Here is a 56,165-nt window from a genome sequence, read left to right as displayed (position 1 = left end):
AAACCGGGTACATACCAATTTACTACAATACACAGTTATATAGACAGTCTCAGCTATTTTCATATTGCCTTCGGCAGTGTGGCAGAAGGCTGCATCCGGATTTCCCTGGCCGTTACTGAAATATATTTATATAAGGTTTCTGTTTGGCCTTTGGCATAACGCGTAAAAACACCAGCTTTTTTTGCTGGTGTTTTTGCATGAAATTACAGTGATTTACTTTCTGCTTTTCCGGCCATCGCTATCGGCATAAGTGATAAATCCTTCCATTAAACAGTTATCTGATCGCTGCTGCAGCAGCCGCCATGGCTGTTCTGCTTGTCCCCAGCAATGTTGTATAGGATCCGTATCCCAGGGGAAGCAGATATGCTTCAATCGTACTTCCTGCGTATACATCATCACACCCGCCAATATAATAAATCCAATAGATATTATTAGAGTTACTGGCAATTATAGTAGTGACAACAGGCAGATATTCACTGTATTTAACCTCTGAAATCTGTACTACCTGAAGGCGTTTTAAATCAATGAGTTTGTCTCCGAATTTGGCCGGATTTTTTTCGAATTTCTTAAAACTGAATTCTTCATCAAGAAAGGAACTGTAATCGTCTATATTGTGCTCGAAAAAAAGCTGGTCATGCTCAGACAGGAAGTTGTCCGCTAACTCAGTAACTGTATAAGGGAAAGAACCTGAGGTACCCAATGAAGTAAAAAATTCCTGCGCATTTGGAGCATATTCACCCTCTATATAATTCCCGGTATAATCCATTAAATCTTCATTTTCCAATATCCTGGAACCATAACCATGAAAGAGTCCCTGTTTCCAGCCTCCCTGATATGTATATGGCTCATTATAAGTATTAACGGCTGAAAAAGTACCCTGCCCATCTGCCAGGCCGTCAATGGTATCTCCCTCATATTGCCCTACTCTGTCTACCTCGGAGAAATTAACCAGATAGGCGTTATCCTTTAATTTGCCGGCGCCCTTTAGCATACCATCCTCAAAACCGCCTTCATATATGAATGCCTTATCGTTTGAAGTAAATTGACCGCTGCCTGTTATTGCGGAATTATTTATGTCGCCGGAATAAATCCCTTCTATCTGCCGTCCCCTCTCATTTAAGGTATAAGCAAGCCCTTCTATCTTCCCTTTTCCAGAGGTGCAGTTATTGATAATATCACCTTGATACACCAGTCCGTCCATACCGGTAAATGTCCCGGAGAAACAGTCCCCGTTGACATCCCCCTCAAAGGTTCCCGTATATTTTTGCCCTGCCGCTTCGAGTTCCATGGGAAAGGATGCTACCCTGGCATCCGACAATTTCCCGGATTCAAAATTTCCCTCGCCGTTCCATTTGGAACCGTCAGGTTCTTCTCCTGTGAAGGCAGCAGCGCCCTCAGGAATCCCATCCTTGAGAAGGCCCGTATATTCCACAGCATAGTTTTCAGATGCCAGGCTGATTTCCAAAGGTTCGTTTTCCACTTCCTTTGAACATGCACTGAGAAGCAGTGCGCCGCATACTGCTGCAAAGATGAATTTCTTTCTCATAATATCCCCCTTTGTAAAAATACATCGATGTGTTGTATAGGAACTATTGTACCAAGTCTCCGGCGCGGCGGCCAGCCCTAAATACATGAAACTTTTGTTTTTCTAAAAACCGGGCATCTTTCCCGCTATTCTACTGCCTGATTAGCGCAGTATCGGAAAAAAACTGCCGGCCGGCGAAAGGAAAAAGGGAAGACTGCGCTGTAACGGCGACAGCAGAATGAAGCTTTATTGAAGATAACAGAAAAATTTTTATGGACTTGACAAAACCCGTCAGGCTCACTATACTTTCTCAAATTTCAGGAAAAAGCAATTGAATTAACCGTTTGGTTAATCAGTCAGATACCCGGCGGGAAGCAATAACAAAGCCGTGATGGTTAATGTATCGGAAACAACACGCAGATCCTGAAAAGAAAAAGGAGGAGTTGAGATGGAGTTAAGAGTGCTCAAAGGTACGCTGATAAAAAATCTTCTGACTCAGTACAGGCTTTGTGAATTTCTTGGGTAACTAGTTTCCGCACTGTGTATAACGGTATATAAAAAGTGTGCAGGCTGCCGTCAATGGTTCTTTCAGAACCAGACAGGCAGGCCTGCACACTTTTATTCCCGCGAGCAACGAGCCAAGTATCCATGCTTGCATGGATACTTGGCGAATGACGCGAGGGTCAAAGACCCTGCTGCTCTGCAGCGCTGCAAGTTTGATACCTCGTGGCTTGCAGCGAGGTATTTGATTTTCAGATGCCGGCTGATGCACCGCCGGCTGTTTTCACATATTAATAATTGGTATCCTTATCATAGAATGCCGTATAAGCGTCCTGCAGCTTTTTCAGGGTGGCAGGATCTTTTCCGCCCACAGGCTTTCCGTCCAGCTCCACGGCCCTGATGCAGAGTCCGCCGGAGCTGCTGATGATAATTTCATCCGCGTCCCTCAGCTCATCCATGGTGAAGGGCGCTTCCTTTGTGGGAATTCCGTTGGCCTGCGCCAGCTCCAGGAGATGCTTGAGCGTGATGCCGGGCAGAATCAGATTATCCCTGGGAGGCGTGCAGAGAACGCCGTCCTTAATCATCAGGACGTTGCTATGTGCGCATTCCGTTACCCGGTCGCCTCTGTGGAAAATGGTTTCCTGACAGCCTGATTCCATGCAGCGCTGATAAGCGATAACGCTGGGAATCAGATTCAGTGTTTTGATATTGCAGTGAAGGAAGCGGGTATCCTCCATGGAAATCAGCTTAAAGGCCTGATCCATAGGCACAAGTTCGCAGGGAACGGTAAAAATCATCAGGTTGGGCTTAACGTCCGCCGGAGGGAAATTGTGGGCGCGCAGCGCCGTCCCGCGGGAACACTGCCAGTAGAGCATGCCGTGATCCAGTTCGTTGGCATCGATACATTTCTGCAGCTCCTCCACCAGAGTTTCCCTGGGCATATCAAAGGGAATTTCCAGCATTTTGCAGCTGTTGTAAAAACGGTCCACATGATCCTTTACCGCAAAAATATGATTGTGTGCAAAGGTGGTTGCATCATAGCAGCCGTCGCCGAAGTATACGGCGCGGTCCAGCATGGGGATTTTCATTTCCTCAAGAGGGCCGATTTCTCCGTTGTAATAGCCTACATATTTCATAATCCATATCTCCTGTCTTTTATTTATATAATGATAATTGTTTGTAATAATTCAGACAGGTCTGAACTGTTACAATAGTTCTGTTCCTTCGTGGATGTTCAGATAACTGGCCTGCCGCGTTCTTTCACACTTACTGTTTTTTCTCTTTGTGACGGAGGATTTTGTATCCGCCGATAATCAGGGTGGGAAGCAGGTAGAAAAGGATGAAGCCATAGGACAGATAGGAATAGCCTTTTTCTATCAGGGTAACCACACCGATTCTGGAAAGCAGAAGGGCCGCAATCAGGGTTGCCACGGTAATCAGCCCGCGCTTGCGATCCGACATTTTGGCATTGCCTCTTTCCGCGAGAGCCACGTCAAAACGGTCGATGATCATATGGATACAGCCGGTGGCTGTTTCCACCAGGGTCCAGCCCATGACGAGGCTGAAAAGCCCCAGAAGCACCGGGCCGCCGTTTACCGCTTTAATCATTTCCATCCAGGGAGTAGCCACGTCCGCGCCTACAATCGAGGTGTCGCCGTAGAAGCACATCATTGCAAAATAGGAAAGGAACCAGGGAATTACCATCAGAAGCCCGGCGATAATTCCGGAAACCAGCGTTTCCTTCCGTTTTGTCTGCCTGGTCAGGGAAAACATGCCCATGGGGATTGCATTTATATTATAAGCCACATAGAGGATGCCTGTCCAGATGCACAGCGGGAGAGTAACGCTTCCGCCGACTGCGCTGGTATCCATGGCTGCAAATACCTGGGGGATGTTGCCGCCTTTTTTGACCAGTACAATGATGGTAAAGAGGATATAGCCGCCGTATAGGAGGACGGTGCCTACGGATTCAAATTTTTCAATGACCTTGGAGCCCTTGAAGTTCAGGAGCCCGCAGAGGAATACGATCACCACGGAGCCTAAGATATTCGGCAGGCCGACCTGTTCAAAAATGCTTCCTGTGGCCGCAGCCATAACGGCGATAAGGACAATTGCGATGAGCACGGTCAGGATGTCCATGACAGGCCAAAGCGGCCCTATGACCTGCCTGATATAATTTTTGTAGTCATAAACCTTGTAAATGCGGCAGATCTCAAAGGTCAGAAAGGCGAACAGCGCAAAGCCGATACCAATGGTCAGGCCGGAGATCCAGCCCATGGCGCCGAATTTAGCGCCGTAGGAATATATTTCACGCCCGGTAGCGTAGCCGCCGCCGATGAGAACGGACTGCAGGAGAACGCCCGGCAGGATGTATTTTGCGTAGCCGCCCTCATAAAAGTTTTTCAATGATTTCAATTTTCTGTACCTGCTTTCTTTTGTAATTCATTAAATGAATTATAGGATAAAAAATAGCTGGTTGCAAATTGGAAGATTGCATATTACAATAAGTAAAACTTATTACAAGCCAAGAAGGAAGGGAACAGGCAAGATGAATCTGAAACAGCTGGAGTATTTCGTGTCGGTAGCGGAAACCTTGAATTTTACCAGGGCGGCCAGGAAATGTTTTATTTCCCAGACAGCCATGACGCAGCAGATCAGGGCGCTGGAGGAAAGCATAGGGGTTCTTCTTTTTATCAGGGATAAGCATCATGTGGAGCTGACGCCTGCGGGCAGGGTATTCATGAATGAGGCGAAAGCCATTCTGTCCCGGTCGGAGGAAGCGGTTAAGCTGGCCCGCTCTGCGGCGGAGGGGTTTTCCGGCACCATATCCATCGGATTTATCAGGGGCTATGAGCAGAGCCTTTTTTCAGAGACGGTACGCAGCTTTCATGAAGCCTATCCCAATATTTCCATCCGGCTGATCCGGGAAAATATGAGTGCTTTGTACGGCCTTCTGGAGGACGGGGAGTGTGATGTGGCCTTTAATCTGTCACCGTATGTACATAATTACCATGAGCTGAGCCACCGTTTTCTGAAGTCCTATCCGTTGATGGCCGTGCTGTATCCGGGACATCCGCTCACCTCCAGGAAGCATTTGTCCTACCGTGATTTGTCCGGGGAGGAATTTATTATCATGCAGCCAAAGGGGCGGCCCAATGATGAGGCGGAGGAGGTTATCCTGTGCTACGACAGGGGCGGCTTCGCGCCGAATATTGTAAGCCGGGAAAAAGAGGTGCAGACCCTCCTGCTGATGGTTTCAGCCGGGCTTGGGATTGCCATTCTGCCGGAATATGCTGTCAGGTATTACAGAAATACCCGGAATCTGGTGGTGATTCCTATGCTGAAGGAGGATTTGGAGGAGGAAACGCTGGATTTTGAGGTGAGCTGGCTGACGGAAAACCACAATCCGGCAATCGAAAAGCTGCTGGAATGGGTGCAGATTACTAAGGTAACGGAATAAGTTCCTGCGTAACAAGGCGGTTGTCTGAATCGTTACGATTTTGTGCTGAATGGAGGAAAAAGGGCATAAACTGAATAATAAGCGAGGAAGACAGAGACAACATATGCAGGAAATAGTGATTGAAATTATGAATCGGTTCGGTTATCTGGGGATTGGGCTTCTGATTGTGGTGGAGACCATTTTCCCGCCCATTCCGTCGGAGGTTATCCTGACCTTCGGCGGATTCCTGACGACCTGTTCGAAGATGACCATCGCGGGGGTCATTTTTGTGTCCACAGCAGCTTCCGTTGCCAGCGCCTTTTTACTTTATGGAGCGGGGGCACTGCTGAGTCCGCAGCGGCTGGGAAGACTGCTGGACAGTAAATTCTGCAAAAGGCTGGGTTTTAAGAAGGAGGAGATTTCGGATACCCTGAAGTGGTTTGACGGCCGGGGCAGAAAGGCTGTCTTCTTCGGCCGATGTGTGCCGATTATCCGCAGCCTCATATCTATTCCGGCCGGGATGGCAAGGATGAACCTGGCGGTATTCACAGTCTTTACTGTGGCGGGGAGCCTCATCTGGGATACTGTGCTCGTTGTGTTGGGAGCGGTGGCGGGGGAATCCTGGGGGATTATAACAGAGTATCTGGATTCCTGTTCCGCTTTTATATGGATTGCCATGGGAACGGCGGCGGTGACGTTTGCACTGCGGGGTTGGAAGAAAAAAAAGAAGAAGGAACATGTGGTATGAGGAAAAGGAGGGGCGTGCGGCCCCTCCGGCTGTGTTATTCCTGTGTTTTATATTTTTGCACCTTTTCCTCCGCTTCCTCCCGGGTAAGAGAAAAATGCTTCTGGAGCTTTTCACAGATCCGCTCATCGCAGACGTCTTCCTCCAGATTTTCCAGAACCATGGCGCGGATGCCTTTTTCAACGCCGTCATTAAATATCATTCTCCCCAATGTCGTCATTGTAATCACCTCTTTCACGTTATCCAATTCATTTTTGTTCAGGAACTTGTCTGCAAACGTATATAATACCGCCTGCATTTTTTCCATTTCCAGCGGAGTTATGCAGTCCCTTGCCGTATACAGTATTTTCAGGCTCCGGATAATCCGCTCTTTAATTTTCATGCTGCCGGACATCAGCGGCGTCAGAAGAAGCGGTACAAGATCCGCTTTCGTCAGCGCCTCTCCTCCGGCCTTTTTCTCCTCCACAGCCTTGAAAAGAAGATCCGAATCCCGTCCTTTCAGCCGTATAATCCTGACACGGTACACATTAATGCCGGAGATTAACTGATAACGGGGGTTCTTGACGTTGGCGGAGCAGATGACATAAGTAATTACATCCACATTATGCGCCCGGCTGGTGGCGGCCTCGTATTCCCGGAAACGTTTCAGGTCTTCGTTTGTGATATGATCGCTTTCAAATTCGAAATGTATCCAGCTTTTTTCATTTGTCGCATAGTTGAAATCCTGATAAAAATGTCTTGCTTCCAGTTTCACGGTTTCGGTCGGCGCAATGTACTCCACTGTCCCCGGAATACCCAGCAGCGGCATCAGCTCTGCACCAAAATATTGGGCAGCTGTTTTCAGGCCCAGATCCTCAGAGTGCCAGACCGGCTTTTCCCCTGAGTTCTGTCCGTTGCTTTGTTGCGGTTCGCGCTCTTTTGCAAACTTATGATAGGGAACCTTCTCCTTGGAAGCTTTCCATGCGGCAGAGTTTGCTTCTGCTTTTTTCCTGCGTCCTTTCACACAGCCTCCGTTCCGTAAGCTATGTATAAAGTTCTGCCTGCCATATAATTATAACTGAAAATCCGACACCGGACAACCATATCTTACCTGTTTTTTGTGTTTTATTTTGTACTTTTTCCTGGTTTACCAGGCATGGTATTTTTGATTCTTGATTGGAATTCATGTCCGAGACGGACAGAAAAACGAATTAGAAGTATGACAATAAATGAAGATAGGGATTGTTTGTTCCGACAGACAGGGCTTTCACATAATTCCGGCCGCCGGTGTATTCCTATTTTAACAGTATACCTGTGATCATACAATTAATTTTTTATAAAATAAAAACCCGGATTGCAACTGTCAGCCAGTCGGCAGTGGCTCACCTTCAGTTTGGGCAGTAACAGCCGGCATTTCATTGAATCCATGCGGCCAGGCCCTGGTGTGGGCGGGCTGTAGCCGGCGGTGTCATCATATTAACCATATAAAAGGACCGCAATATTTAGTCATCAGCAAGCTATATTTCGCAAGCCCCTCCGGTAAGGAAACTGATATAATCAAAACAACAGTAAAGCGTCTCTTTTTCCTTTCGGAAAATGGTACGAAAGCAGCCGGAAAAGGGGCGTTTAAAATCTGAAAAGTGTGAACAGCGGAATCTGAAATATGGCTGGGAGGAAAATCCCCTGCCCGCTTAGAGGTCGTATTTTGTCCGCAAAACAGGAGGAAATGTATGAGAGACAGAGAAAAGGCCAGACAAAAGGCAAAAGAGCTGGTTGCCCAGATGACATTGGAGGAGCGCGCGTCCCAGCTGCGTTATGACGCTCCTGCCATTCCCAGACTTGGCGTCCCTACCTATAACTGGTGGAATGAAGCGCTTCACGGCGTAGCCAGGGCAGGTGTGGCGACCAGCTTTCCGCAGGCCATAGCAATGGCTGCCGCTTTTGACGAGGAGCTGCTGAAGACAGTGGGAGACGCGGTGGCAATGGAAGGAAGGGCAAAATACAACGAATATTCCAGGCATGACGACAGGGATATCTACAAGGGACTGACCTTCTGGTCGCCCAATGTGAATATTTTCCGTGATCCCAGATGGGGAAGAGGCCATGAAACCTATGGGGAAGATCCATACCTGACCTCACGTCTTGGCGTTGCCTATGTGGAGGGACTGCAGGGCAGCCAGGATGACGAATATATGAAAACAGCGGCCTGCGCAAAGCATTTTGCAGTACATTCCGGGCCGGAGGGCGTGCGTCATGAATTTGATGCCAAAGCAAGCAAAAAGGACATGTATGAAACCTATCTGCCCGCTTTTGAGGCCTGCGTGAAGGAAGCCGGCGTGGAAGCCGTTATGGGCGCTTATAACAGAACAAACGGCGAGCCCTGCTGCGGAAGCCCGACGCTGATTCGTGACATTCTTCGTGGAGAGTGGGATTTCCAGGGACATTATGTATCTGACTGCTGGGCGATAAGAGATTTCCATATGCACCATATGGTAACAAAAACACCGGAAGAATCAGCAGCTTTAGCGTTGAAATCCGGCTGCGATGTAAACTGCGGCATAACCTATCTGCATTTGCTGAAGGCTTATGAGCAGGGTATGGTTACGGAAGAGGAAATTACCCAGGCAGCGGAACGGCTTTTTACCACCAGATTTTTGCTGGGCTGCTTTGATGAAAATGAATACGATAAGATTCCTTATGAAGTGGTGGAATGTAAGGAGCATCTGGAACTGGCTCAGAAAATGGCAAGAGAGAGCATGGTTCTGTTGAAAAATGACGGAACGCTGCCTCTTTGTAAGGAAAAACTGAACACAATCGGCGTTATCGGACCTAACGCGGACAGCCGTAAACCGCTGGTTGGAAACTATCACGGCACCTCTTCCCGCTATATCACCATGCTGGAAGGAATTCAGGATGCGGTGGGAGATAGTGTAAGGGTATATTATTCCGAGGGCTGCCATATTTATAAGGACAGAGTGGAAAATCTGGGCTGGAAACAGGACAGGATTTCAGAAGCGCTGACTGTTGCGGAGCACAGTGACGTTGTGGTTCTGTGTCTGGGACTGGATGAGAATCTGGAAGGCGAGGAAGGCGATACCGGAAACAGTTACGCTTCCGGCGACAAAAAGGATCTGGAGCTGCCGGAATCCCAGAGAGAACTTCTGGAGGCGGTGGCCGGCTGCGGTAAGCCTGTGGTATTATGCATGCTGTCAGGAAGCTCCATTGACATGCAGTTTGCGGCAGAGCATGTGAACGCCATCCTTCAGGTATGGTATCCCGGCGCCAGAGGAGGTAAGGCTGCGGCAGATATTCTGTTTGGTTCCTGTTCTCCTTCAGGCAAGCTTCCCGTAACCTTCTACAAGGATCTGAAAGGCTTCCCGGCTTTTGAGGATTATTCCATGAAGGGCAGAACCTACCGTTATCTGGATAGAGAGCCGCTTTATCCCTTCGGTTATGGCCTGACCTACGGCAAGGTTTCGGTAAAAGAGGCTGCAGTCGTGGGAGAAATCAAAGAAGGCGAAGCCTTTGAGGTAAGCGCTGTATTGGAAAATAACGGGGATTACGATACCGATGAGGTGCTGCAGGCATATATCAAGGATCTGGAATCCAAATATGCGGTGCCCAATCACAGCCTTTGCGCATTTAAGAGAGTAGCCCTGAAAAAAGGGGAAACCGTACAGGTAACAATGCAGGTTCCTTACGAGGCTCTCATGATTGTGGATGAAGAAGGAAAGAAGTACGTGGACAGTACCCGTTTTGCATTATATGTGGGAATCAGCCAGCCTGATGCAAGAAGCATCAGCCTGACAGGCCAGGAGCCTGTAAAGGTGGATATTACCCTTTAAAAAATAAGGTAACAGCCCGTATGGATCTGGGCTGTTACCGCTGAAATCACTTTTTGGATCAGCGCGAAGCGCCGGCATGTATGACAGGCGCAAAATAAAGAATTCAGTCAGGGGAACCGGCAGTGTCAAGCCGCGTTCCCCTGTTCAGCGATTTGTAGGAAGACGGCGTGCAGTTTTTGGCAGTTTTGAAGATCCGGTTAAAGGTGGAAAGGCTGTTAAAGCCGGACTGCATGGCCACCTCGGTGATGGAAAGATTGGGCGTAAGCAGCAGCCGTTCCGCATAGGCGATTCTTCTGCTGATGAGGTATTCATAGCAGGATACGCCGGTAAACTGCTTGAAAAGCCGGGAAAAATGATACTTGCTGAAGCCCGCCCTGGCCGCCAGCTTTTCAATGCTCAGATCTTCCGTGCAGTGGTCATTGATATAGGTACAGATGGACATGAATTTTTCTATATATTCCTGCTGTTTGCTGGGGGAAATGTCAGGGAACTTATTCCCTTCGGCCATATCACTGCGTCCGAGGGCCACAAAAAAGCGAAGAAACAGGGAATAGACACTGGGCTCCCGGTAGGGATCCTCGCTGGTGTATTCCTTTTTGATTTCTTCCAGGTATTCACGGAGTGTTTCAGCAAGCCCGCCCTGTTCACAGGCCCTGATAAGACGGTAGGGGCGGAGGGTGTGCAGAAGGGAATCCATGCCCGTCAGGCTGCAAAGCAGAGAGTAGTCAAACTGCATAAACAGGCGTTCCCCCTCGGGCGGGGCGAAAAGCGAGTGCAGCTCTCCCGGGGGAATCAGCAGTATGTCGCCCGGCACAACATGGATGGTTTCCCCGTTGGTCCGGACCGTATAGTCATTTCGGACAGGCATGATAAGCTCCAGCGCTGTGTGCCAGTGGAGGGGGAAGTCTTCGGGATCTGTGTTGAGAAAAACCTTAATCCCTTTCATTTCCCGGTAGGCCACGGTTTCATGCGTGCCGTTCAGTATTTCTATCATTATGTATCACCTCGCCTTGCGGCAGTAATGGGGGCCGTATTTTTGCTATTAGTATAGCATCTGAAATGATAGCCGTAAAGTGTGAGAGCGGCTGGCGCTGCTTTACGCAGTGGAATATTGGTGTGGAGAAGGGAAGATATGGAAAAAGGGGAAAATATGATATAATTCGATTTAAGATTCTTTTAGTGTTTTTATATAGTGGAAGATTTATGAGCGTGGTTTGGGGCGCGGAAGGGAGCACTCGTGGATATTAAAGAATTGAGGATCGTGGATATTCAGCCGTCGCAGTTTTATATTTCTGAGGAGAAGCTGGAGCAGATTGGGCGTTGGTTTGAGCCGGGGGATTTGTCCGGGTTTGAGGCGGTGCCGGTGAAGGAGCTGGATGGGCAGGTTATTTTTACGGACGGGCATACCCGGGCTTATGCGGCCTGGCTTGCGGGACTTGAGAGGATTCCGTTGGTCTGGGATGAGGATGAGCTGGACTGGGAGGCTTACAGGCTTTGTGCGGATGCCTGCAGAAAGCGGGGAATCCGCAGTGTTGCGGATTTGGAAGAGCGGGTGATTTCGGGGGAGGATTATGAACGGCTATGGAATAACTGGTGTGATGTCCTGCATGAGGTTTTGGAGCTTCAGAGGGCAGACGGATTGGATTGATTGCAGGGGAAAGGATACGGGAGGATTGTTATGGAGAGGATGTTTCAGGAGGCAAACAGGCTGGTTTGCCGTTGGGATGGAGAGACGCTGATTGTGGAGCCGTGGGGAGAAAACGGACTGCGGGTGAGAAGCGCCATGCTGCGGGAGCCGGAGGATACGGATTATGCACTTTTGCCGCAGGAGAGGGCGGAGGCTGTAATCACGGTTGGGGAAGAGAGAAGTGAAATCAGGAATGGGAAAATTATTGGGGTGATGGAAAAGGGGAAAAATTCCGGCGCTGTGCTTTCTTTTTACAACAGTGAGGGGAAATTGCTTTTGGCAGAGGCGGGAGAGGATGGCGCGCTCAACCGGAGGAGCCGTTTTTTCAAGCCGGTCATCGGCGGGGATTACCAGCTGGCTGTGACTTTCGCATCCGATCCGGAGGAAAAGCTGTATGGGATGGGGCAGTATCAGCAGGATTTTCTGAATATCAAGTATTGCAACCTGGAGCTGGCGCAGAGAAATTCCCAGGTAAGCGTGCCTTTTCTGCTTTCCAGCCTGGGGTATGGTTTTCTGTGGCATAATCCGGCGGTGGGGCGTGCGAACTTCGGGGCCAATACTACGGAGTGGTTTGCCCAGAGCACGAAGCAGCTGGACTATTGGATTACGGCAGGAGATACACCGGATGAAATTGAGTGCGCTTATTCAGCGGTCACGGGCAGGGTGCCCATGATGCCGGAATATGGGCTGGGCTTCTGGCAGTGCAAGCTGCGTTATTGGAACCAGGAACAGATTCTTTCGGTGGCCGAAACCTATCATCAAAAGGGGATTAAGCTGGATGTGATTGTATGTGACTTTTTCCATTGGCCAAGAATGGGGGATTTCCGGTTTGATGAGGAATTTTTCCCGGATCCGGAAGAAATGGTGAAAAGGCTGGAGGAGCTTGGCGTGCAGCTGATGGTTTCCGTATGGCCGGAGGTGGCCTGGACCAGTGAAAACTATGAGGAAATGAAGCAGAAGGGGCTGTTGGTTAAGGCGGAGAAGGGGATTGATCTGGCAAAGCTTTTTAATGAAAACAGTACCTTTACCGATGTGACGAATCCGCAGGCACGAGATTATCTCTGGGAAAAATGCAGGAAAAATTATCTGGAAAAAGGGATCAGGCTTTTCTGGCTGGATGAGGCGGAGCCGGGCTTTACCACCTATGATTATGACAATTACCGCTGCAGGATGGGAACGCAGGCGCAGGTGGGGAATCTGTATCCCCAGCTGTTTACGCGGACCTTTTATGAGGGGCTGCGCAGGGAAGGGTTAGAGAAGCCGGTGAACCTGGTGCGCTGTGCCTGGGCCGGGAGCCAGAGGTACGGGGCGCTTGTCTGGTCCGGGGATATCCACTCTGACTGGAAAACCTTCCGCAGGCAGGTATGCGCGGGGCTGAATATGGGGATTGCGGGAATTCCCTGGTGGACAACGGATATCGGCGGTTTTACGGGAGGGGATCCGGAGGATGCGGCCTTTCGTCAGCTGTTGGTCCGCTGGTTTGAGTGGGGAACCTTCTGCCCGGTGATGCGCCTTCACGGCGACCGGCTTCCTGCAGAAAGAGTGACGGGAAAGGACGGCAGACAGCATCAGCATACGGGCGGGCCCAATGAAATATGGAGCTTCGGGGAGGAAAATGAAAAGATACTGGCAGCCTATATCCGGCTGCGCGATGCCATGAGGCCTTATACCAGGCGGCTGATGGAAGAAGCGCATCGGTACGGCAGGCCGGTGATGCGCTCCATGTTTTATGAATTTCCCGGACAGGAGTGCTGCTGGGAAATGAAAGAACAGTATATGTTCGGAAGCGATATGCTGGTAGCCCCGGTTTTGTACGAGGATGCGATGGAAAGAGAGGTTTACCTCCCGGAAGGCCATACCTGGACGCTGCTTCATGACGGTACGGCCTATGAGGGAGGACAGACGGTTTCCGTAAAGGCGCCGCTTTCCGTGATACCCGTATTTTTGCGGGATGGCAGCTGCCGGGAGCTGATTGGCCTGATATAACCGGCTGCATGCAGCCGGAAGCCATGATTTTTACCTGTCAGGCATGCGCCCGGAAACTGTGTTTTACCTGGCTGACATGCAGCCGAAGGCTATATTTTTTACCTGTCTGATTTTACAGGGAAATAAATGCTGTATGGTTCATAGCCCACATCATGCAGCGGGATGAAACGGATGCCCCGTTCCTGGCCGGTGGTGCGGAAGGTGGATTTCCAGCTTCCCCATTCCCGTTCATTATCGTGGACAAGGATCTGTTCCGGACGGGAGAGGTCGGGAACGTGCAGTGTGCGCTCCTCGTCGGTAAGACCCGCCAGCACTACGGGACCGTAAAGGAAGGCCGTCATAGTTTCATCATCGGGCAGGGGGCATGCCTTTACTGCTTTCGGCAGCAGGATGCGCACCACATCCCCGTCCTTCCAGGTGCGTTTCAGCGGGACAAAAGAGACGGCGTCGCTGCCGCGCCAGATTTCTTCGCCGTTTACCAGAATCTGTGCTTCGCCTGCAATCCACCAGGGGATGCGGATCTGGAGGGTCATTTCCACCGCCTTTGCCGTTTCAATTTTCAGACAGGGAACCAGACAGTCCGGCTGGGAAGGATACTTGCGGGTGTCCTCCAGTACGGACTGTTTTTCCGAGGAGGTGCTTGCAAGGTGGGAACTGCCTGTGAGCGGATCCTGTTTCTGCAGCAGGGTGACAGGAGTATCCTTTATGCTAAAGGTAACCTGGCTGTCACGGTACTGGCAGACGTAGAGCGTATCCTCCGACTGGTAGTAGAGTCCTCTGTTGAAAGCGGCGTTGGCCTGCACCAGCGTGCCGTGACAGCAGAAGAAATCGCTTTTCTGGCTTGACCAGCCTTTGCGGCTGCCCGCCTGCATGGGAAGAAAATAGGTAAGAAGCCCATGGGAAGGGTATGGGCTGGTAAAGCCGTGGCTTAAAGTGCTCTGCCAGTACCCCTGCGCCATCAGGCCGTTGTAAAGCAGACGTTCCTGATAATCCGCATAAGAGGGATCCCCGGTCCAGCGAAAAAGGAATCCGGCAAGCCGCATCATGTTGTAAACAGTGCAGTGTTCCTGTCCTTTTTGTCCAAGTCTCGCGCTTAGGCGTTTCATAGGCGTCCAGATTTCTCCACAGGTCTGTCCTCCGGTGGCGTACATTCCCCGGTCCGTTACGGCAAGCTTCCAGTAATTCTCCGCTATGGTACGCCATTTTTCATCCCCTGTCACATCATAAGCGCGGGCGCAGCCGATGACTTCAGGGATGGTGGTGTTGGCATGCATGTTTGTCAGCACATCTTCTCCGCGAAGGAGCGGATCGAACAGACGCTCCCTGTAATAACGCTCCATCAGCGTCTTATATTTTTCTTTTCCGGTAACGGCAAAAAGCTCCACCCAGATTTCCAGCATGCCGCCGGTCTCAAAATCCAGGATATCATTCATTTCTTCCCGGCTGAAACGGCCGGTCCAGTCGTAAAACCAGTCAGCAAAATTTTCAGCAATTTCCAGTGCAATTTCATTTCCCGCGTATTCATACATGTCCAGCAGGCCCATAAATACCTTGTGGATTGTATAATGGGGCGCCCATACCTGCTTCCCCTGGGCGATCCGGTACAGGTATTTTTCCGGAATCGGTCCGGCCCATTGTCCGCCGTTTGCCTTCTGGCATTCCGCCAGCTCGTCCACAATCGCATCGGCTTTGGCCTTGATTTCCTTGTCCCCTACAGCATGATAACGCATGGCGGCAGCGGACAGCCAGTGCCCCAGAAAGTGTCCCCGCAGCTGGCAGGTGGGAAATTCCCAGCCGCCGTGCATTCCTTCTATGACGTTGTCGGAAGTATCCCTTCCGGCCTCCAGATTGAAATTAAGCAGAAGAAAGCGGTTTTCCAGATGCATCATATAGCTTCTGTTTTCTTCTTCACGGCGCTTCAGCTCCGGATCATATAATCTGGTGCGAAGGCCGTCCAGTTCTTTTAAATGTTTGTTTGGTTTCATGTGTCCCCTCCTGTGTATCTTATTAAATGAAATCAACCGGTTTCCGCCTGCTGTTCCTTTGAAATGTGCCAGTTTTTAAGTGCGGAAAAAAGCAGCGGCGCGGCGGATATGCCAATATATTCATTATATAAAGGAAATCGGGAAGACGGAATGGACAGAGTGGCAGAAAGCATGAACAAAATGGAAAAAGTACGACAGTTTAATTTATTTCTGGTCAGATGGGAAATCAAAAGGCAGGGTACTTATGCAAATTTCTGCAAATAAAAAACAGGCTCTCAGGAGTGAAAAACGTTATTCTGAATAAAAAAAAGCGCTACAAAAGCGCCTGCCATTTTTTAAGAAAATAGTAAAAAAAGAGGAATTCCTTTCGCAAACTACTATCTTTTGCGAAAAGAAAATCCTTAATTTACAGGATAATCCCGATTGCTCAATTTGGATTTATTATAGAATAAGTTTTGTATTTTGTCAATCTATGTATAAAATATAAAGTTATTATCTGTTTTTCTTCCAAAAAATTTTTTACTGATGCGGCAGGCAGCCTGCCGGACAGAAATATTAATTTATGAACCGTCAAAAATCCCGTCAGAAAATGGAGGATGCCTATGGCAAGAAAAGGGGAAAATATTTATAAAAGAAAAGACGGCCGTTGGGAAGGCAGATACCGCCTTCCGGATACCGGCAGGAACCCGTATCGTTCAATATACGGAAAAACGTATCATGAGGTCAAGGAAAAGTTGATCCTTAAAAAGCAGGAGCTGGTTTTTAAAGATCAGAAAAAAATGCGCCTTCCATCAAAGCTGACCATAGGGGAAGCGGCCGGACTGTGGCTGGAAGAAAACAGCGTAAAATGGAAGGAATCTACCTACGCCACCTATCGCTCCATTACGGAAAAGCATATTATCGGCGCGCTTGACCGGATGCCGGCAGCCGCTTTTACCCAGGATGCGTATAGGGATTTTTTTGTGCGGCTGGAAGGAATGGAAAGGGTGGGAAAAAGGCCCGGTGAAAAATTTTCCCACTCCTACCTGCATCAGATTCATATCATATTCAGCCAGATTTTCCGTTTCCTGGATAGAAAATACCACTGCGGAATTCCGGCGTATCCCTGTCCGTCTGCCGGCGGCGTGCCACGGGTGACTGTCACGCCGCAAACCATGGATTTAAGACGGCTGGAAAAACGCCTGATTGACCAGGCCGGAAAACAGGATGCCACCAGCCTGGGGATTTTGCTGTCCGGCTGCTGCGGGCTTCGTATCGGGGAGCTCTGCGCGCTTCAGTGGGGAGATATTAACCTGGAACAGGGCACCCTCCGGGTGACGAAAACAATGCAAAGGATCCGCACATTCCAGAAAGGCAGGACCGGAACAAAGGTCATCATTTCGGAGCCGAAATCCAGAACTTCCAACAGGGTAATCCCGCTTCCGGGCTATCTTCTTTCCTTTCTTAAGGGAATGGAAGGAGATAGGAAGGGTTTTTTACTCCAGGGGAAAAAGAAGGAATACCTGGAACCACGCACACTGCAGTACCGTTTTCAGAGGATTTTGAAGGAATTGCAGATTCCCTGCTTTAATTTTCACGTGCTCAGACATATATTCGCCACAAACTGCATTGCCAGCGGTTTCGATATGAAAACACTGAGTGAGCTTCTGGGACATGCCAACGTTGCCACAACCATGAAAATATATGTACATTCCGATATGGAAAGGAAGAAACAGCTGATGGCGGGATACAGAATGGCCTCCTGAGGAGGTTGTTTTAAAGACCGTCAAAAATTTGGTCAAACGACACTATATATATGTAGTACAGACAAGCCTGCCGCAGGATTTCGCAAAAGATAGTATTTTACGAAAACACCGTATTTATACACAATTCGGATACTGCAGAAGAAAAACAAAAGCGTATCGGCCAAAAGGGATCGTGTATGAGGGAGGTATTCATATTATGTGTAAAACATGATTGAATATATAAATTAATGACGCACAAGGAGGAGAAGAAAATGAAAAGTAAGTCATTAAAAAAGGCGCTTGCTGCAATGCTTGCACTGAGTCTTGTTATGGCTCCGGTGATGGGAGTGAGCGCAGCGCCCGGTACCAGCGGAAATGATGCCACAGGGAAGGTTACCACAACCACAAACAGCAATGCGTCCACAGAATCGAATACTTCCGTTTCCGCAGCGGAGGCTGTAGTGATTCCTGCCACAAGCAGTGTAAAGGTGGGCGGAAAAGTCCTGGTTACAACAATCAAGGGAGCTTATATGTCCAAGACAATTCCCGGAACAGTAGTAATGACGGACAAGGCTGCTATAGCCGCAGCATACGGTCTGGCAGCAGGCGAACAGCCTTATGTAAGAATCTACGACATTTCTGAAAAGAAGAGCCCGGCCGCACTGGCAAGCATTAATGCAGCGGCAGGTGCTGTCGGCGGTACTGTGGTAGCTACCGTAAATATGGAACTTGGCAAGCTGGCAGGCGGAAAATTCTCTCTGCTGGCACAGGGCGGAGCGCCGATTACCATGGTATTCGGTATTCCAAAAACAGCGGTAAAGGCCGGCTATGCCTATGCAATGCTGTGCGTACGTCCCGGCGGTATGGTTGAGGTACTTCCTGATCTGGATACCGATCCGAATACCATAACCTTCAATACAACGGGCGGACTTGGCGCGTATGCAATGATTATGTATCCCGCAGCTTAAGCAGGCTGTTTGTCAATGCTGCAAAAATACCATAAAGAAGAGGTCTGGGAGATGATTGGCAGGCGGCTGCCGGTTATTTCCCAGTATTCTCGTAAAGGATAGATATGCTGTCTAATTGGAAGATAAGCAAATCGGCGGTTTATCTGCTGTTTATCATACTGCTGTGTTTCTGCCTGTGCCAGTATGGCCTGCAGAGATTGTTCGGCTTTTCACTGTTCCCGGATGAATTCGGCTATTGGGCCCCGGCAGCGGAAATGCTGGGCTGGGACTGGTCGGAATCCGTCTCATTGGGATCGTACTATTCCTTTGGTTACAGTCTGATTTTGACACCTGTTTTGTATTTTGTAAAGGACTCAATCACTGCCTACCGGACGGCGGTGGTTCTGAACATGATTCTGATGTGCGCGGGATTGTGCCTCCTGTACAGCCTTATGCGTATGCTTTTTTCCGGAATTGATAAAGAGAGGGCTGTGCTTATCAGTGGGATTGCCGTGCTGTATCCGCCCTGGATCTTTTATATGCAGATGACGATGACAGAAGCGTTACTTCTGTTTTTATATATACTGATTTGCTGGCTGTTGATACGTTTCCTGGAAAATCCCCGGGCGCTGACGGCAGTTTTTCTGGTGCTGGCGCTGGTATACATATATTTTGTGCATATGAGAAGCATTGGACTCATTGCAGCGGGAGGAATCACTCTGTTTATATGGGCTTTCGGCAGCAAAAATATCGGCCGCCGGAGAAAAATATTGCTGGTATTGGGGGTGCTTGTGTGTCTGTTCCTTTTGGGCCTTCGCATGAAAAATGTGCTGATTGGACTGCTTTACCATACAGCTTCCAGTGAGGTACTCAGCTATAATGATTATTCCGGTCAGTGGGACAAGCTGCGTTATCTGTTTAGCATACAAGGCTGGAAAATTTTTCTGGCAGGCTGTGCGGGAAAGGCGCTCTATCTGGGGCTGGCCACTTATGGGCTGGGATACGGAGGTATTTTTTTCGCGGTAAAAAAAGCGGCAGGCTCCATAAAAAGCATTAAAAACAGGAAGGCAGACAGCCGTTCCTATTTCTGGATATTCCTTACCCTGGCTTCTTTGGCCCAATTTTTTGTCACTGTTATTTATACTGTCGGCAGCGCAGAAAGCGGTAATGAACGGCTGGATTTGTTTCTTCAGGGCAGGTACAGCGAACTGATGGTTCCTGTGCTGATTGCGCTGGGACTCGCACAACTTCTGGAAAGTGGAAAAATATGGATGAAAACTGCGCTGACGGCAGGCGGGACGGCGCTGCTTACGCTGGTTGCCGTCTGTGTGGTGAAAGGCAGCAAAACCGGCATGACCAATATACATGGTTATACCATGCTTGGCATGAGCTATATGCTGAAAGAAGGCGCCTGCCAGCCGGCGGATTTTTTATGGAAGGCATGGCTTTTCGGCACTGTTCTGGCGGGCGCGGCCGCCCTGGTTGCGGCGTTGTGCCGGAAAAACAGGCAGATGAGCTGGATTTTAACGCTGCTGATTATTCTGGAAACGGCCCTGAGCCTGCAGGCCGGAGAACATTATATCTATATCGGCAATTCCTACGGCTATGGGGATGTGCGTATGGCGGATAAAATAAAGGAACTTACGGCATCACGGACGGAGCGTATTATTTTCATATATGAAGGCGGTACGCCTTATATTCAACAGGTCCAGTTCAGGTTGAGAGATAAAAAAGTGGACATATGGGACAGTCAGGAGCTTGAAAGCAAGTGGGAGCATCTGGAGGAAACGGACAAAGTGCTTCTGGAGTCCGAAAGCCAATATAAAGAAATATTTGAGGCACGGTTTGAAAAGAGCTGGGAAGCCGGCCATTTATGTCTGTATTACAATTCACAGTAAGAGCGGCGTTTAAAACCTGGCAGCTGCTGCACGAACGGAGGAAAGGGAGGCTGTTATGAAACTGATGATTCAAATCCCATGCTATAACGAAGCGGAGACGCTGGAGGTGGCATTAAACGATCTTCCCAGGCAACTGGAAGGCATTGATGAGATTGAGTATCTGATTATCAATGACGGAAGCCATGATGATACGGTGGAGGTGGCCCGGAACTGGGGCGTGCATCATGTGGTAAACTTTAAGCAGAACAAGGGGCTGGCCAAGGGCTTTGTGGCGGGTCTGGACGGTTGCCTGAAATGCGGGGCGGACATTATCGTAAATACGGATGCGGACAACCAGTACTGCGGCAGTGATATCGAGCATCTGATCCGGCCCATTTTGGACGGAGAAGCGGATATGGTGATTGGGGAGCGCCCTATCGACGATACGGAACATTTTTCTTATGTGAAGAAAAAATTACAGCACTTTGGCAGCTGGGTGGTGCGTAAGGCCTCCAACACGGAAATACCGGACGCCCCCAGCGGTTTCAGGGCTTTTTCCAGAGAAGCCGCCATGCGGATGAATGTGGTGAATGACTATACCTACACCCTGGAGACCATTGTTCAGGCCGGGCGGGAAAAAATCGCAATTTCCAGCGTACCCATCCGGACCAATGCGGAGCTGAGGCCTTCCAGGCTGTTTAAAAGCATATGGGGTTATGTGAAAAAGTCGGTGCTGACCATACTGCGTGCTTATATGATGTACAAACCGCTGATGTGTTTTACTTTGCTGGCGATTCCCAGTGTTGTGATCGGGTTGGGGATTGGGGTAAGGTTCCTGTATTTTCTTGCCAATGGAACTGGCGGGGGGCATATACAGTCCCTGATTCTGGCATGTACACTGATAATCATCGGTTTTCTCACTTTTATGATTGGATTGATGGCAGATGTGATCGCGGCAAACCGGAAGATACTGCAGGATGTGCAATATCATGTGAAACGGATGGAATACGATAAAGAGGAACCGTCAAAAGATGGCAGGAGAAAAGAAAGCGGGAAAGAAATTTTGTATTTCTCCGCAGACAGAAATGAAGAAGCGGCAGTAAGGTAAAGGAGACAGCTGACAGATGAAAGTAAAAAAAGTGGTACTGCAGTTTCTGTGCTCCGTTTTATTCGGGTGTTTTCTGACACTTCCTGTTCTGGCAGATGAAGCCTCGACGGCAGAAGAAAATAAAAATATTCAGGGGACGTTGATGATGACAGCAGCGGAAACCCAGGGAAGAAAGCAGCCTTCAGACAATGCGGAAGTGATGGCAGAATTGCCTCCGGGGACGCATGTACTGGTTACCGGGCCGAAAGAGGACGGATGGTATGAAGTCTATTATCAGGGAGAGAAGGTATTCGTTCCGGCAGGGGCGTTGACTTCGCCAGCGCTTGATGCAGAGGCTTTGGACAAGGAAATGAAGAAGGCGGAAGAAGAGGACATCGCATTTATAGAGTCATTGGAGATACAAAGAAAAGCAATAGCCAGATCAAAGATTTGGAGTCTGTTGATTAGCGTCCTGATCCTGGCGATGTTTATTACAGGTATTGTATCTGCCTGGAAAAAAGGGAAAAATGCAAAAGCGGGAAATGGTGAAAGATGAGTATAAAAAAGCCGAGAGTTCATGCAGTTGTGGTGACATACAACAGGAAAAAGTTATTGGAAGAATGCGTAAATGCTGTTTTGAAGCAGTCCTATCCGGTAGATAAGTTAATTATTATTGATAATAACAGCACGGACGGTACGGAAGCTTTTTTAAAAGAGAAAAAATTTCTGGATTTACCGGTAATTGATTACCATAAGCTGGAACAGAATATTGGCGGGGCAGGCGGTTTTTCCGAAGGCATAAAAAAGGCAAGGGAATATCAGCCTGATTGGGTCTGGATCATGGATGACGATACGATTCCTGCTGCCGATTGTCTTCAGGAACTGTTAAATGCGGATGCTGCAATCAAAGGGGATGTCAGTTTTTTAGCGAGCAGCGTAAGGGGAATCCATAATGAAGCAATGAATGTTCCTAAAATTAAGAGGGAACAGTTTAATGCCTATATTGACTGGTACGAATATCTGGATAAAGGAATCGTGCAGATTGCAAAAGCTACCTTTGTTTCTCTTTTGATAAACATTGAGGCAATTAAGAGATGCGGATTGCCCTGGAAACCGTTTTTCATATGGGGAGATGACTCGGAATATACGCAAAGGCTGATAAGGGATTATGGTCCGGCATACATGGCAGGCAAGAGTGTGGCCATCCATAAAAGATTTAGTTCGGAAGCGCTGTCGCTGGTAAAGGAAACAAACAGGGAAAGAATCCCCTTATACTTTTACTATTATAGAAATAATCTGATAGGCTTTTGGGAATACGAAACCATCGGTTATCGTTTCTTATGTATGGGAAAATTATTTTACGATTTTTTCTGCGTTTTATTTCAGGGCAAATACAAAGTGAAAAAAATCGGTGTGATAATCAGGGCGTTTTTTTCCTTTGTATTCGGAACCTATGACAGAAATGCCTTCAGAAAAAGGGCAGAAATATAAATCAGGTTTAGCTTCGGATAAGGCTGGTGAATGATGAACAATGATTTGGTGAGTATTATCGTACCCGTATATAATGTTGAAAAATATATAGAGAAATGTCTAAACAGCCTGTTTGGACAGACCTATCGGGAACTGGATATCATACTGGTAGATGATGGTTCCACGGATAAATCAGGGGAACTTTGCGACAGGTTGGCCAAAATGGACAAGAGGGTACGGGTTATCCATAAAAAAAACGGAGGGCTGTCCGATGCCCGGAACCGGGGAATAGATGCTGCCAAAGGCAGATACATTACTTTTATTGATTCTGATGATTATGTATCCGGGAATTATATATGGCACCTTTACAAATTGCTCATAGAATCCCAGGCCGACATAGCAATAACAAGAGCGATTAAAATCTATGAAAAAGAGGAAGCCGGGAAAGAGGATTCCTTTGAGGAAGCTGATACCTGCTGCTTTTCCCCGGAAGAAGCTTTGAAGGATATGCTGTACCGAAAAAATATTCCCGTATATGCCGGGGCGAAATTATTTAAAATGGAAATCTTTAAAAATATCCGATTCCCGAAAGGGGAACTTTTCGAGGATTTGAGCACAGTGTACCTGCTGTTTCATCAGGCGGGAAAAATAGTATTCAACCCGGTAAGGGATTATTATTATCTGCAGAGAAATAACAGTATTGTTAATTCTGAATTTAATCACCGGAAAATGATCCAGGTCAGTTCAACTGAACGGATAATAGCGTTTGCGCAAAAGTATTATCCGGGTTCTGTCAATGCGGCTAAATCAAAGTGTTTTATAACTACGCTGAACCTTTATAAAAGCATACCCGGAGGCAGGAAATTCAGGCAGGACAGAATAACAGCCAAAAAGGTGCTGAAAAAGTATAACAGAGATGTTTTTAAAGATAAAGAGAATAAAAAGCTGACCCGGATGATTGCCGGTTTATCTCTGATAAGCATTGAAGGCGTATGTTTAATCGGCAGGCTTTACCAATGGCTTTTCAGAAAAGGGATAATAAGGCTTTCAAAGCCGGTATAGGGAGTTTGGGTGCGTACATTAATATTAAAAAGTGACAGGGATTCCTTTGAAAAATATTATCTGAAAAAAATGAATGGGAAGGATGCGGCGGCGTTACCTTATTACAGACCGCTGAATGAATTTTTCAGATATTTGTCAGTACTGCACATGCAGAAATTAAAGCTGCCGGGAAGTTCGTTTTGGTATGGCCCCTGGAAAAGGCAAATCCATACGTTTGACAACGTTATTTTATTCGACAGAAATTATAATTGGAATATTATAAAGTACATTCATAAAAAAAATCCGGGCTGCCGGATAATCGTGTGGTATTGGAATCCCCTTGCACAGAGTGTCAGAGTTCCCGGGCGGTACAGAAAATACTGTGAAGAATGGAGCTTTAATATAGCAGACTGCAAGCAGTATGGTCTTAACTATAATGTCCAGTTTACTTTTTGGGACAGCATTAAAACATGGAATTCGAAAATGGAATACGATGCTTATTTTGTAGGCAGAGACAAAGGGAGAAGTGCGCTTTTGCTGCAGATTAAGGAGTTATTGGAAGATATCGGGAAAAAGGTCTGTTATATTATCATAAAAGACGGCACAAGCAAAAAAGGGAAAAATTTCTATTCTGCGCCGGTTTCATATGAAGAAAATCTGAAGAACGTTTCGAACTCCCGATGTATTATTGAGATTGCACAAAAAGGCCAGACAGGACTCACCGTAAGGTGTCTGGAAGCCCTTTTTAACGGTAAAAAGATAATAACAAATAACAGGGAACTGTCTTCTTATGATTTTTATAATCCTTCAGTTATATATGTTTTGCAGGAAAATAAAATATCACAGAAGGACATCAGGGAATTTTTGAATAAGAAAGCGGAACCGGTTACTTCGCAGATATTAAAAAAATATGATTATAAGGCATGGCTGTATAATTTTAACCTGCAGATAAAATGATAATTCTTAGTTATCAGGACGAAAAGATAAAGTGGATAATATAAAGGTGAAAAAAAGCACGAAAGAATGGAAAACTAAAGGAATTGCTGCTGCTTCTTTTATAACGGTTTTTGTAATACAGGCAGGATTGAATACACTGGTGCCATGTATGAGGAGCCTTCCGGATGAGATGGGAGCAGTTGCGTTAGCAGCGAAGGCAGCAGGCTATCATTGGGATTATGTGTTGACGCATCCATCTAAATACTATGGCAGCGGTACCTTTCCACTGCTTTATCCCTTTTTCATTTTTATAAAAAACCCTTTGGTTTTATATCAGTTTTTACTGGGGGTGGGAGCTTTTCTGCATGCCGTACCCGCCTATATATCCTGCCGTATAGTACAAAAGTACTATAGATTTACTGAAAATCAGGTGGAAATATATTTATTGGGGATTGCCTGTTCCTTTTTCACACCCACCAGGGCATCTAACATTGATAATGAGCCTATGCTGATAATGCTGTGCTGGATGATTGTCTATCTGGTTATTGCGCTCCAAAATGAGAAAAAAAGCAGGAGTCATATCTATTCGGCGTTGCTTTCAGCAGTTTTGGTAATTTCCTGTTTATCCCATACGAGAGCCCTTATTTATTCGGCGGCAATATTTATAGTAATTGTTGTTTATTGGATATTTACTAAAAAAATTCTTGTTAATCTGAAGGTCTTTTTACCTGTTTACCTTTGTGGTTTTACCGCTGTAAATATAGTAATTCAGTTTCTGAAGAAGATTTTGTTTACATATAATTCGGGCACAGTTGTTATAAATACCCCCGGTGAGGTAATGTCCAGTGCAGCCGTGAATATCCGTTCTGCATTCTCAAAAGTCGGCCTTCAGTCAATAATAGATCTGCTGCTTTGCAATATATGGATAATTTTTGTGTTTGGTTTTGGAATCCTGCTGTTTTGTGCAGGAGTAGTTTTTTCAGATACAATAAGAAATATAAAATGTCTGTATAAAGGAAACCTGAAATGTGTCGGGAAGGACGAATATTTTCCAATGCTGTTCTGTGTTGCAGGCATATTACTTTCTTTGGCTGGAGTGTGTGTTATATGGCTTCCTAATGCCATGGGAGTTCATTTGGAAGAAACGAATCTCTCCAGGGGGCATTTCTATTTGAGATATTACGGCAATTATTTTGGACCGTTATTTCTCTTCTTTATCATTCGGATCCGCAAAGCGGCAGGGACTGATAAAGGAAAATTAATCGAAAAGACCGCTTTAATAATTGCCGGAATTATGCTGATTATGGTTTATATACTTAACAGCTTTCTGGAAGAGACAAGCATGCATATCAAACACAGCCTGGATTGGTTTTATTATTTTGCCCCATTTTCGGGGAATATGGATATGTGGCCGGAAACATTACAGGATATCGCTTATTTTATATGTTCCACATTGATCTGTACAAATATTTATGTGCTGATAATTGTGCTTTCAATGATGAAAAAACAGAGAATGGTATTAATAATAGTGACATCAGCCCTGCTATGGCAGTATTCCTATGGAGTAGTTCACTTTGATTCGCCTTATGCTTCCAGTGAAAATTACTATCAGTCAGTCAATGCATTCTACAAATTAAGCATTGAGGAAACCGCTGTATTGGAACGGGTAAGCAAAGTATTTTATTGTAATGCAACGTACGGGCCGGAATATATCGTACAGTTTATGCTGCCGGAATATGAAGTGATTACGGATATGTCTTTACTGGATCCGGACTGTAAAAATATTATATTGCTGTCTGATGCCAGACTGGAAGCAGAACAGTTAAAGGGCGGCCAATTCAGTTTTGTTCAGCTGGATAAAAATGAATTTTTATATTTAAATGATCAGGACAAAGTGAACCTGCTGAAGAAAAAAGGATACGTATTCACGGACGCCAATTCATGAGATAGGAGAAAAAATGTTTCAGTTAACACATGAAAGCTGCATATATATAGGATGTCCTCCAATGCTTGAGTCCGGAGGCGCGGAATTGCTGCATCAGTTATGCTTCAGTCTTAAACAGAAGGGCTGCAGGGTATTCATGTTTTATGATTGCAGCCAGGAAGTATGTGAAAACCCCGTCCCGGAGAGATTTCGCATTTATGAAACAAAATACACCCGGCAGATAGAAGATCAGAGTGAAAATTTGCTGATATTGCCTGAATCATTGATTAATTCCTTACGTAATTACCATAGAATCAGGAAATGTATATGGTGGCTGGGAGTTAATCATTATCTTTTGCCGACAGAACTTCATTCCCATAAATATTTAAGAGTGGCCGGACATTATATCTTTAAATGGCTGCACTTAAGAAAAATTGTTACTTTTAGGGATATCAGGAGAGATAAAACAGCAAATTGGGCGCAGTGCTGGTATGCGGCAGGTTTCCTGGAAAGGAAGAAGTTACATAATGTAGCCTATTTGTCAGATTATATTGCAGATACTTTTATAGATTCCTATGTTCAAAGAACGGCCGGATTCACAGATACGGGGAGAAAGAATATCGTCCTGTATAATCCGAAAAGAAATACAAGATACATTCAGAAGCTGATAAAAAGAGATTCTTCTATTCATTTTGTGGCAATCGAAAATATGACGCGTACGCAGGTAATGGAAGCTATGGCCGAAGCCAAGCTGTACGTTGATTTTGGTTCTCATCCGGGAAAGGACAGAATGCCCAGAGAGGCCGCATTGCTGGGCTGCTGTATCCTGACAAGTACCTTGGGAAGTGCGGATTTCTTTGATGATGTCCCCATAATGTCGGAATACAAGTTTGAGAGGACAAACCGGAATATAGACTGTGTTTTACAGAAAATACATTATATTTTAGAGCATTACAGTGAAGAAATAAAAAAATACGATAAATACAGAGAATTTATATTACAGGAAAAGCAAAGATTTAACGAAGATATAGATAAATTATTTCTGTTAACAGAAGAGAAGCAATAGGATGCAGAACAGAAAATCCGTTAAAAAGAATTTTATATTTAATACTGTATTGACGGCAGCCACGATACTTGTGCCATTAATCACGTTTCCGTATATTTCACGGGTTTTATTGGTGGAAGCGAATGGAAGGGTGGATTTTGCAAATTCCATTACCACCTATTTTATTATGTTTTCTGCACTGGGCATTCCCACATACGGGATCAGGGCCTGTGCGAAAGTCAGGGATGACAGGGAAGCTCTGTCCCGGACTGCACAGGAGCTATTCATTATTAATATGGCAATGACAGGGCTGATGTATCTTGTTTTTCTGCTTTGCCTGTTTACCATCCCGCGGCTGCGTCAGGAAAAGATGCTGATGGCCATATTCGGATGCAATCTGTTACTGAATCCCTTTGGATTAAACTGGCTGTATTCAGCATTGGAGGAATATAAGTATATTACAATACGTTCGCTTTGTATTAAAGCAATTTCAGTCGTCTGCATTTTTACATTGCTGCATTCCCCGGAAGATTATTTGAAATATGCTGCAATTTTAGTCTTTTCAAATATTGGTTCCTGCTTTTTTAATTGGTTTAACGCACGGAAATTTATTAACAGGAAATATATCGGAAAATACGAGATAAAAAAGCATATCAAACCAATTCTTATTTTTTTTGCAACCACGGCGGCTGTAAGCATCTATTCTAATCTGGATATGGTAATGCTCGGCTTTATTTCGGGGAACAAAGAGGTAGGCTATTATAGCGCTGCGCTGAAAATAAGAACAGCTCTTGCCACGGTAGCGGTATCCCTGGGTACCGTACTTTTACCAAGATTGTCCTATTTGGCCCAAAATGGAATTTTGGAGGAATTCAGGAAAAATATTAAAAGATCCTTTGAATTTATGTTTCTTATATCAATTCCCTTATCCATATATTTCATTGTATATGCGCGGCCAACTGTTTTTATCATTGCAGGCAGGGCATATGAAGCTGCGATATTACCGACACAATTGTTGCTGCCGACAGTTTTCTTTGCGGGTTTATCCAATGTAACCGGAACCCAGACTTTAATACCTTTGGGAAAGGAGGATAAACTCCTTATTTCTATACTTTTAGGCGCTGTTACAGATATTATCTTAAATTTGCTGTTGATTCAAAAACTGGGGAGTTCCGGAGCGGCTTTTGCAACGATGATCACGGAAATAGTGGTACTGTCTGTTCAATGTATATTTATCAGGCAAATGCTGGCTGAGATTGAAGTTATCCGGTATTGCGTCAGGCCCCTGGCGGCCAGCGGGGCGGCGGTTATCCTATCCGGTTTTTGCGCTGGGGGAATCCGTGGGGACATGAAAGAAATCATTGTTTCTGCAGCGGTATTTTTTCTTGTTTATGCAGCAGTTTTGCTGTTCAGCCGTGAAGAAATGGTCATGGAACTTTTAAAAGAACTAAAACAAAATATTTCAAATAAATAATAAAGGGAAAAATTAAAATGAAAACGGATATTTTGATTATAGGGGCAGGAATTGCAGGAATAACGCTGGCCAGGAGGATGGCAGAAGAAAAAAATTTGAAAGTCCTGCTTGTAGAGCGAAGAAAACATATCGGAGGCTATTGCTTTGATTACCGGGATCCTAATGGAATTTTGGTGCATCGGTACGGCCCACATATTTTCAGGACAGATTCAGAACAGGTATATAATTTTCTGTCAAGGTTTACGGACTGGTATGATTATCAGCACAAGGTTCTGGCAAATGTGGAGGGGAAGTTATATCCCATGCCTATAAACCTGGACACGGTAAACGGATATCTGGGAACAAATTATACAAGTGAAAACGTTGCGGAATACTTTGAAAAGGTAAAGACGTTTCCAAAAGAAATAAATAATGTAAAAGACGCGGTAGAAAGTCAAATCGGTCCCGTTTTTTATAAAGCTTTTTTTGAAAATTATACAAAAAAGCAGTGGGGAGAAGCCCCGGAAAATTTACCTGCAGATATTATAGCAAGGATACCGATTCGTGCAAACAGGGACGATCGTTATTTTACGGCAAAATATCAGGCGATACCTGCGGAAGGATACACAGCCATGATGCAGAGGATGTTGGATCATAAGAATATTAGGGTACTGCTGAACACGGATTATAAAGAAATACAAAATGAAATCGAATGCAGCAAAATTTTTTATTCTGGTTCCATCGATGAATTTTATGATTACAGGTTCGGCAGACTGCCATACAGATGTGTATCATTTAAATTTGAAGAGCTTGGCGTGGAAGAATATCAGCCTGTCGCAGTGGTGAACTATCCCAATAATTACGGATATACAAGGATTACTGAATTTAAGCATTTTGGTAAGGGCAAAACAGAACATACGGTAATTGCGAAAGAATATTCAAGTGATTGTGGAGAACCATCCTATCCGATACCGGTAAAGGATAATTTAAAGTTATACAGGAAATATGAGGGGATAAAACAAGAAAATGTGATATTTATAGGACGTTTGGGCAGATACAGATATTACAGCATGGATCAGATTATAGAGGAACTTTTAAGCATTGCGCTTTAGCTCCGGATGAGGTGGTATCATTTGAACGGATGGAAGCTTGGAATCCGAAACGGGTTGAAAAAATTTTTTTCCCCTCACATTATGGATGACGGTAAAATAATTATCGATTATTATATTCGGATTATAATGTTTTTATATCCCTTGTTTGTTGTAAAGGAAAAATTATTTGGATTTATTTCAGGGCAGGTATTTCTCTTTACGGCGCTGACAGTTGTTACCGCTGCTATTTATCTTATTTTGACAGCTAAGAAACAGGCAGAGTATTCCATCCGTTTTAGTATACCGGATATATGGCTTCTTCTGATTTTTATTGTATTCGTGTGCAGAATCATATATGGTATAATCATTACGGGTGAAATTTCAGAAAACGATATATTTTATATCAGTTTGGCAGCAGCCTATTTTTTGCTGAAAGAGGTCAGGCGCGGTTACGAATATTATGTAAATGTATTTCTTTTTACCGCTTTTTTTGTCTGTCTGAGTTCCCTGTTATACCGGCTGACGGGAACGGAACTGATTCCGCTGGCAGAAACGGCTGTCAGTCAGCCGGAAGGAGTATCTTCTTATATATTGTTAACATCCTGTATGAGTTCGGTTTTTTATTGCATCACGGGAAAACGCTGTCTGAAAAGATTTTATTTTTTAGTGGCGTGGATAAGTTTTATCGCTTTATTTTTAACGGGTGATATTATCAGTATCGGAATTGCGGGCTGTTTTCTGCTGTTCATTCCCATAGTTTTCCCTGCAACGGTCAGATTGATTCAAAGGAATCTGTTATTATGCTTTATGTATGTTTTTATTTCAGGGAATATTCCGGTGCTGCAATATATTACGAAGGCAAAAAGTCCTGTCGATTTCAGCGTTCAGTACAGTATATATCTTTATATCCTGCTGGCTGCTGTTATAATTCCAATCAACAGATATTGGAGGAAAATACCGAAAGAAAAAGATCCTGAGTTGATTATTTTGAAGAAGGCAAAAAGGAAATATATCTGTCTGCTTTTGTTTATTTCCTTTTCGGTAATAAATTGTATGCTGTTTTCCATAAATACAGGAATATTGGTAAAAGCAGAGGAAAAGGGATTTGCCCGATATTCAGGCACAGCTTTTCGGGATTCAATATGCAGTCATGAAAGCTTTTTTTATGCTATGGCTGAACAATATGGACTTGTGGGAATAACAGGGGCTTTATGCCTTGCGGGTGTTTTTTTCTGTTTTTTATATCAAAAATGCCGTAAAGTGAATAAATCAGCCAGAGCCCTGATGCTGTTGGGGCTATTATTTGTAGGTCAATGCTTTTTCTTCCGGATTCAGGTTATGAGTGCGCCTGCATATATAATATTTTTAACCTTTGCAGTGCACTGCAGGCAGGATATCATTGGAGACAGAGCCGTTTCATGATAGAGGGAAAAGTTTATAGAAAGTTTAAGCGCGTCCGATGATTGGGCGGCAGGGAGAAACCATGGAGAAAAATCAGGAAGTTTTAACCCGACCGACTTTTACAATTGTTGGTATTGGGTATGTGGGGCTCAGCAATGCGATTTTGCTTGCACAACATAATAAAGTTTATGCCGTAGATATTGATAAGGAAAAAATAGAAGCCTTAAACAGGGGAGAATCCTTGATAGAGGATAAGGAAATTAAGGAATATTTAAAACAGCGCAGGTTATATCTGACAGCTACAGCAGATGCCGTTTTGGCATATAAGGAGTCCGACTTTGTTGTGATTGCGACTCCCACGAATTATGATCCTGTCCGGAATTATTTTGATACTTCTTCCGTGGAAAAAGTCATTGAAGAAGTATCGGCGGTTAACAAACATGCAGTCATTATTATTAAGTCAACAGTACCTGTGGGTTATACGGAGGGTATAAGAAAAAAATATAATACCACGAATATCATTTTTTGTCCGGAATTTCTCAGGGAAGGTCATGCATTGTATGATAACTTATATCCGTCCCGAATAATTGCAGGAGTCCCGGAGGAAGATGAGGAGATAAACAGGAAAGCCGGCCTGTATGTAAATTTGCTTCAGGAAGGGGCTGTCAAAAAAGATATACCGACATTGATTATCAACCCGACGGAAGCAGAAGCAGTAAAGCTTTTTGCCAATACGTATTTAGCGCTGAGAGTGTGCTTTTTTAATGAGCTGGATACCTATGCAGAAGTCAGAGGATTGAATACAAAACAGATCATAGAGGGCGTGGGCCTGGACCCCAGGATTGGTACCCACTACAACAACCCTTCATTCGGCTACGGCGGCTACTGCCTTCCCAAGGATACCAAGCAGCTCCTGGCCAATTACAGGGACGTGCCGGAAAATATCATAGAAGCTATCGTGGAATCCAACCGCACCCGCAAGGATTTCATCGCGGAGCGTATTCTGGAAAAAGCCGGATTCTACGAGGACGGAAACCGGGAAATACAGACGGCGGGCGGTAAAAATGTAACCATAGGTATCTACCGCCTCACCATGAAAACCGATTCTGATAACTTCCGCCAAAGCTCCATTCAGGGCGTTATGAAACGTTTGAAGGCCAAAGGCGCAACCGTCATTATCTATGAGCCGGCGCTGAAGGCGAAAGAATTTTTCGGTTCCCGGGTCCTGGAGGATTTTAAAGAGTTTACAGAAGAAAGTGACTGCATTGTGGCGAACCGCTATTCCGACGAACTGGCCGGAATATGGGACAAGGTCTACACAAGAGACCTATACCATCGCGATTGACGGTTATCCCCTCGGTTTGCGGCGCCGCCATTATTGCCGCCTGCAGTTTTTCAGCAGCTATTGCAACGGGCGGTTTTGCACATTTTTGACAAATAAATCCCCATATTTGACTGGCGTCTTTTCTGAAACCCGGCTATGATATAATTGTAGTAAAATTGGAGGATTTTCTCCTCCAAATGGTTGCATACAGGAGGGTTAGCAATGGAAGGAACTATGAAAACGGCGGTTATGACAGGGATTTCCCAGGTAGAGATTCAGGAACGTCCCATTCCCGTGCCGGCGGATAATGAGGTGCTGGTAAAAGTGGAGTACGTGGGTATTTGCGGTTCTGATCTGCATTATTATGAATCAGGAAGGATCGGGGATTTTGTCGTGGAACCGCCTTTTGTACTGGGACATGAAGCGGGCGGCACCGTAGTGGAGACAGGCGCGGGCGTCACGGACTTAAAGGTGGGCGACAGGGTGGCTCTGGAGCCGGGAAAGACCTGTGGTCATTGTGAGCATTGTAAGGAAGGAAAATATAATCTGTGCGAGGATGTGATTTTCTTTGCCACACCGCCTGTGGACGGTGTATTTCAGGAATATGTGGCGCATGAAGCAGGGCTTTGCTTTAAGCTGCCGGAGAATGTGAGCACCATGGAGGGCGCTTTGATTGAGCCTCTTGCAGTAGGCATGCATGCGGCGAACCAGGGAGGCGCACATCTGGGCCAGACTGCGGTTGTGACCGGAGCGGGCTGTATCGGTCTGTGTACGCTGCTTTCCCTGCGCGCTATGGGCGTTTCCAAAATCATTGTGGTGGATGTGATGCAGAAGCGTCTGGATAAGGCGCTGGAGCTGGGCGCGGACTATGTGATTAACGGAAAAGAAGAGGATGCGGTGGAACGGATCAGGGAACTGACCGGAGGAAAAGGCGCAGACCTGGGAATCGAGACGGCGGGCAGCCAGATTACCGCGTCCCAGCTGATCCGTGCGGCTAAAAAAGGCGCTGTTATCGTATTTGTTGGCTACAGCGCAACAGGTGAGATGACCCTGCCCATCGGTATGGCGCTGGATAAGGAACTGACCTTTAAGACCGTATTCCGTTACCGGAATATTTACCCTATGGCCATTGAAGCCGTGGCAGGAGGCAAAATCCGTATCAAGGACATCGTTACAGATTACTTTGAGCTGGACGACATAAAAAATGCACTGGATTCCTGTGTACATAACAAAGCGGATATTGTAAAGGGCGTTATTAAGGTCTGCTGATATTTGCCGCAAATATAAAATGAACAGGGCGATGTTCCTCAAAAGGAAGCATCGCCCTGTTATCGTTTCATATTATCGCTTCATATTATCGTTTTATATTTATCGCTTCTATTATCGTTTTTATTATTGCTTCATACTATGATTCGTCAAAGCTTACCTTTTCCCCATTCACCAGGAATCTCTCTTCAAATTCCTCAGCAGGCATGGGCTTATAGTATACATAGCCCTGCACATAATCGCAGCCAAGTTCCCTGAGAAAATCTACATACCCCCTGGTCTCCACGCCTTCGGCGACGGATTTCATATGCAGGGCCTGAGCGGTCTTAAGGATATTGCGGATAATTATTTGCTCCCGGGTATCATTTTCATTCATGAAAAGAGAACGGTCAATTTTGAGGGTGGAAAGGTCCACATTCGTCAGGACGCTGAAGGAAGAGTAACCGCTTCCGAAATCATCCAGCGAGCAGGAAAAGCCGAAATCCTTTATTTCCGTTACGACCCTTTTTACCCGTTCCACCTGGTTGAGGACGATGCTTTCCAGCAGCTCGAATTCAATGCAGTCCTTGGGACAAGGGTCTTTGGCGTAAACCTTCTGGTAATCTTTAAAGAAATAGATGTATTCAAAGGCACAGCGCGACAGGTTGACGCTGATACAGATTTTGCGGCCGTATTTTTCCTTCCATTGGTTTATCAGCCGGCAGACCTTGCCGAACAGGTAGAGATCCACTTCCTCTATCAGGCCGTTTTCTTCCAGGCTGGGGAGAAAATCACCCACCGGGATCATTCCCTTTTCCGGATCGATCCAGCGTACAAGCGCTTCGGCGCGGGTAATCTCCCCGGTCCTTAAATCCACCTTTGGCTGCAGGTAAAGCTTTATATGCCCGGCCTCAATGGCAGGCAGGAGGTTCTGCGCCAAATCAAAGGCGAGCAGGTTGTTGTCCCGATAGGTCACTCCGTATACTTCAAAGTGGGAATTGCGGTAAGGGCTTTGCGGACATTCGTTCCGGCAGATATCCGCATTGTACTGTGCGGTATAGAAATCCACGGGTTCCTCAGGAAGCGGGAAAATTCCCAGCCCGGAAAAAATTTTACCCTGGAAGGGTTCATAGGGCATGTCCCTGACAATCCGGTTCATTTCTATCACCCGGGCGAAAAGGGCATCATAATCGTCGGGAAAACGCATGAGGATATTGTAATAGTCCAGGTAGATCCGGGCAATGTATTCGCCGTCCTCCAGCCAGTCCTCTAAAACCTCATATACTTTTTCAATCAGAAGGTCTCCTGTTTCGCGGTCATAGAGACGGTTAAAAATACGGAAGCGTTTAATCTTCAGGCTGACCAGTGCGTAACCGGGGATGCGGGATTGGCATACTTGATTATATTTATCCATGAGCCAGGGCTCGTTTTTCATATCCTTCATTGTTTTTTCCAATTCTGAAATAAGGGTGCGGTGTCATGGCCGATTTTTATTCCCGCGAGCAACGAGCCAAGTAGCCATGCTTGCATGGATATTTGGCGACTGCCGCGAGGGTCAAATACCCCGCTGCTCTACAGCGCTGCAAATTTGATACCCCATTGCTTGCAGCGGGGTATTTGATTTCTATAACAAGTATTCTAGCATATTCCGTATCGGAATTATAGTGATAATTCTGCGAATTTTTATCTTAATCTGCCTTAGCGAAATTCTGCCGGAATCCTTGACTCTTCCCTGCAAAAAGGCTATGATTAGCATATAGACATAAGGAAAAACATGGTTCCCGTAAACAGCGTTTCAATGATGGAAAAGAGGTTGAGGATTATGATGGGAACAATTTTTGTTTTGTTGGACGGCGTTTTTCTTTTGTTGCTTTTTGCCTGGCTGGTAAGGGAGACGGAGGCGGGAAAAGGCTTTTGGAGTAAGGCATATCACATGCTGTTGCTTTCTCTGATGAAGGTGGATATTGCCATGGCTCAGGGAATGGAGTATGTCCGCATCAGCCTTTCACATATATTCAAAAGCTACCGGTACAATACCATCGGCGCACAGCGTATCCTTCAGAAGGAGCAGCGGTTCAGGGAGTTTAAGCAGGAGCTGCACGGCGGCCAGGAGGTTTATAAGAAGAAAGAAAAGTATAACAGAAAGATTCTGGAATAGATATAATCAGGTTGCGGCGTATCGCCGCAGAAAAGAAAGTTACGGCAGGCCGCGGAATCCATCCGCGGCCTTTCTTCGTGTCTGAAAATGGCGGGATGTACAGGGATGCTGCCGCCGTTTTTTTCTGCAGGGTTATTTTATATTTTTATCAGGAAGGGTAATAGTTTATGATTTATGTCAGTACATGATTTCGGGGAGACGGCGCATACTAATTTTGTGAAAATGAAGCGGCTGCCCGGCAGAAACTGTTAAGGTGCCGGACAGTTACAGAATCAGTATGCCGGATGCAATGTGGCGTGAGTGTCCGGGGGAAGCAGGGGAAAGTGAAAGAGATATCATTTGATGCCGTTTATTATGAACCTGAGAGTCTGAATTATGAGCTGGGGAGGCAGTTGGAGGAGAAATTTGCGGGGGTGCCCTGGATACCGATTGAGAGCCATAATTCTATAAAGGAGATGCAGGAGAAGCCGAATTCGGAATTTGGGCGTATGAAAAGAAATCTGATCGTGGGAATCCGAAAGACACATAAATATACGGAAAATCATAAGGTTTCGGATTATCTGGTGCCTTATACGTCTTCGGGGTGTACTGCCATGTGCCTTTATTGTTATCTTGTGTGTAATTATAATAAATGCGCGTATCTGAGGCTGTTTGTAAACCGGGAGAGCATGCTGGACCGGATTATCAGGCGGTCGGCAAAGGAGCCGGGGCGGACTTATGAAATCGGCAGCAACAGTGATCTGGTGCTGGAAAATACGATAACAGGAAATCTGCTTTATACGATTCCCCGGTTTGCCAGGGAGGGGGAGGGGTTCCTGACTTTTCCCAGCAAGTTTCATATGGTTGACCCGCTTTTGGCGCTGGAGCATAGAGGAAAAATAATCTTCAGGATGAGTGTGAATCCGCAGGAAATTATCAGCCGGATTGAACTGGGAACCTCTTCCCTGAAGGAGCGGATCGGGGCGGTAAACCGTATGTGTGAAGCCGGTTATCCCTGCGGGCTGCTGATTGCGCCGGTGATTCTGGTGGAGGGCTGGAAGGGGCTGTATACTGGACTTTTGGAGGAGCTCGCACAGAGCCTTTCCCCTAAAATGAAAAAGGAAATGTTCCTGGAGATAATTCTTATGACATACAGCTATGTGCATCGGGCAATTAATGGGGATGCTTTTCCCAAGGCGCCGGATTTGTATCAGCAGGAGCTGATGACTGGGCGGGGCAGGGGGAGGTATTGTTACCGTCCTGAGGCCAGGGCTGAGGCGGAAGAGTTTCTCCGGAGGGAAATCAGAAGGGTTCTGGGGGATACGCCGATTCTTTATATCAGCTGAATCGGGGCAGCTTAAGCCTGTGAATTGCCATAGCTATCAGGAAAGATTTATCATTTATGGTGCGCAGGGGCTGTTGCGTTATAACGGAAAGAGGAATATAATAGGATTTAGATAAATCATACTAAAAAGGTAGGAATTATCTGAATCCTATCTTTTTGCAGTCCTGTATGGTGGTGAATGACAAAAAGATTTTGAAATTCTTATGAAAGGAGAATATTTGAATATGAAAAAACTGGAAATTGAAAAAGTAACCGGCCGTGAAATTATTGATTCCAGGGGCAATCCCACAGTGGAGGCTGAGGTAACGCTGGCCTGCGGCGCTATGGGGCGCGCAGCGGCCCCCAGCGGCGCATCCACCGGAGAGTTTGAGGCGCTGGAGCTGAGGGACGGCGACAAGGGCCGTTTCGGCGGAAAAGGTGTGACCAGGGCGGTACATAATATCAATACTGTGATTCGCGACACGCTGAAGGGAATGGACGCTTCCGATACCTATGGCGTGGATAAGGCTATGATTGACGCAGATGGAAGCGAGGATAAATCCAATCTGGGCGCCAATGCGATCCTGGCGGTATCCATCGCCTGTGCGAGAGCGGCTGCCGCAGCCCTGGAGCTGCCGCTGTATCGTTTCCTGGGCGGCGTTTCAGGCAACCGGCTGCCTGTTCCGATGATGAATATCTTAAACGGCGGCGCGCATGCGGCGAATACGGTGGATGTACAGGAGTTCATGATCATGCCTGTGGGGGCGGAAAGCTTCCGGGAAGGCCTGCGTTGGTGCACGGAGGTGTTTCATGCGCTGGCAGCGCTTTTGAAGTCCCGCGGGCTTGCAACTTCCGTAGGCGATGAGGGTGGCTTTGCGCCGAATCTGTCCAGTGATGAAGAAGCGATTCAGTTAATACTGGAGGCGGTACGGAAAGCCGGCTATGAGCCTGGAAAGGATTTTGTCCTTGCCATGGACGCGGCGTCAAGCGAATGGAAGGGAGAAAAGAAAGGGGAATACCTGCTCCCCAAGAGCGGGAAGAAATTTACCTCCGGGCAGCTTGTGGCTCACTGGAAAGCGCTTTGCGAGAAGTATCCCATCTATTCCATAGAAGACGGTCTGGACGAGGAGGACTGGGAAGGCTGGCAGATGATGACAAAGGAGCTGGGGGACAGGGTACAGCTGGTAGGAGACGACCTTTTTGTTACCAATACACTGCGTCTTGGCAAAGGTATTTCCCTGGGCTGCGGCAATTCCATCCTGATCAAGCTCAATCAGATCGGAAGCGTTTCCGAGACTCTGGAAGCGGTTAAAATGGCCCATAACGCGGGTTATACTGCAATTGTATCCCACCGCTCCGGCGAAACGGAGGATACTACCATTGCAGACCTGGCGGTTGCACTGAATACCTGCCAGATCAAGACCGGCGCGCCCAGCAGATCGGAGCGCGTGGCAAAGTATAACCAGCTGCTTCGAATCGAAGAAGAACTGGGAAACAGCGCGGTTTATCCCGGCGCAAAGGCATTTCATATAAAAGAAAGACGGTGACAGTTTCAAGCTGCATCGGGATACTGTGGAAACGGGCGGCAGAAATGCGGCCCGTTTCCGCCTTTTGGGATGGATTCTGGCATTCCTGAATCACTTTCTTGCGGTCTGCGCGGCGGCCTGCGTGGTAAATGGGAAGAGCGGACGTATCTGTACTGAAAAAGACCAGAATTCTTTCAGAAAATATGTCAGATCGTTAAAATTATGTGCAAGATATCAAAAAAGATGATACAATGGAAGAATACTTGATGGAGTAAAAGCCCTGTCAGGTGTTTTTTGATGGGGGAAAGGAGCATATCATGGGAGAGAAGGGAGCTGAACCGGCGGAGAATTTCCGGCCGGATCAGCAGAAAGTGCGATGCTATGTCGGAGTGGGGGCTTCCGCAGGAGGTGTGGAGGCTTTACAGGAGTTATTTCAGAATATGCCGGTGGACACAGGGGCGTCTTTTATTGTTGTCCAGCATCTGTCACCGGATGCCGTGAGCCTGATGGATAAGATACTGCAGAAATCCTCCAAACTGCCGGTGCAGCTGGCTGAAGAGGGAGCAGAACCCAAGCCGAATCACATTTACTTAAATCATCCGGGAAAAACATTGACCATAAAGGAAGGACGGTTCCATCTGGAATCGGTCCATGACCGGAACCAGCTTTACCTGCCCATTAATCTGCTGTTTCAATCACTGGCTTCGGTAAGCGATGTGCATGCCGTGGCTATTATTCTGTCAGGAAGCGGCTCAGACGGAGCCATCGGGATTGGATCTGTCAAAGAAAACGGCGGGCTTGTAATTGTCCAGAAGCCGAGCGAGGCCCAGTATGCATCCATGCCGCAGAGCGCCATTTCCACAGGTATGGTGGATTTGACCCTGAATGTGTCGAAAATCGGCTCTTCACTGAGGGAATATCTGAAAAATCCCCACATTCAGTCCATGCACCAGGATGAGCTGGAGCATATGGAACTGGCTGAGGATTATTCCTGTATACTCAATGCCATCAGCCTGTATTCGGATATTGATTTTACCATTTATAAGACGAATACGATTTACAGAAGGATCGAGCGGCGTATTGCCCTCAATAAATTCCATGGGATGGGAGAGTATCTGGACTATCTTCTCTCCACGGAGGAGGAGCGGGCACAGCTATACAGGGATCTGCTCATCGGAGTGACCTCTTTTTTCCGGGATGAGGAAGCGTTCCGCCATTTGGGAGAGAATGTAATTATCCCGATCTTAAAGAAAAAGAAAGCGATCCGTGTGTGGAGCATCGCCTGTTCCACGGGCGAGGAGGCGTATTCCCTGGCAATCCTGCTCTGCGAATGCATGGAATTCCTGCATATTTCCGCAGACGTCAAGATATTTGCCACGGACGTGGATCAGAATGCAATAGCCACGGCGCAGAAGGGAATATATTCGGAAAGCCTTCTGGAAAACATGGATCAGGCAATGCTGGATCAGTATTTCGAGCATACCAGCGGCGGTTATCTGGTCGGTGAAAAAATCCGTAAAATGATAGTTTTCGCAAAGCATAATATTTTCAGGGATGCTCCTTTTTCCAAGCTGGATCTGATTGTCTGCCGGAATATGTTCATTTATGTGAAGCCGGAGATGCAGCAGAAGGCGCTGGCGGCATTTTATCAGCTTCTGGCAGAGGACGGTTATGTGTTTTTGGGCAGCAGTGAATCCATGGGTGATATGGACGAGGCCTACAATCTGCTGGACAAGAAATGGAAGATTTATTCCAAAAACAAGAACTATGCAAAGAAAGATATTTCCATGTACCCTGCGTTGAATATGAGCGGGAACTTTTTAACGCATCAGCCGGAACGGAGCAAGAGGGAGCGCAGTGTGCAAAACGGCCTGCGTTCTACAGGCATTTCCGAGAAGCTGCTGTTTGCCATGGCGGGACCATCGGTGCTGCTGAATGAGGACTGTAAGGTCGTACAGGTAATCCAGGGCGGCGGACAGTATATGAGGATGCAGGACGGACAGTTTGACGGAGGGCTTAATTCTTTTTTCTCCCCCAGCCTGGCTGCCTTTATCAATAGTATGCTGCTGGATTCCCGGAAGATATCGGACGGCATCGTGGAAAGGCGGGCTACCGGCCTGTCGGATTATCCCAATGAAATCCTGTGCGTTAAGGTGCGCTATTTTAATCTGACAGAAGGGGAATATTATCTGGTACAGATCAAGGCGGAGGAAAAGCCGAAGAAGGTGGATAACCTGCTGGATCTGCGGGAACTGAAGGACAGCCGGATCCAGGCGCTGGAGACCGCGCTGAATGAGAGCAACTGGAACCTGAAGCTGGCGGTGGAGGAATCTGAGTCCCGCAATGAAGAGCTGCAGGCCACCAATGAGGAGCTGCTGGCATCCAATGAGGAACTGCAGAGCACCAATGAAGAGATGCAGTCGGTCAATGAAGAGCTTTATACGATAAATGCCGAATATCAGAATAAAATCGTAGAGCTGACCACTGCCAATGCTGACTTTGATAACCTTCTGCTCAATGCGGATGTGGGCGCGTTGTATGTGGATGAAAAGATGCACATCCGTAAAATTACGCCCATTATGCTCCAGCATACGAATCTGCGGATTACGGATTTGGAACGTCCGGTGAACCAGATTAATTTTCTGGATTCCTATCCCGACTTCAGGCAGGATGTAACCGATGTGTCAAGACAGGGAAAAATTGTGGAGAAGGAGATTACGGATCAGAATAACGTAATCTGGCTGGTGCGGATCCGTCCGTATTTTGACCATGCTCATACCCCCAAGGGAGTTCTGGTATCCATGTTTGACATTACCAAGCGTCTGGAGGCGGCCAAGTTCGACCTGAAGCATCTGACGGACAGCGTCCCGGGCGGCGTGCTCCGTCTGAGATTTGACGATATACTGGTAATAGAATATGCAAATGACAGCTTTTTTGACCTAATCGGTTATTCAGCAGAGGAAATGCGCCTGGATTTACATAATCGTTTCGATAACCTCCTTCACGCCTCGGACTGGGTGGAATTAAAGGACGAAATCCGGATGGCTGTTTCAGACGGCAGGCTTCTTAAGGCGGAATGCCGCCTGTGGCAGAAGGATGGGATGAGCCGCTGGTGTTCCATGCAGGCTGTGGTATTCCGGCAGGAGCATCACATTGAACTGCAGTGTATTGTTACGGATATTTCTCTGATTAAGGAGTATGAAGAACAGCTTAAGAAGGAACGTGATTATTATAATAAGCTGTACCAGAACGTGGTCTGCGGAATAGTGCAGTATGAAATAGAGGATAACACACTGCGCTGTTATAATGCCAACAGCGAGGCGCTCCAGATGCTGGGATATGAATCCATGGAGGAGTTCCGCAGGCAGACGGCGCAGACGCTTCCCGAGGTATCTGTTTCTGAGGATGCGGATTATATTCGGCGCACGCTTCTTTCACTGAAAAAAGAAGGGGAGTGCGTTAAATTTGAACACCGGGTTTATACAAAGCATGACGGTGTACGCTGGGTAACGGGAGTGGCGAAGGTAATCATCACGCCGGACGGAAAGACGCTGATTCAGAGTACCTTTATGGATACCACGGAAAGAAAGCGTGCGCTGCAGCAGGTAGAGGCGGAGCGCGACAGGTATGACAGACTCTATAAGCTGCTGTATAATACGGCGGTTTGCGGAATCGTTCAGGTGGATATCAGAAGTAATAAAATCCTGAGCATTAACCGGATTGCGCTTGATGTTCTGGATGAAAAAAATGAAGCGGATATCGAAAAGCAGCTGTTTAATGAGAAGCCGCAGGACGAACACCAGAATTGTCTGGCAAAGATCGGCGCCTTCATGCATTCCCTGGGCAAGCCGGGGGAACAGAGGGAGGTTCGTTTCAACCTGACGAAGAAGGACGGAGGCTCCACTACCATCGAGGGAACCGCCAACTGGATTATGGAGGATAAAAGCGCTGCCATCGTCCAGTTTACCTTCCTTGATGTGACGGAACGGGAACGTCTGAAGGAAGCGCAGATGGAGCTGGCGGTCGCGATCCAGTCCAATGCGGCTAAAACAGGGTTCCTGTCAAAGATGAGCCATGAGATCCGCACGCCTATGAACGGTATTATGGGTATGATCGATATAGCGAGGCTGAATCTGGACGACAAAGACAAAATTACGGACTGTCTGGATAAAATGAAGCTTTCCATGCAGCACCTGCAGATGCTGGTGAATGATGTGCTGGATATGTCCAAGATTGAGAGCGGGAAGATGGAATGCCGGGAGACTGCCTTTGATCTGCGTTCGCTGTTGGAGGAAATCATCAGCGAATACAGCTTCTCCGCTTCCAGGAGCGGGGTCGGCCTGACACGGGCTATCAGCATCCGGCATTCCGGCGTGGTTTCAGATCCGGTTTTCCTGCGGGAAATTTTGGGCAACCTGCTGAGCAATGCCATTAAGTTTACCCAGTCCATGGGGATGGTGGTGCTGATTGCGGAGGAGACGCCCGGGGACGACGAACAGGCGGAATTCACGTTCCGTGTCAAAGATTCGGGCTGCGGCATCAGTGAGGATAACCAGGATGTGATTTTTGAAGCGTTCGAACAGGGAGACGGGGAAAATATCAGTAAAGTGCCCGGCACAGGGCTGGGGCTTGCTATCTGCAAGAATCTGGTGGAGCTGCTGGGAGGCACCCTCCAGATAGAAAGCCAGGTGGGGGCCGGTTCGGAATTTTATTTTACCATTCCCATGAAATTATCCGAGTGCCGGGAAAATGAGGAACCAAAGGATCAGGCAGAGGCGCAGGAAGGCGTTTCCTATAAAGAAAAAAGAATCCTTTTGGCGGAGGACAATGATCTCAACGCGGAGATTGCCCAGACACTGCTGGGCAGCTACGATTTTCAGGTGGAACGCAGGAAGAACGGAAAGGAAGCGCTGAAGAGCTATCTGAAAAGGCCGGTTGGGTATTATGATTTGATTCTGATGGATATCCAGATGCCTGTAATGGACGGTCTTACGGCTGCCAGGGAAATCAGAAAGAGCGGTAAAAAGGGCGCGCAGGAAATCCCCATTATCGCCATGAGCGCCAACGCATTCAAGGAGGATGTGGAACGCTCCCTCAATGCAGGGATGAACGCCCATACCACCAAGCCTATTGAGATTGAAAAGCTGGTTAAGCTTTTAAGCGAGTATCTGTCAAAGGCGAAAACCCGGTAAGCTTCCCATGAGGGCGTGCCGTAAATGAAAACAGGAGATCAAAAGGTATTTATCTGATATGAAAAATACGGCGGCTATGCAGAAAGGATATCTGCGGTGCGCCGTATTTTTTATGAATTTTTTTCCCGGTATTCAAGGGGGGACATGCCGGTTTCCCTGCGGAAAAGGTTATAGAAATGGGAGGTGCCGGTGAAGCCCAGCTCCTCAACAATTGCGGTGACGCTTTTGTCCGTCTTCGTAAGAAGCTGCCTGGCATGATCCAGGCGGTACTGTCCGGCCAGCTTCAGCAGGCTGGCGCCTGTGCGCCGTTTTACAATCTGGTTCAGGTATTCCGCATTATAATGCAGCGCCCGGGAAAGCTCCGGGCGGGAGATATTGCCGTGGCTTTCCTCCAGGCAGTTGGAAATGCGGGCGAACAGAAAATCCTCATTGCTGGAATCCAGGCGCATGAAATTGCAGTGGAAGCTGGTCTTGTCCTCCAGGGTGTAAAACAGGCGCAGCAGCAGGCCGCGCAGCAGGTAAGAATAGCCGGGCCGGGCACTCACCATTTCCTGCTGCAGCTGGTCAATGATCGTTTCCGCAGGGCCTACGGACGGAGCGGCAAGGGAATGCAGGGTGGAGGAAAATTCCAGATAATTTCTGGCAAAACGTTCCTCTCCCTGAAGGTTGGAGCGCAGGAAATCATGGATAGCCCCGCCCGGCGGTGTGATTTGGGGGCTTAATTCAAAAAGCACATCCTTTTCCATAAGCTCCAGGATATACTGCGCATGGAAGTTGATAAAAACTACGCTGCAGCGCTGGCCCGGGATGTCCGTATGCCGGGTGTTGCGGTTCAGAAGGCAGGCGTCCCCTTTTTTATAGGTATAGGAAATCCGTTCGATTTTATTTGTCAGCTCACCGTCAAGCACATACATCAGCTCAAAATGGTCGTGCTGGTGCAGGGCGGCGTTGTTGGGCTGGTAATCGCAGCTCATGGCGCCGGGATAGACTGCGGCGTGCAGGAGCTTCCCTGTTTTTTCATCCCTGATTTTATAGAACAGGGTCAGCGGCGTTATAATTGTCAGATGATCCGAAGAGGCGGTCCAGTTATTATGGACCAGCATATCCACGGCCTGCTCGGAGGTAACGGAAGCTTTTTTCTGTTTTTTCATCGGTTCTCCTGTGAAATGTGTGTAAGGAAGCAACTGGGTTTTGGGCGTAGTATGGGAGCCGGAAACGGGAATCGGACGTTTAGAAGCTCCCATGGCTTATTATATAATAGCTGTAAATAAAAGTACAATCGGTTGTGCTTTGGAAAAGAAAACGCTGCATTGCGGAAAGAAAACGCTGGCTGCAAAGCGGCCGCGCAGCTATGAAAGGGGAAAATATGGCGAATTGGATATGGTATCCCGGAGATTTTGAGATTTATCACGGCATGTGCCAGAATTTTGACAGGGAGGAGCGGGGCTTTTTCTGGCCGGCCTACTGGCATATAGCGGACTGCCGCCATCATGTGGTTTTCCATGCGTCCTGCCGGCTGGAAAAGGAGACGGCATTTCGGGTGACAGCAAAGGGAATCGGCCACGTGCTGGTAAAATGGGAGGAGAAGGCGCCGTCCTGGTTCCCGGAAGGACAGCCCTTTTATCTGGAAAAAAAGTATACGATCGGGGAATGGATTTCCTGTCCTGCAAAAGAAATAGGGATTGATGTGGTAATAGGAAACCGTACCGGGCTTCCCTGCATCTATGTGGAGGGAGAGGTAATCCGTTCTGGAAAAAACTGGACTGTAACGGATTTTGCGGCGCCCGAAGTGCCGGTGGGATGGAATGACATGTATGTAAGGGCACAACAGGATCCCCAGATATTCGAATATACGCAGGAATTATGCCGGCCTGTCTCCACAGAACGGGTGAACGGGGGAGTGCTGTATGATTTCGGCAGGGAGCTGACGGCGGATACGCTGATAAAAATAAACGGGGAGGAGAGGCCGGATCAGGTGACGTTGTGCTACGGGGAATCCCGGACGGAGGCGCTGGATACGCAGCTGTGTTATCTGAAGCAGGTACTGGAAATCCCGGGGAAAAAGGACAGCGTACCGGCGGGCTGTGCCAGCGGGCCTGAAAGAGAGGCGGACTGTGGGGCTTCCCCGTTCGGGCGCTGGGAGTCCGGGCAGCGCTATCATACCAAGCTCAGGGCATTCCGTTATATTTTCGTACCGGAGGGGGAAAACGCTTCGCTGGTTACGGTGGAAGCGTTGTATAAATATGTGGATTTCCCGAAAAGAAGCAGCTTTTCCTGCAGTGACGGGCTGATAAACAGGATTTGGGAGGTGGCGGATACCACATTCCGGCTGGCCAGCGGCATTTTTTTTCTGGACGGGGTGAAAAGGGATCGCTGGATCTGGTCGGGAGATGCGTATCAGAGCTATTTTATTAACCAGTACCTGTTTTTTGACAAGGATATCTGCAAACGGACGATTCTGGCGCTGCGGGGAAATGATCCGGTGACGGAGCATATCAATACAATTGTGGATTATTCCATGTACTGGATTATCAGCCTGGAAAATTACTATAACATGTCGGGGGATCTGGATTTTATCCGCATGGTATATCCCAGGATGGAATCCCTTCTGCGTTACTGTATGGAGCAGACGGACGGGCAGGGCTTTATATACGGGAGGGAAGGCGACTGGATCTATATTGACTGGGCGGAGCTGGACAAGGAAGGGATACTGTGCGCGGAGCAGCAGCTGCTGGCCAGAAGTTACGAGGCTGTGGCTTCCGTGCGCAGGCTGCTGGGGCTGGATGCGGAGGAATTTGATGTCCGGAAGGAGGCACTTCTTAAAAATATCAGACAGTTTTTCTGGGATGAGGAAAAGGGCGCTTTTATTGACAGCTATCAGTCAGGGCGCAGGAATGTAACGCGTCATGCCAATATTTTTGCCGTGCTGTTCGGTTATGCGGATGAGGCGGAAACGGAAAGCATCCTTCACAAGGTTCTTCTGAATGAGGAGGTTGCCGCGATCACTACGCCGTATTTCAAGTTCTACGAGCTGGAAGCGCTGGCAAAGCTGGGACGCTTTGAAGTGGTGATGGATACGTTAAAAAGCTATTGGGGAGGGATGCTGGAGCGGGGAGCGGATACCTTCTGGGAGGAATACAAGCCGGAACAGCCGGAGGAAGAGCAGTACGGCATGTACGGGGATAAATACGGCAAGAGCCTGTGCCATGCCTGGGGGGCGAGCCCCATCTATCTGCTGGGCAGGTACTGCATGGGCGTCAGGCCCACAGGGACGGCCTATGAAACCTTTGCGGTGGAGCCGCAGCTGGAGCTTTTTGACAGTTTTTCCTGCAGCTTCCCTGTGAATGAAGGGACGGTGTGGATGGACTGGAAGGACGGCGTGCTGGATGTGTATACGGATAAGGACGGCGGCGTGCTGAAGGCGGCCGGAAAGGAGTATACGCTGGAACGGGGAAAGCATATTGTGGTGAAAGGGCGGTAGGGGATGCTTTATCATAGACTAAGCATTCTTACCTGTTTTATCATAATTTTGTAATAGTTAATAAAAATGTGGTATACTGAAGGCAGCAAGATAGTAAGTAAGTTAAACCCGGAGGAAAGTATTTTGGAATATTATCGACCGTTTTTTAATATCACAACTTAAGCCAAGAAGCCGGAACCAGCGATATATACGCAGATAGTTCTTTCAGAAAAACATAACAAAAAGGGGCCGCATGCGGCCCCTTTTCACTGGTGTTGCTTATCTTCCGGCACAAAAGCTTTTTACTTCTTTCAATTCCGCAGAAAGCTTTTGTTCTTCCAGCAGCTGTATCAGGTAATTCAGCCATTCAGCGCTGGTATAGTGGATACTGTATTTATCATCATATTCCCGGAAGGTACGAATGTCCTCCGCTTTGCACCTCTCCACATATCTGGAAAAGGCCTTGAGCAGATAATAAGTCCGGCGTTTGATTTTTTGTTCCTGTGTTTCGCGCATGGTAATAAATTCGGCCCGGTGCTTCAGGGCGAGATAGACCAGCTTATCCGTTTCTATCGCTTCCCGGTCATAGAAATCACTCAGGTAGATATGGCCCTCAATCCGGCAGCCGGGATCTTCAGGATAACTTTCCAGCCATTTTTTCCTGTCCGCTGCCATTGTAAGCTCTTCCTTTTTATCGGCAGCTTTGTTCATACAACATTTTTTGTATTTTTTCCCGCTTCCGTAGGGGCAGGGATCGTTTGGATATATTTTTTCTGTTTTTACCGGCTGCTGCGCGGAAGCAATCATTTTATGCAGTATTTTTTCAAAATCTTTTTTTGTGGCGTCTTTTTTGGACTTAGAATCAGTGGGCTGGTCAAACATAGCCCAGTTCCTCAACATGTCTGCGGCACTGTTAATTTTATTAAGGCCCCTTTCACGGTAGGGGCCGTAATTAAATATGGAATCCACACAATCTGCATAATCTCCATAATAAGATTCATCCACCCGATCATAATCATACATATATTTAACGTCAGGAAGCATGGAGAACAGGCGGCAGTCGCAGACTGCAGCGGAAACCATGGTGTCAAAGGTGTCGTCCTCAACCACCGGCGCATAAATCAGCTTTTTGAATAAATCCATCAGCCTTTGCTGCTGTATTTCCCCATCATTGTATAGCTGAATATAGACTCTGAGCGCAGCATTTTTTGCATAGCTGTTGGACTGTGTTTCTATAATGTAGGATTCCAGCAAATCAATATCGCCGTTATACAGACTGTAAAGGCAATCATCCAGTCCTTCCGTAATTGCACCGCCAAGTAAAGTATCTAAGGTATTGGCTGGTATGGAGATCAGTTCCATAACTGTTGGGAAGGCTTCCTGATAACCAAACTCCGCCAGCAGAAAAAGCGCGTAAAAATGTAGCTGATAATTTACATCCAGCCGATCCTGTTCCGTTAATGCTTTCTTTATGCCTTCCATTAAGTAAGGGATGGCTTCCTGCGGGTTTTCTGACAGTATGCGGAACGGCTCTTCAGGAAAATCATTGGTAACATAAGTGATTTTTTCTATCGCTGTCTGTACGGACATCTTGTTTTTCATGTGGTAGCTCCTTGCACTTTTGCTGATTGTTCGGACAGAGCCGCTTTCTGCGTAACCGGCGTTGGGGACGCAGCTTCAGCTTACGGCTAACGTTGTCCCGGCGCTGTGAAGGCCTGCGGGGTTTCCCGCTGTATCAGGAGGGAACCGCCGCCAGCATAAACTGAAGGATGCCGTCCTCCACCTCATCCTTGATATCACTGTAATTATGTATCTCATGCCGGTAGCCGGAATAGACCCTGGTGGTAACCTCATGCCCGGTTTCGCACAGCCAGTTTGAAACCTCATAAATGCCCTTGCCGTACTCGCCCACAGGATCCTGGTCGCCGCCGATATTGTAGAAGGCAAGCGACGTGGGCACCTTTTCTGCCCACTGTGTGCCTTCGATGGACAGCATCATCTGGGTAAAATCATACATGGACCGGTTGCTGGTGGGCCTGGTAAAGGCGTCGAAGGGATCCTCCGCATGGTCGCGCTGGACATAAGGATCAGAACAGATCCATTCGTTGCCGATGGTAACGTCGTCACAGCGTTCACACATCCAACCCATGAGGGCGCCGGTAAATTCCGGATTGGAATCGGTCCCCAGGCCGTCGTCCATGGCTTTTTTGAGAAGCAGTGCGGTTTCCGCCGCGCCGCGGAAGCTGCCCGTGGTGCCGCAGATGGTGACGCCTGCCAGCTCATCGCCGTATTTTGCCGCGTAATCCCTGGCGATAAAGGAGCCCATGCTGTGCCCGAAAAGGAAATAGGGAAGGTTCGGGTATTTCTCACAGACCAGTTCCTTCAGCGTGTGTTCGTCTTCCATCATGGTGTGGAACCCTGCATCGCCCCAGTCGCCCCAGACGCCGCTTACCATTGCCGTTTTCCCGTGCCCCACATGGTCGTCGGCAGCTACGATGAAGCCTGCATCCATAAATTTGGAAATCATGTGCAGATATCTTCTGGAATGCTCGCCGAATCCGTGGATAATCTGCACAATCCCTTTCGGCCTGGCAGCAGGGACATAAATCCATCCCTGTACCTCGTCACGTTTGTTGTAAGACGGAAAGCTTACCTCATGCAACATAAATAACACCTCCTGCTTCTTATTTTTTGTCTCAGCACACTACTGTCCGGTGCTTTCACCGTTTATGCGGTTACCTCTGTTTTCATTGTAAGTTACGAAAATGCATGTGTCAATTATTATATTTTTGTAATCATCGGTCCCCGGCTGCTGCCTGTATCCGCCGGGACGCCTGCTGTTGCAGCCCGGGTTTTTAGCATGTCCGGTATCGGTGATTTCCGGTGGGAATAAGCCGCACATTTTTAGACATCTCCGGAATGCCCGTAAATTGGGTGTTTTCGGACATTTTGCATAAAAATGTCTGGCTAAAATAAAAATCGTGCGTAGTAATTGCTTATAGATACATTTAAAATAAATTATAGTTCTGAAAGATGCACAAACTCAAGGGACTAAACAGCGATAATGGAGCTGATTTACAGAAAGGAGAGGGAGATTAATGAGAAAGCTGAAAAAAGCAACAGCGCTTCTGCTTTGCCTGCTCATGACGTTCAGTCTGGCAGCCTGCGGCGGGGGCACCACAAAGGAAACAGGAGGTACCGGGGAGAAAGCGGAGAATGGTGAAGCACAGGCCGATTCAGGCTCCACAGGCATTCTTACGGAGACGGGCACCTATCCCATTGTAAAGGAACCTATAGAACTGACATTGTTCTGCGTATCCATGCCTAACGTGGAGGATTTCGCAACCAATGATTTTACTAAATTTATGGAAGAAAAGACCGGCATCAAGATCAACTTTGAGACTGGCAGCAGAGACGACTGGGAAACCAAGCTGAACCTGGCCTTCAGTACGGGCGATTACCCGGACATGATCATGTTTGCAAGCCCCAGCCAGGCAAAATACGGCGTGAAGGAAGGCATCCTTCTGCAGCTGGACGATTTAATTGAGGCAAATATGCCCAACTATATGGCGAATATGGGAGAATATATAGATGCTACCAGGCAGACGGACGGCCATATTTACGCTATCTGCGGGCTTAACGAATGCTACCATTGTATGTACGCCAAGAAAATGTGGGTGAACACCTACTGGCTGGACAAGATGGGGATCGATGTCCCCACCACCACGGATGAATTTTATGACGCATGTAAGAAATTCCTGGAAATCAACCCTACAGGCATAGCGGTAGGCGGGGCGAAGGACGGCTGGCATGCCAGATTTGAGGAATGGATGACCAACGCCTTCATACTTTCCCCTTCCAAATCCCAGGATTACCGCGTGGAGGTAGGCCTGGCACCGGAAGGCAAGATAAGGACGATTGCCAATACCGATGAGTATAAGGAAGCATTAAAATATATGAACAGCCTGTATAAACTGGGCGCTATTTATGACGGCGACTTCACACAGACAGAGGAGCAGCTGCGCGCCCTGGCCAATCAGGAAGGCGAACCGGTTCTGTTCCTGCCCTGCGGGACCATTTCCAACCATTTTGATGCGGACAACAATAATGAAACCTACAGACATTATCAGGTAATGGCTCCCATCGCCGGCCCGGACGGAACCAGACGGGCTACCTACATGAAATATGCAGGCCTGGGTGAAGGCGATTTCTTCGTTACCGATAAATGTAAATATCCCGAAGCTGCGCTTCGCTGGATCGATTACTTTTTTACCACAGAGGGCGCTCTTTCTTCTCAGTACGGCGCTGAAGAAGGCACCGACTGGGTTCTGAACCCGGAAGGAAAGAAGGGTCTGAACGGCGAACCGGCCATGTATGAGGTGCTCAATCCTTACTCAGGCGAGGCACAGAACCATGACTGGCAGGACGTGCAGGTGAAGTATTTCCCCGCAGAGTTCCGTCTTGGTGAAAGCACGGATCAGAATGTGGATGTGGGAACCTCGCTGGGGCTGGAAAAACTGCTGTATGACGCCACCAAGGAAAAAATGGAGCCTTACGCACAGAAGGAAGGCGACTGGGATGTGCTGCCTTACCTGAAGCTGACGGATGAGGAAGCTACCAAAATCCAGACCATTGGCGTGGAAGTGGAAAACTACATTGAAGAAAATAAGGTTGCGTTCATCACCGGCAGAAAAGACTTTGATAAGGACTGGGATTCTTATGTAAAAGGCTTTGACAACGTAGGCCTGCCTACGCTGCTGGAGGTTTATCAGACCGCATATGACAGGCAAAGCTCAAAGTAAAATGGTATTTGACCCTCGCGGCAGCCGCCAGGCGGACGCATACGTGCATCAGTCCGGCCTGCGGCCGCGGGAATAAATGGCATTTGCCGTAAGGCGCTGCCGGTGTCAGGAGCGAAGGCGCCTCCGGAAAAGGGGGCGCCTTTTTCTACAGAAGAAGGCCAGGACGGGCAGCAAAGGATTTTGATCTTAAGGCAGAGGAGGAGGGAATGCTTTGAAAACAGGTGCGATGAAAGTAAAAGCAAAAAATAAGAACAGGGTAAAGAATTCCAACTGGCAGTTCTGGGCGATTATAGCGGTGCCGCTCATTTATGCCATTGTATTTGCCTATATTCCCATGGGCGGGGTGATTCTGGCCTTTAAGGACTACAGCATCAGAAAGGGGATCTGGGGCAGCGACTGGGTGGGGCTGAGATATTTTAAACAGTTCCTGCTGTCCCCTTCCAGCTCCAAGGTTATTATCAATACGCTGGTGCTGGGCTTTTACAGCCTCCTTGCAAGCTTTCCCATCCCGATTCTGCTGGCGGTGGGGCTGAATGAGGTGAAGGCGGTAAAATTCAAGAAAACCGTACAGATGATAACCTATGCCCCCTATTTTATTTCCACGGTGGTTATGGTCGGCATGCTCATGCAGATGACGGATCTGCGTATCGGCATCATCAACAAGCTGCTGGGGCTGTTCGGCGTGGGGCCGGTGAATTTCTTCGGGGATGTGGATATTTTCAGAAGCCTGTATGTATGGAGCGGCGTGTGGCAGACGGCGGGCTATTCGGCCATTATTTACATAGCGGCGCTGGCCGGCGTCAGCCCGGAGCTGAAGGAAGCGGCCATTGTGGACGGCGCCAGCCGCCTGCAGAGAATCTGGCATGTGGATCTGCCGGCTATCCGGCCCACTGTGGTGACAATGCTGATTTTCGCCTGCGGCAATATGATCAATATCGGTTTTGACAAGGTATTCCTGATGCAGAACAGCATGAACCTGGCAAAATCCGAAGTTATCGCCACCTTCGTATATAAGGTCGGCCTGGTGAACGCAGACTACGGCTTCTCCACGGCGGCGGGCCTGTTCCAGTCGCTGGTGAGCTTCATCATGCTGGTGACGGTGAACCAGATTTCCAAAAAAATTACGGAAACCAGTCTGTGGTAAGGGGGAGCGTTATGGGAAATCAATTGAAAAAGTTCGGAAAGGCTCCTTTGGGAGATAAAATATTTATCATTTTGATCTATATCCTGCTGGCGGCCATTATGCTGGTGGTATTTCTGCCGCTGGTCTATATTGTGAGCGCTTCGTTTTCCGACCCGCAGGCGGTAATCAGCAATGAAGTGTGGTTCCTGCCGGTGCGTCCCACGCTGCGGGGCTATCAGGCGGTTTTTAAGAACAGGAATATTCTCACCGGCTTTGCCAATTCCTTTTACTATATGATAGTGGGGACATTAGTCAATATCGTCATGACCGTAATGTGCGCCTATCCGTTGTCCAGAAAGGAATTTACGGCCAGGAACAAGGTGGCGATGATCTTTGTGTTTACCATGTATTTCAGCGGCGGGCTGATTCCCACATATATGCTGGTAAATTCCCTGGGACTGGTAAATACAAGGTGGTCAATGATCATCCCTTCCGCCATGTCCACTTACAATATGATCATCTGCCGGACTTATTTTGTGAATTCCATTCCGGATGAACTGTATGAAGCGGGGCAGCTGGACGGCTGTACGCCCTTCAAATATCTGCTTCGGGTAGTGGTGCCGCTGTCAAAGCCGATTCTGGCCGTGCTTGTGCTGTATTACGGGGTGACAAAATGGAATTCCTACTTTGACGCCATGATTTATCTGAAAAGCCAGACAATGGTGCCGCTGCAGATTGTACTGCGGGATATCCTGATTCTGAATCAGGTGGATTACACGATGATAAGCGATGCTTCGGCCATTGCGGCGCAGAGAGGCCTGACGGACCTGCTGAAATATTCCACCATCGTTGTGGCTTCCCTGCCGGTTCTGTGTATTTATCCTTTTGTGCAGAAATATTTTGTAAAAGGTGTTATGATTGGGGCAGTGAAAGGGTGAGGAAAGGATATGTATCAATTTAACAGAGAAGAATATGAGAAGAGGATGGAATGGTACCGGGATGCAAGGTTCGGTATGTTCATCCACTGGGGGCTGTATTCCATTCCTGCAAGGGGTGAGTGGATCCGCAGCACCGAGGAAATGACAATTGAAGAGTATCAGAAGTATTTTGAGGAATTTGACGCCAGGGATTTTAAGCCCAGGGAATGGGCGAGGATGGCAAAGCAGGCTGGCATGAAATATATGGTGCTCACGGCCAAGCATCACGATGGCTTCTGCCTGTTTGACAGCAAGTATACGGAATACAAGGCGACAAATACAAAGGCCGGGCGGGATCTGGTGAAGGAATATGTGGAGGCGGTCCGGGCGGAGGGGCTGAAGGTGGGGCTTTATTTCACCCTGCTGGACTGGTATCATGACGATTATCCCCATTACCAGGATCGCAACCATCCCATGCGAAACCATCCGGAATGCGGAAATGAAAACCGGGATTTTGGCAGGTACATCGAGTACATGCACCGGCAGGTGGAGGAAATCTGTACCAATTACGGACAGCTGGATCTGCTCTGGTTTGATTTCTCCTACGATGACATGCGCGGGGAGAAATGGGGCGCCACCCGGCTGATCAATATGGTGCGTTCCCTGCAGCCGCAGGTGATCATCGATAACAGGCTGGAGGTGAGCGGGGAAGGAATGGGTTCCCTGGCGGAATGCAGCCCCACGCCTTATCATGGGGACTTTGTAAGCCCGGAACAGATAATTCCTCCCAACGGACTTTTGGATAAGGAAGGCAGGCCGCTTGCCTGGGAGGCCTGTGTGACCATGAACAATCACTGGGGCTACTGCGGGACGGACCATTTTTACAAGCCGGCCCCGATGCTTATCAAGAAGCTGGTGGAATGCGTATCCAAGGGCGGAAACATGCTTCTGAATGTGGGGCCTGACGCCTACGGCAATTTCCCGCCCCGCTCGGTGGAGATCCTGGAGGAAATCGGCCGCTGGATGAAGAAAAACGGGGACAGCATTTACGGCTGCGGGCCGGCCGGCGTTCCAAAGCCGGATTATGGACGGGTTACCAGCAAGGGAAACACCTATTATTTCCATATGTTTGAAAATACTATTGGCCCGGTGCCCCTTCTCGGTCTGGATAAATCCAGGGTGAAGAAAATACGGGCGCTGGCGGACGGCTATGAAATCCCGGTGTCCGATAGCTGGGTGCACAGCGATTATCCTGATATTGTGTTCGCCTCCCTCGGCCCCGATCCCGTGCTGCCGGATCCCACAGATTATGTGCTGGCAGTGGAAATGAATGAATAATAGCGGTGTCCTCCGGCAGATTGAAAATATGCCGGAGTCTCCCGTTCCCGCCTCACAGGGGCTCTCGCCGCCGCGGTCCTGCCGCCCTG

At 47.6% G+C, this 56,165-nt stretch carries 39 protein-coding genes; 29 read left to right on the top strand and 10 right to left on the bottom strand.

Annotation, left to right across the window (positions count from 1 at the left end; all coding sequences use genetic code 11):
- Positions 1–274: 274 nt before the first annotated feature.
- The 3 genes from DXC51_RS26910 to DXC51_RS26900 all read right to left on the bottom strand — a co-directional run bounded on the left by DXC51_RS26910 (position 275) and on the right by DXC51_RS26900 (position 4,441).
- Positions 275–1,546 carry an MORN repeat-containing protein gene (locus DXC51_RS26910; protein ID WP_181970214.1) on the bottom strand — a complete coding sequence of 424 codons (1,272 nt, stop codon included), beginning with the start codon at positions 1,544–1,546 and terminating at the stop codon, positions 275–277.
- Positions 1,547–2,316: 770 nt separating this feature from the next.
- Positions 2,317–3,162, bottom strand: coding sequence for an aminotransferase class IV (locus DXC51_RS26905; protein WP_102287666.1), 846 nt, complete (start codon positions 3,160–3,162; stop codon positions 2,317–2,319).
- A gap of 130 nt (positions 3,163–3,292) precedes the next feature.
- Complete coding sequence (locus DXC51_RS26900; RefSeq protein WP_025488621.1) at positions 3,293–4,441, bottom strand: YkvI family membrane protein; 1,149 nt, start codon at positions 4,439–4,441, stop codon at positions 3,293–3,295.
- Positions 4,442–4,574: 133 nt separating this feature from the next.
- Here DXC51_RS26900 and DXC51_RS26895 point away from each other — a divergent pair, with 133 nt between their 5' ends.
- The gene (locus DXC51_RS26895) at positions 4,575–5,486 is read left to right on the top strand and encodes a LysR family transcriptional regulator (RefSeq protein WP_181970213.1); all 912 of its coding nucleotides are present in this window, start codon (positions 4,575–4,577) and stop codon (positions 5,484–5,486) included.
- 103 nt (positions 5,487–5,589) lie between these two features.
- Entirely contained in the window at positions 5,590–6,213 is a 624-nt protein-coding gene (locus DXC51_RS26890) for a DedA family protein (RefSeq protein WP_117545792.1), read from the top strand.
- Between the two features lie 34 nt (positions 6,214–6,247).
- On the opposite strand, the gene DXC51_RS26885 is transcribed toward DXC51_RS26890, so the two are convergent.
- Positions 6,248–7,213 (bottom strand): hypothetical protein, encoded by a 966-nt coding sequence (locus DXC51_RS26885; RefSeq protein WP_021637383.1) that lies wholly within the window; start codon positions 7,211–7,213, stop codon positions 6,248–6,250.
- 706 nt (positions 7,214–7,919) lie between these two features.
- Between DXC51_RS26885 and DXC51_RS26880 the strand changes: the two genes are divergently transcribed.
- On the top strand, positions 7,920–10,034 hold the full coding sequence (locus tag DXC51_RS26880; RefSeq protein ID WP_117545791.1) for a glycoside hydrolase family 3 C-terminal domain-containing protein: 2,115 nt from the start codon (positions 7,920–7,922) through the stop codon (positions 10,032–10,034).
- A 103-nt stretch (positions 10,035–10,137) separates the two neighbouring features.
- On the opposite strand, the gene DXC51_RS26875 is transcribed toward DXC51_RS26880, so the two are convergent.
- Positions 10,138–11,028: an AraC family transcriptional regulator gene (locus tag DXC51_RS26875; protein ID WP_117545790.1), complete on the bottom strand. Its 891-nt coding sequence runs from the start codon at positions 11,026–11,028 to the stop codon at positions 10,138–10,140.
- A gap of 243 nt (positions 11,029–11,271) precedes the next feature.
- Between DXC51_RS26875 and DXC51_RS26870 the strand changes: the two genes are divergently transcribed.
- Positions 11,272–11,682, top strand: a complete 411-nt coding sequence (locus DXC51_RS26870; RefSeq protein WP_117545789.1) for a hypothetical protein — start codon at positions 11,272–11,274, stop codon at positions 11,680–11,682.
- Positions 11,683–11,712: 30 nt separating this feature from the next.
- Positions 11,713–13,707, top strand: a complete 1,995-nt coding sequence (locus DXC51_RS26865) for a glycoside hydrolase family 31 protein (protein WP_117545788.1) — start codon at positions 11,713–11,715, stop codon at positions 13,705–13,707.
- A gap of 98 nt (positions 13,708–13,805) precedes the next feature.
- Here DXC51_RS26865 and DXC51_RS26860 read toward each other — a convergent pair whose 3' ends face one another.
- Positions 13,806–15,692: a beta-L-arabinofuranosidase domain-containing protein gene (locus DXC51_RS26860; RefSeq protein WP_117545787.1), complete on the bottom strand. Its 1,887-nt coding sequence runs from the start codon at positions 15,690–15,692 to the stop codon at positions 13,806–13,808.
- 602 nt (positions 15,693–16,294) lie between these two features.
- On the opposite strand from DXC51_RS26860, the gene DXC51_RS26850 reads away from it, so the two are divergent.
- The 14 genes from DXC51_RS26850 to DXC51_RS26780 all read left to right on the top strand — a co-directional run bounded on the left by DXC51_RS26850 (position 16,295) and on the right by DXC51_RS26780 (position 34,281).
- Positions 16,295–17,437 carry a tyrosine-type recombinase/integrase gene (locus DXC51_RS26850; protein WP_117545785.1) on the top strand — a complete coding sequence of 381 codons (1,143 nt, stop codon included), beginning with the start codon at positions 16,295–16,297 and terminating at the stop codon, positions 17,435–17,437.
- Positions 17,438–17,688: 251 nt separating this feature from the next.
- Positions 17,689–18,384, top strand: coding sequence for a hypothetical protein (locus DXC51_RS26845; RefSeq protein ID WP_117545784.1), 696 nt, complete (start codon positions 17,689–17,691; stop codon positions 18,382–18,384).
- Positions 18,385–18,488: 104 nt separating this feature from the next.
- On the top strand, positions 18,489–20,261 hold the full coding sequence (locus DXC51_RS26840) for an ArnT family glycosyltransferase (protein ID WP_117545783.1): 1,773 nt from the start codon (positions 18,489–18,491) through the stop codon (positions 20,259–20,261).
- Positions 20,262–20,316: 55 nt separating this feature from the next.
- The gene (locus DXC51_RS26835; protein ID WP_117545782.1) at positions 20,317–21,348 is read left to right on the top strand and encodes a glycosyltransferase family 2 protein; all 1,032 of its coding nucleotides are present in this window, start codon (positions 20,317–20,319) and stop codon (positions 21,346–21,348) included.
- A gap of 16 nt (positions 21,349–21,364) precedes the next feature.
- A complete protein-coding gene (locus DXC51_RS26830; protein WP_117545781.1) occupies positions 21,365–21,883 on the top strand; it encodes an SH3 domain-containing protein in 519 nt (172 codons plus the stop codon).
- Positions 21,880–22,818, top strand: coding sequence for a glycosyltransferase family 2 protein (locus DXC51_RS26825; RefSeq protein ID WP_117545780.1), 939 nt, complete (start codon positions 21,880–21,882; stop codon positions 22,816–22,818). The genes DXC51_RS26830 and DXC51_RS26825 overlap by 4 nt, the downstream gene beginning before the upstream one ends.
- Before the next feature lie 30 nt (positions 22,819–22,848).
- Positions 22,849–23,859, top strand: coding sequence for a glycosyltransferase family 2 protein (locus DXC51_RS26820; RefSeq protein WP_117545779.1), 1,011 nt, complete (start codon positions 22,849–22,851; stop codon positions 23,857–23,859).
- Between the two features lie 9 nt (positions 23,860–23,868).
- On the top strand, positions 23,869–24,795 hold the full coding sequence (locus tag DXC51_RS26815; protein WP_117545778.1) for a WaaS/CpsH family glycosyltransferase: 927 nt from the start codon (positions 23,869–23,871) through the stop codon (positions 24,793–24,795).
- 1,114 nt (positions 24,796–25,909) lie between these two features.
- Positions 25,910–26,719: a hypothetical protein gene (locus tag DXC51_RS29355; RefSeq protein WP_147332414.1), complete on the top strand. Its 810-nt coding sequence runs from the start codon at positions 25,910–25,912 to the stop codon at positions 26,717–26,719.
- A 61-nt stretch (positions 26,720–26,780) separates the two neighbouring features.
- The gene (locus DXC51_RS26805; protein WP_147332413.1) at positions 26,781–27,764 is read left to right on the top strand and encodes a hypothetical protein; all 984 of its coding nucleotides are present in this window, start codon (positions 26,781–26,783) and stop codon (positions 27,762–27,764) included.
- A 1-nt stretch (position 27,765) separates the two neighbouring features.
- Positions 27,766–29,217, top strand: a complete 1,452-nt coding sequence (locus DXC51_RS26800; protein ID WP_117545775.1) for a flippase — start codon at positions 27,766–27,768, stop codon at positions 29,215–29,217.
- Positions 29,218–29,234: 17 nt separating this feature from the next.
- The gene (gene glf, locus DXC51_RS26795) at positions 29,235–30,308 is read left to right on the top strand and encodes a UDP-galactopyranose mutase (protein WP_117545774.1); all 1,074 of its coding nucleotides are present in this window, start codon (positions 29,235–29,237) and stop codon (positions 30,306–30,308) included.
- Between the two features lie 1,462 nt (positions 30,309–31,770).
- The gene (locus tag DXC51_RS26785; protein ID WP_117545772.1) at positions 31,771–33,033 is read left to right on the top strand and encodes a nucleotide sugar dehydrogenase; all 1,263 of its coding nucleotides are present in this window, start codon (positions 31,771–31,773) and stop codon (positions 33,031–33,033) included.
- Positions 33,034–33,234: 201 nt separating this feature from the next.
- Positions 33,235–34,281 carry an NAD(P)-dependent alcohol dehydrogenase gene (locus DXC51_RS26780; protein WP_021637400.1) on the top strand — a complete coding sequence of 349 codons (1,047 nt, stop codon included), beginning with the start codon at positions 33,235–33,237 and terminating at the stop codon, positions 34,279–34,281.
- 136 nt (positions 34,282–34,417) lie between these two features.
- Here DXC51_RS26780 and DXC51_RS26775 read toward each other — a convergent pair whose 3' ends face one another.
- Complete coding sequence (locus DXC51_RS26775; RefSeq protein ID WP_117545771.1) at positions 34,418–35,701, bottom strand: EAL domain-containing protein; 1,284 nt, start codon at positions 35,699–35,701, stop codon at positions 34,418–34,420.
- Between the two features lie 378 nt (positions 35,702–36,079).
- Here DXC51_RS26775 and DXC51_RS26770 point away from each other — a divergent pair, with 378 nt between their 5' ends.
- From DXC51_RS26770 to DXC51_RS26750, 4 genes are all read left to right on the top strand, one after another.
- Complete coding sequence (locus DXC51_RS26770) at positions 36,080–36,415, top strand: hypothetical protein (protein ID WP_147332412.1); 336 nt, start codon at positions 36,080–36,082, stop codon at positions 36,413–36,415.
- 332 nt (positions 36,416–36,747) lie between these two features.
- Positions 36,748–37,740 carry an SPL family radical SAM protein gene (locus DXC51_RS26765; RefSeq protein WP_117545795.1) on the top strand — a complete coding sequence of 331 codons (993 nt, stop codon included), beginning with the start codon at positions 36,748–36,750 and terminating at the stop codon, positions 37,738–37,740.
- A 223-nt stretch (positions 37,741–37,963) separates the two neighbouring features.
- The gene (gene eno, locus DXC51_RS26760; protein WP_117545769.1) at positions 37,964–39,265 is read left to right on the top strand and encodes a phosphopyruvate hydratase; all 1,302 of its coding nucleotides are present in this window, start codon (positions 37,964–37,966) and stop codon (positions 39,263–39,265) included.
- A 296-nt stretch (positions 39,266–39,561) separates the two neighbouring features.
- A complete protein-coding gene (locus DXC51_RS26750) occupies positions 39,562–44,436 on the top strand; it encodes a CheR family methyltransferase (RefSeq protein ID WP_117545767.1) in 4,875 nt (1,624 codons plus the stop codon).
- A 110-nt stretch (positions 44,437–44,546) separates the two neighbouring features.
- On the opposite strand, the gene DXC51_RS26745 is transcribed toward DXC51_RS26750, so the two are convergent.
- Positions 44,547–45,587, bottom strand: a complete 1,041-nt coding sequence (locus DXC51_RS26745) for an AraC family transcriptional regulator (protein WP_181970212.1) — start codon at positions 45,585–45,587, stop codon at positions 44,547–44,549.
- 40 nt (positions 45,588–45,627) lie between these two features.
- On the opposite strand from DXC51_RS26745, the gene DXC51_RS29745 reads away from it, so the two are divergent.
- Positions 45,628–45,837, top strand: coding sequence for a hypothetical protein (locus DXC51_RS29745; protein ID WP_025488637.1), 210 nt, complete (start codon positions 45,628–45,630; stop codon positions 45,835–45,837).
- Positions 45,803–47,917: an alpha-L-rhamnosidase-related protein gene (locus DXC51_RS26740; RefSeq protein WP_117545765.1), complete on the top strand. Its 2,115-nt coding sequence runs from the start codon at positions 45,803–45,805 to the stop codon at positions 47,915–47,917. The genes DXC51_RS29745 and DXC51_RS26740 overlap by 35 nt, the downstream gene beginning before the upstream one ends.
- Before the next feature lie 258 nt (positions 47,918–48,175).
- Here DXC51_RS26740 and DXC51_RS30335 read toward each other — a convergent pair whose 3' ends face one another.
- Complete coding sequence (locus tag DXC51_RS30335) at positions 48,176–49,498, bottom strand: DUF1186 domain-containing protein (protein ID WP_117545764.1); 1,323 nt, start codon at positions 49,496–49,498, stop codon at positions 48,176–48,178.
- Between the two features lie 133 nt (positions 49,499–49,631).
- On the bottom strand, positions 49,632–50,561 hold the full coding sequence (locus tag DXC51_RS26730; RefSeq protein WP_025488639.1) for an alpha/beta fold hydrolase: 930 nt from the start codon (positions 50,559–50,561) through the stop codon (positions 49,632–49,634).
- A 433-nt stretch (positions 50,562–50,994) separates the two neighbouring features.
- Between DXC51_RS26730 and DXC51_RS26720 the strand changes: the two genes are divergently transcribed.
- From DXC51_RS26720 to DXC51_RS26705, 4 genes are all read left to right on the top strand, one after another.
- Positions 50,995–52,698: an ABC transporter substrate-binding protein gene (locus tag DXC51_RS26720; protein ID WP_021637414.1), complete on the top strand. Its 1,704-nt coding sequence runs from the start codon at positions 50,995–50,997 to the stop codon at positions 52,696–52,698.
- Between the two features lie 226 nt (positions 52,699–52,924).
- Complete coding sequence (locus DXC51_RS26715) at positions 52,925–53,842, top strand: ABC transporter permease (RefSeq protein WP_021637416.1); 918 nt, start codon at positions 52,925–52,927, stop codon at positions 53,840–53,842.
- Between the two features lie 11 nt (positions 53,843–53,853).
- A complete protein-coding gene (locus DXC51_RS26710) occupies positions 53,854–54,759 on the top strand; it encodes a carbohydrate ABC transporter permease (RefSeq protein WP_021637417.1) in 906 nt (301 codons plus the stop codon).
- A 9-nt stretch (positions 54,760–54,768) separates the two neighbouring features.
- Positions 54,769–56,076, top strand: coding sequence for an alpha-L-fucosidase (locus DXC51_RS26705; RefSeq protein WP_117545763.1), 1,308 nt, complete (start codon positions 54,769–54,771; stop codon positions 56,074–56,076).
- Positions 56,077–56,165: the final 89 nt, after the last annotated feature.

The sequence above is a fragment of the Eisenbergiella massiliensis genome (assembly GCF_003435485.1).
This window is presented reverse-complemented; position numbering and strand designations above follow the sequence as displayed.

Coding starts and splice junctions, on each gene's coding strand:
- DXC51_RS26880 (WP_117545791.1), top strand. CDS start 7,920: ATGAGAGACAGAGAAAAGGCCAGACAAAAGGCAAAAGAGCTGGTTGCC.
- DXC51_RS26805 (WP_147332413.1), top strand. CDS start 26,781: ATGCTTGAGTCCGGAGGCGCGGAATTGCTGCATCAGTTATGCTTCAGT.
- DXC51_RS26910 (WP_181970214.1), bottom strand. CDS start 1,546: ATGAGAAAGAAATTCATCTTTGCAGCAGTATGCGGCGCACTGCTTCTC.
- DXC51_RS26845 (WP_117545784.1), top strand. CDS start 17,689: ATGAAAAGTAAGTCATTAAAAAAGGCGCTTGCTGCAATGCTTGCACTG.
- DXC51_RS26705 (WP_117545763.1), top strand. CDS start 54,769: ATGTATCAATTTAACAGAGAAGAATATGAGAAGAGGATGGAATGGTAC.
- DXC51_RS26780 (WP_021637400.1), top strand. CDS start 33,235: ATGGAAGGAACTATGAAAACGGCGGTTATGACAGGGATTTCCCAGGTA.
- DXC51_RS26800 (WP_117545775.1), top strand. CDS start 27,766: ATGCAGAACAGAAAATCCGTTAAAAAGAATTTTATATTTAATACTGTA.
- DXC51_RS26785 (WP_117545772.1), top strand. CDS start 31,771: ATGGAGAAAAATCAGGAAGTTTTAACCCGACCGACTTTTACAATTGTT.
- DXC51_RS30335 (WP_117545764.1), bottom strand. CDS start 49,498: ATGAAAAACAAGATGTCCGTACAGACAGCGATAGAAAAAATCACTTAT.
- DXC51_RS26720 (WP_021637414.1), top strand. CDS start 50,995: ATGAGAAAGCTGAAAAAAGCAACAGCGCTTCTGCTTTGCCTGCTCATG.
- DXC51_RS26850 (WP_117545785.1), top strand. CDS start 16,295: ATGGCAAGAAAAGGGGAAAATATTTATAAAAGAAAAGACGGCCGTTGG.
- DXC51_RS26890 (WP_117545792.1), top strand. CDS start 5,590: ATGCAGGAAATAGTGATTGAAATTATGAATCGGTTCGGTTATCTGGGG.
- glf (WP_117545774.1), top strand. CDS start 29,235: ATGAAAACGGATATTTTGATTATAGGGGCAGGAATTGCAGGAATAACG.
- DXC51_RS26730 (WP_025488639.1), bottom strand. CDS start 50,561: ATGTTGCATGAGGTAAGCTTTCCGTCTTACAACAAACGTGACGAGGTA.
- eno (WP_117545769.1), top strand. CDS start 37,964: ATGAAAAAACTGGAAATTGAAAAAGTAACCGGCCGTGAAATTATTGAT.
- DXC51_RS26860 (WP_117545787.1), bottom strand. CDS start 15,692: ATGAAACCAAACAAACATTTAAAAGAACTGGACGGCCTTCGCACCAGA.
- DXC51_RS26740 (WP_117545765.1), top strand. CDS start 45,803: ATGGCGAATTGGATATGGTATCCCGGAGATTTTGAGATTTATCACGGC.
- DXC51_RS26895 (WP_181970213.1), top strand. CDS start 4,575: ATGAATCTGAAACAGCTGGAGTATTTCGTGTCGGTAGCGGAAACCTTG.
- DXC51_RS26750 (WP_117545767.1), top strand. CDS start 39,562: ATGGGAGAGAAGGGAGCTGAACCGGCGGAGAATTTCCGGCCGGATCAG.
- DXC51_RS26840 (WP_117545783.1), top strand. CDS start 18,489: ATGCTGTCTAATTGGAAGATAAGCAAATCGGCGGTTTATCTGCTGTTT.
- DXC51_RS26710 (WP_021637417.1), top strand. CDS start 53,854: ATGGGAAATCAATTGAAAAAGTTCGGAAAGGCTCCTTTGGGAGATAAA.
- DXC51_RS26775 (WP_117545771.1), bottom strand. CDS start 35,701: ATGAAGGATATGAAAAACGAGCCCTGGCTCATGGATAAATATAATCAA.
- DXC51_RS26905 (WP_102287666.1), bottom strand. CDS start 3,162: ATGAAATATGTAGGCTATTACAACGGAGAAATCGGCCCTCTTGAGGAA.
- DXC51_RS26875 (WP_117545790.1), bottom strand. CDS start 11,028: ATGATAGAAATACTGAACGGCACGCATGAAACCGTGGCCTACCGGGAA.
- DXC51_RS26865 (WP_117545788.1), top strand. CDS start 11,713: ATGGAGAGGATGTTTCAGGAGGCAAACAGGCTGGTTTGCCGTTGGGAT.
- DXC51_RS26770 (WP_147332412.1), top strand. CDS start 36,080: ATGATGGGAACAATTTTTGTTTTGTTGGACGGCGTTTTTCTTTTGTTG.
- DXC51_RS26835 (WP_117545782.1), top strand. CDS start 20,317: ATGAAACTGATGATTCAAATCCCATGCTATAACGAAGCGGAGACGCTG.
- DXC51_RS26825 (WP_117545780.1), top strand. CDS start 21,880: ATGAGTATAAAAAAGCCGAGAGTTCATGCAGTTGTGGTGACATACAAC.
- DXC51_RS26745 (WP_181970212.1), bottom strand. CDS start 45,587: ATGAAAAAACAGAAAAAAGCTTCCGTTACCTCCGAGCAGGCCGTGGAT.
- DXC51_RS26820 (WP_117545779.1), top strand. CDS start 22,849: ATGATGAACAATGATTTGGTGAGTATTATCGTACCCGTATATAATGTT.
- DXC51_RS26715 (WP_021637416.1), top strand. CDS start 52,925: ATGAAAGTAAAAGCAAAAAATAAGAACAGGGTAAAGAATTCCAACTGG.
- DXC51_RS26830 (WP_117545781.1), top strand. CDS start 21,365: ATGAAAGTAAAAAAAGTGGTACTGCAGTTTCTGTGCTCCGTTTTATTC.